Here is a 48,924-nt window from a genome sequence, read left to right on the forward strand (position 1 = left end):
GGCTCAGGGCGAACAACTTTGTAGAAAACATCTTTTCCACATGTATGGCACTGCATAATCTCAGAATTAAAATCAACCCTTGGAACTATCATAACTAATTTACATAAACTCTAATATATACCTCTGACTGAAGTAAGGCTGGTTCAACATACTGGAGGCTATTAAGCCAAAAATCACTTGGTATAAAGTCATGAGCTTCAAGATTAGCGTCAGTCCATATATTTAAACATCTTCTCCCTGCAAATTCCTTATCATCTTTTTTTAAGCTGCCTTTTGATGTTATATGTAAGAACCCCCCATATCAGGAAGTTGTTTTCTTCGGTAATCTTAATGGGTGAATATTCCTCATTGGCCGGAACAAGCCATATACAGTTTTCTTTATCATCAAAACGCACAATCTTCAGCGTGAACTCACCGTCGATGAAGGCCACGACAATGTCACCGTCCTGAGGATCCAGTGACTTGTCTATGACAAGAAGGTCGCCGTCATCAATGCCACAACCCTTCATGGAATCACCGGAAGCACGGGCATAAAAAGTGGTGGCAGGATGGCGTATCAGTACCCTATTCAGGTCTATGCTGTCAGTCATGTAATCCTGGGCCGGAGAAGGGAAACCCGCCCTTACACCTTGATCGGCAAACGGCAATGGCAGTTCACTGCTAAGATCGGCAGAAAACATTGTAAGTTTAACATTCATCCGAGCAACCCTTTCTCAACCATTTCCTTTCGGAGGATTTCTTTCTCTACTTCTGTCATATCAGCAAGTTTTAATCTATGAGGATTCTGTTTCTGATATTTCTTGACATCTTCTATCACATTCTGGAAGTCATATAAAAACTCACAAGAAGCTCCATGTCTTCTGTAAATTTCTAATGCAGCCTCCAACACTTCCACAGTGCAGGAATCATCACCCTGAAATACAACAGCCGGTATTTCATTAACGAGGCATTTTCTTAATAAAGCTAGTTGATCTTTCATATAGCCACTATCCTATCTATTTATCATTATTTCTGACTGGTGTATAATAATATTATAGTTGTGTAACTTTATCCTGTCTTTATGTCCCTTACAGATATTTGTAAAGGACATAAATGGATAGTTGTGCAAAACTATCCCTATTATATGCCTTTCAATCTGCTTATAGAGTCTATAAACTCTTTGGCCGGTTTGAAAGCAGGTATATTATGTTCTGGCACAATTACAGTAGTGTTTTTACTTATATTACGAGCAGTCTTTTCTGCCCTATGCTTTAAGATGAAACTTCCGAAACCTCTCAAATAAACAGGCTCCTGATTTTTCAATGAACATTTCACTCCAGTCATAAATGCCTCTATTACTGTTAATGCTGTTGTATAATCTATGCCTGTGGCAGAAGATATTTGTTTAACCAATTCAGATTTAGTCATATTGTTATTTATAAAGGTTGATAATAAATATATAAAAATGGATGCAAATATAATAATTAGGATGCATCTAACTTCAATAAGGACAAATATAATGAGTCACCCCACAAATCAAAGTATAAGTAAAGCAATGGCTTTAAATAAGACCGAATAGCCGGAACCTGCAAATATATTTTCTTATTAACCATAACGCATGAAAGCTTTTCATATCCCTCTGGTATATGCTTATTAAGTAGAGAGATAAAGTTTATTATCTTCTGAGGAGTAGGCCAGTTCAAGAACTGAATGAGCACATTCATTTCATCACAATACACAGATAGCTTATATGACATATCATGTGAAGAAGCAAATGAAGAAATAAAAAGCAGTGCCTCTAAATAATTGCTTCCGACCATTACTTTTATATCCCGTTCACAAGATATTTTAGACAAAACATAATCAACCAGCAAAGGAGAAGATGAAGCAAGTAAATAACCTGTAGAGTCCGGATCACCGGACTTGTCCAGTCCAAGGAACAAGATAGGATTCCAGCAGATATATACCGAACCGGACTTGTCTGTCCGTATCGAAGCAAGACACTGTTTGTCGTCAAATAAAAGTTTTGTAATCCCGTTTACAGAATCAAACTGAAAAAGATTGCGATAGGCATTTTCCCCTGACTTATCCTGATGTATGGATTTAAGCAAATATCCATGCAACCCCGAAACATGCTTGAGCTTTACATTGGTTTCCTTAGCTGATACATCAAACAAATAATCAATTATCTGCTGCCTGCAGCAACGTACTGGTAGAGAAAATTCTTCGCACTCCTCCTTGGCCTCAAAATTGGCATTGAGTAATTCAGCCAACACATTTATTGAAAGGTCAGTAAAACCGCACAATTCCATACAGCAAAGTACGTTATTTTCATTACAGTAAATTACATAACCTCTATTGTTGATTCTATATAGGCGAAAGAAATCGCCATGCTCAACCGGAGTATATTTTTTTAAAAGAGTTTGAAAATTCATATTTGATAATTTTAAAGTGACAAATCATTGTTTTTATGTTTCCTTTTACGTTTGGCTGGCAGAAAATCATCTTCCTTATTTTTCCTGCCGCCTCCTGTAATATCAATATCTGGAATGAAAGGTAAAGAAGAATGTGACATATATTCATTGTCGCGTTCCAAAGACTCTCGCCACTCCCCTACCCTATGAATCGTGTTGTCATGTAAAAACGGATCACTGGAGAAATGTCTCTGAATATTTGCGAAAGAAAATTTTCGCGATATGTCTGAGGCCTTAAATTCAAATGCCATATCTATATCCATAATAGAAAAAGAGAGACCATATACGCCTTGGCTATTCACATGTTCTTTTATACCTATACCGGATTCTCCCAATAAACGCTTAAAATCTTCATAAGAAGCGGATTTTCCCAACATCAGGTTCAGTTTATTAAAAATGAAATGCTTCTGTTCATCGTAAGACATAGACCTTACATCAAAGTTCATATTTCCATATCTGAATTTCTGAGGTAAGGATGTATCCTTAATATAGAATGAATCTTCAGACAAGCCATACACATAATATGACTTGTCTTTTTTACTTGTCAGACGCATATATACTCCATCCTTTTGCAGATTGGACCTGAATTCCTGAAAAGTATTGCTCACGGCATAGGCTTTATCGAGTCTGCATAAAAGGTCCTCTTTATATAATGACTTCATAAATCCACCTTTTTTGAGAATGGAAAGAATAGCATCATACTCATGATTGCCTAGAACAGACATCCATTCTTCATTGCTCAGTCTTGATTTGAATAATCTATCGCCAAGCAGCTCTGATGCACCAGATGAGGATAAAATAGTCATCACCCTATCTTTAACAGCATAATTTCTGGCTGCCTTCTTCAAAGCATTATCAAAATAGTAGCGTTGTCCGGAAATTGAAGACAACCGTTCTTTTGTCTTTCCATTTTCCGTAAGACTGATAAGGTTATATTTCTTTTCAAGATCTCTCGCCAGTTTTTCCGACCGTTTATAATCCAAAGAATTCGATACGGATTTCCCTTCGGAATCTATGCGGCTGTGCAATATATGAACATGGGAATGCTCCTTGTCGATATTTAAAATGACCGAATAGCAACAGTTCCCATACCCCATTTTTTCCATATATTCTGTCGACAGATTAACCCAATCATCATCAGATAGTCTTTCACCGGGAGAAAGATTCAAAGTAATTTCAGAATAAGGCAGTTTCACCCTGTCATTAAGCGAAGAGAAAAGAAACATATACTCTGAAAATGAAGTTAAGGCATCACCCGTAGAATTGAATAATTCTTTGGCTTCACCTGAAGATATTTTCTCCAGTTGGTATTCGATTTTTCGGCACAATGTTGACATGGATGAAAAAGCCGGTTCAATTTTAGCAATCATTTCATACGAGTTTTTTTGTTATTTCTGATATCATATTTAACGAATCATGTATCTCCTGAAGGTGGATTTTTATGTTATCTTCATGAGGTATCAGGTTAATTTGTTTTGCTATCTGGTTAAGATTGTTACCTATTCTCTTCAATTCTATAACGGTTTGAATATCGGTTTTCGTAACGACAGAACCTTTCAATGACATATTGCGCACATAAGAAGATATATTCATATCATGTCTTTTTGCCAAAAAAACAAGCATCTCTTTCTCCTTTTCTGTCAACCTCAATATAATAGATTGGGTACGTTTTTCGTTCATAATACAAGTCCTAAATTTGTGAGTAAAACGAGCAGAATACATCAACTCGGTTGATGCAAGGAGTTTTTGTATATACAAAAACATACCTTGCGTGTACTAATGTAATAAATATGATTATGGTAAGCAATAATACTGAAGAATTTTCGTGATTTAATTAATCTGGATTAAAAAAACAAAGGTATAAAGAGTCCAAATATAGCGGAAGTTACTTTGTAACATTGTAACATTTGCAACAAAGTAACTTTGTACATATTATACATAGCAAACAATGTTACATTGCAACATTTGTACTAATGTACTAATGTGCAAATATTACATTAACACATTAGTACTTACTTACTTTATTACTTACTTTATTTATTTCTTTCTTTATTAATATATTAAATATTTTATTTCTTATTTTCTTTATATCATATTAATGTATGTATTTAATTTATTATGTACGATATGTATTACTTATATACGTTAGGAATAAATATCTTTCTTTTTCACGTAATAAATTATGTTATTTCTTGCATTATTAATTTCTAAATTTTATATTTGCACAATAACTAAATTTGATAGATTATGGGGAAGAAATTACCTGGTATAACGTTAGCATTCGAAAACCCCAAAGGTGGGGTTGGAAAATCAACACTGACTGCATTATTCGCAGGCTATGTACACTCATTGGGTGAGGACGGCATAAAAATTGGAGTTGTGGATATTGACGACATGCAAAATACAATGGGAAGGCTTCGCCAATCCGAAAGTGATGAAAGCAACAACTTGAAGGAAGAATACGAAGTAATGAATATTTCTTCCTCAGAGTTCATCAACCAGCTGGATTTCCTGAAAGAAAGTTTTGATGTCATATTAGTTGACTTTCCGGGTAACCTTAAACAAAATGGTGTGGTAGAAACCTTGCATTTCATTGACATCGTTATTATGCCTTTTGAACCGAACAACACGGATTTAAGTGCTACTTTATACTTCTATGATAGTGTATATAAAAACATCATAAAGGCACGAAAGGAAAATGGCATGAAGACAACCGTAAGAGGTGTGATGAATAGGGTAATGCCAAATGTTCTGGAGTTTAAGGAAATAATTAAAAATAAGGAAAATCTACCTTTCCAGCTCATGGAAAGCTATATCAAAGATTCGAGGGTGGATTATCAGAGGAACCTGTCAACATTAAGCAGCAATTACCATCATCCGTGTGACCAGTTCTGTGAGGAAGTGATAGAATTAATCAGCAAACATATTGAGGAGGAATAACATGGGAAATAAGACGACATCAACCGGCATGAGCAAACTCTTGGCCAATGCATCCAAGATGGAAAAGGAAATAAAGGAAACGGAAAATGTGGCTCCTACAATAACAACGAATCCGGAACTAGCACAAAAAGAAGAAGGGCAGCAAGAAATAAAAGAAGCTGTTAAACCTGAAAACGTACTTTCGGAAAAAAAGGATAAAGCCATCCAAGAAAATGTCGAAAAGGACAAAGAAGCCAACCGAAAAGAGGAGTATAACTTATTATTCCAGGAAAGGAAAATAAAGGAGGTGGAAATGATCCGCATCTCAAAAGAAACACATGGCAAACTTAAGAGACTTGCAAATGTTTCAGGTGTAAGTATGCATGTGTTAGCCACCAATATTCTTGAAGCCGCATTTGAAAAATACAATAAAGAAATTCAAGCGGCAGTAAAGAAGTATATGAATTTATAGGATTTTGAATCTGACACATAATCAAAACCGAGTAATGGGCAAAGCCGGTACATCAACATTACGGCTTTGCCCGATAATTTCCTTGGCAAAATTGCAGATTCCACTGAGGTTTAGCGCAATAGAGAGGCGATAACCCTTGTAAAGTCGGATATGTCACCTTCGACACTCGCTTTCTCCAATGCCTGCATATATTCGTTTCTTCTATCAACTGGAATGACTGTCCAGTTATAACCGCCGGAAGCAAGCATCGTATTTAGTATAAAACGCCCCATGCGTCCGTTGCCATCCATATACGGGTGAACGAATACAAAGAAGAAATGCCCCAATACAGCCCTGACAGCCGGACTGGGTTCATTCTTCAATAAGTCGAAAAGGACATCCATCGCATCATTGACAGCGGTAGGAGGGAGGGGTATATGCAACGAGCCGCGTATATACACCTGTCCTGTACGATACCCGACTAAATCTGATGGCTTTAATATATTCGCAACAATGAAAGGAGACCACATCTCAAAATACCAGTTCCCGTGAGATTCCTCAATGGCTTCACCCGGATTCTTACCTTTCAGGATTTCCAATATGGTACGTTTTACCTCTTGAAATGCCTGATAATAGCCTCGCGCAACCAACGCATTCTTTTGCTCTTTATCTTCACTTTCCGGTTTCCAGTCTCCGGCACCTACCTTTGCAATCAGTTCGGGAGACACTTTGTAGCCTTCTATGGAAAGCGAATGATAAGCATCCTCAGTATACCTCTCATCGACACTTTTCAGATACCCTTCTATATCAGCATTCATTCCTGGAGCCTTTGGGAACAATGACAATACTGTTTTTCTCATATTCTCCCACATAAGTCTCAGCCGGGTGGCATAGGGGGAAATCTGATAAGTTATAGGAATGGCAGGAGTGTGGCTGAAAGGGTCTTCTTCAACCACATTATACCCAAGTCTTTTCATAAACTGCATTATGGCATCAGCGATTTTGTCATTCCCTATATTACGGAAAGCACCGACTATTCTACCTGCTCTTAATGAAGCTCCTTTCTCCGAAAGGATTCTGATAAGGTCAGAAGCATCTTTTACCATTGACAGACAGGTGCGTGCGGCTACCTCTTCCGTCTGAAAATAGGAAGGGGAGGCATAAACCAGCCCTTCAGCCAATGAATACATATTCACACCATATAAAGGATGCTTGGTAATCTCTGCCGGAACATCCGCTTTCAAGTCAAACAGAGAAGTACCATACATCAGTTTTATCATGTTATTGTTGCCATGCGGGGAACGTATAATCGATTGTACGGGAATCGTGCTCTTCCCGGAATGGATGTCAAGTGACTGTTCAGGAGTCAGGCACCACTCATTTCCGAACCGTTCTGTAGCATATTTAGCCACAAAATACCAGTACGAGGTGTACCATACTGTTGTGTCCCCTTCTGCACCCGGTCTAGAAGAAATATACCAGCCTTTCATCACTTCCTGTAAATATCCGCTTTTAAGCAGCCTGTTCAGGTGGGTACGGCTGATTTCATTTGTTCCTTTCAACACAACACATGTTTTATCGTCCTGTAAAGCTTGCAGCACCTTTAAGGACTCAACCATTTTTTCCGCTATCGTTGCCATATAATAGAATCACAAGTTTTTTATTGTTTGCAGTTACACGTTTTATTTGATTTGCAAACACACGTTTTTATTTGCAAATATAAAAATTAAAATCCATAACTAATTATTAATTAAAGAAATAATTTTTATATCGAATAAACTATCAGGTTTTCTAGATAAATGCATGTAAGCCATCGTTAACTTATATACTAACATAACAACCGGACAATTCTTCACAACTGGCACTGCCAGCGAAGGCAAGTGGGACACTTTTACACATCTGCAGGAATAGCTTATTTTTCCTGTAAAACCCCAACTGTTAATAAAGCAAAAAACACAAAGGTTCTCTCAGATAATATTTTTCCGAAAGTATGTATCCATCAGTCGAAGCATTTGTTTTTATTAGGTTTTTAGGATATTAGGAAAATGTGGGATGGTTTTACACATCTGGTAAAATCAGGAAATCCCCGCAAGCTGCTTTCAGAGGGAGCTTTTAGGGATTTTGAAAAAAGAGAGAAAGGACACTTTTACACATCTGAGGGATAATCTGGGACACTTTTACACATCTGCGAAGATCAAACGGGACACTTTTACACATCTGCGAAGATCAAACGGGACACTTTTACACATCTAATCGGAGTAAACGGGATGGTTTTACACATCTAATCGGAGTAAACGGGATGCTTCTGCACATCTGCAAAGGTAAAAAAAAGAGGTGTCAGGACGTTTTTGCACAACTAATGAAGGAAAGAAATTAATCCAAACAGGAAAAATACAATGTTTATTTTTGCACCAGCCATTTGGGATGCGATTTATATTGGCTTACAGAAAAAGCAAGTGGGACACCTTTACACATCTGGAGATAGAATATAGTTATCTATTAGCTATTTAGTGTATTATTTATACACTAAATGAATAGAAAATCGCTATATTTGCGAACAAATGGCGAAAATGATGGCTGAATCTGAACAATATAAAGAATTAAGCAGGGTACCACGCACACTTAGCGAGCCCTACAATGGTGATAATCTTGATCTGCTGATTGAATCAGGAGGAACAATCATGCATGATATTATAATTTTTGCCGCCAATACACAAATGAAGGACTTGTTTGGTGAAACTTGGTTTTCAATGGAAGACTTCTGCACTGTAATGGGGTATGAGAGGACAAAGCTCCAGCGTAAATTGACCGAAGAACAAAAAGCGAAAACATTTGGCGCAATTAAACCAGTCTATAAGACCGAATATGCGGGTGAACAGATAGAGCACCCCATAGAGACTTTTTTTGAATCCGCCTTATTCAGTTTAGGGAAGAATACACTCAGTGTAGCCTATAATGTCAATGGAGCCACAAGATACAAATTTATCCCTATCTTGGAAAGCTTCGACATTAAGGACAATTTTGGGACAAAGAAAAAGACCAAACGAATGTATAAGGTCAACCTGAGCAAAGAGCTGAAGAATCTGATGTTTACTGGATATAACCTGATAGACCTGAAGGATTATAGGAATCTGCCAAACAAAAGGTCTTACAGGAAATTCTATCTGAATTTATCAAAAATGATTTTTCTTATCAAGCACAAGATTCAAGCCGGTCAGGAGCCCGAGTTCACTATGACCGTAGATGAATTAGCCAGGCATTTTGACATTAACATCGCTAATAACCATGACCGCAAGAAAAAGGTGGTTACAACACTAAACGCAATTAACAAGAATCTGACACAAACGAGGTTCGAATACGAATTTGTTAAAAGGGAAAATGAGAAATGGGCATATAGTATCAAATTCAGATTTTCCGAAGAAACGCTCAAATACTTCGATGAAAAAGCAAAGGCTATAATAACCTCCCAATATTATGAAGGGCTAAAAGATGCCTTCTTAAAGAAAAAGGGTGTGCAAGTATATGAGACCTATAAATATAAAGATTGCTTCGTATTCGGCAGCGGTAACTTTAATGAGGAATTTACAGAATGGGCATACAGCGATGCCGACAAAGAACTGAAGACTGAGATATACAGAAACATTTATATTAATGTTATGAAAATGCCGCCTAAAGAAAATTATACTATAAATATGGCAGATATTAGGCCTAGATAAAGTATTAATGAATAACTTTTCATAAATTTGCAACGGATTTCCATGAAAAATGGGAGTCCGTTTTTTTACATACATACAGCTGCCAAACGGAAGAGTGGTGTCAGAAGTTAAACTATAAAGCAGCTGCGAACCCGTACCGGATAATGCGGCGCGGGGAAGCAGTGCTTTATAAGGGCCACACCACTCCCTCGTTTGGCAAGGCGGAACCGTGCCATTACATAAATTTATGGCACCGACACAAATAACTAGACTTATTGATGAGACCATCAAGAAGATGGGGCTTCAAGAACACATCTGTTTCACACAGGAGGAAAAAGAGTATTTTGAAAAGAATTTCGAATCTTTTCATTTGAAGAAAGGACATTATCTGATTACTAAAGATGAACTGGTGGAACATTTCTATTACCTGGAAAAAGGAATCCTGAACATCTGCTTTCCGGATTCCAAAGGTGGGTTTATAAATGCAAGGTTTATGGATGACAGGGCATTCATAAATCCTTTTTTCCTGCACAATCCAGAACACAAAGCCTGTTACAGCATAAAAGCGAATACAGACTGTAAGGTATGGCGAATGAAAAAGCACAGAGCTTTTGAAATGTTCGCTGAATCCTTCAATTTCTGTAAGCTCACTATTTTCCACCTTGAAAAGTCTCTCATGCACAAAATAGAAAGAGAGGAAGGAATACATTGTATGACCGCACACCAAAGGTATGAAAAGGTACTAAATAAAGAAAAATGGCTTTTTAAGCATGTGCCGTTAAAAGAGATAGCGAGATACATCGGAATAACCCCTCAGGCTCTCAGCAAAGCTAGAAAAAAGATCTTCAGATAACCCCATGGAAAGGGCAGGATACTTTTACACAACCGGTATCCTGCCTTTTTTTATTGTCTAGCCATTATATGTTTTACATCATAGGAAAAAATGAAACTAGATTAATAAAACGACATACCGCTGAAATTAAAAAATCATTTTATTTGCAGTTACGCATATTATCTATATGTTTGGACAAAATCAAACAATTTTTGTAACAGATTGGACGAAATTCGATACAATTACTAAATTAGAATATGATAAAACATAAAAATAAGAAACTAGATAATATTAACTTTAAAAACAGAAAGCACTATGTACAGCAACATGAAAATCGTAATACTGATTCTCCTCCTATTCGCGGGAGACAGTATGGTCAAAGCACAGAGACACTATAAGAGGATTTCAGCTTTAGAAGGAAGTTATGGCACCAACATATTCGGGAAAGCCGATAAGGCAGCAAATATATCATTCTCTAAATACATTGACAGGACATCCTACTGGAAAGCAGGATTGAATTATTTTGAAAATAGTTTCGAGTATTCGGTCAATACAGACGCGAGCCAATCCCTAGGGAAAATGACTGCCATGCAGAGCCGGGAGCGGGAAGAGACAGCACGGAACTGGTTTATAAATGGCAGTTATAACCGCACAATAGTCAGCAATCTTAAATCAATTTACTGGAATATAGGTATTGGTTGTTTTCTGGGAACAGAATACACCAAACATCCATCAGAAGAATATCAGTTTATCGTAGGTCCGGAAATCGGGACTGAAGTGGAATTTTTCATATTGCCAAAACTCGCAATCATCGTCGGAATAAAAGAGATGTGGAGCCCGTTGTCTATAAAGGAATGGAACACGGTATGGAATGCGGGATTGAAGATTCTTCTTTATAAATAAGAGCCATGTTACTTTTTGTCTTATTGCAAGCCAGTACAGATGTATCCGGCCTGATATCGTTGTACCGTGAAGTAGGTGCAATGCTGGTTGGCATTGGCTTTGTTTGTGCAGGTTTATCTGTACTTAAAAAGCTGATAACCAATCATGAAAAAACAAAGGAGGCTATTATCACCTATATAGTAGCATTGGTTGTCTGGTTATTAATATGGTCTTTGGTATGAGCATAGCAGATGTTATTATACTCATTGTCTTCTCACTTGGTATCTATCATTTTGCGACTAAAAGGAAAGGCATGAAAGAAAGCCGAAACGAGAATAAAGATCAAATACCAGGAGCAGCAAGTGACAAAAGAGAGAAAATACAGGAGAATGCACCGGTTATCAGGGTAATCTTCCAGGTTGAGAATACTGAGGAAGATGACCTGGCAAAGGAGATAGCGGACATGTTCCTTGACGGCAGGACCTACTACTACAGTGGGAAAAAACCGGAGGAGACAAAAGGGAAAACGGATGATACAGAAATGGATAAGTTCATAAAATTTGAAAATGTGCAATGGAATATGATCAAAACAATACATGTATAAACTTTAAAATTGAAGAATTATGGAAGTACTGAAGCAATTAAAAAAGAGATTTGAGAAGGTAAACAACAGTGTAAGCAAGTGGGCATTAGGGCTTATGTTTCTGTTCATGGTTGCTGCCCCGATTGAGATTGAAGCACAAAGCGGCCTTAAGATAAGCAGTCTTTCGGAAGTGACAGACACCGCCAAGGAAGGAGCGGACACGATTCTGGATGTGGCAAAATACATACTTGCTGCCGTTTTGGGTATTGCGCTGGTATTCGTTATTTACTCCCTTGCAACCAATAACCCGCACGCCAAGGAATACCTTTTAGGATGGATCATTGCTGTTGTAGTGATTATGGTTGCCTTCCTGATTATCTGAGTCATGAGAACCATGAGAAAAATCAACAAGCCGATTAAATTCTTCGGTTTGTCATCCGGACAGTTCGGAATATTCATGCTAATAGTGGCCATCACGATCATCGTATGCATATTCAAGCAACTGCACCCACTGGTCATTACGCTCTTACTCAGCGGAATAGTATTCCTTTCCGGACTACTGTTCAATACCTTAAAAAAGGAGCACAAGGCCGGGAACCCGGATTTTCTCACAGGGTTGAGTGTACGGAGTGCAACACCCCGAAAAATAGTAGATAAAAACAAGATTTTCAAATTCATTCTAAACTGAAAAGCCAATGGTCACACTTATCATCCTGACAAGCGTTGTCATTTGCATGTTAGCTCTTCTCATAGCAATCCTGTATATGCGGAATGAGGAAGTGCAAGTAACAGACAAGGCCACTGATCTGGCAGACATATTGCCAATACAGACCATCACCCAGAATGCGATCATCAATGGGAACGGTGACATCACAGTAGGGTACAGGATGCTTCTTCCTGAAGTGTTCACACTTTCGGAAAAAGAAGCAGACTATATCCATGAGAGACTTGAAGCTCTTTTAAAGATGCTTCCGGCAGGAACTGTCATACATCAGCAGATATTCTATTACACAGGAGAGTACAACAATCAGGAATACTCAAACAATGCCCTGATAGCCGAGAACAACCGGCATTTCGACGGTAAGGAAATACTGAACAGTTATACAAACCTGTATTTGACATTTACAAACGGGAAAAAGAACGGCAAGATAAGAAAGAGTGCGACCAACACATCACTGCTACGAAGATTACATTACCCGTTTAAGCAGCCATACAGGGATTATGAAAGACGAATGACCGATATGGAAGCCTCACTCCTTAATTTCGAGAATGGTCTGGCATCTATCCAGCAATTCGAAATCAGGAAGATGAACAGCAAGGAATTGAACAACGCTGTTTACGATTACATCAATCTGTCTTATGACACACCGGTAGAGGATGCTACGGAAAAGGTTGTAAATCCGATGGCCATCACTCGGAACGGCGAAATGAAAATCGGTCAGCAATACGTATCTATGCTTTCACTGACCATTGAAGGCGAGCACCTTCATGAACTTTCCGTTCCGCACACAGGTAAGGCGCGTTCATACGGGGGGAACATTGAGATACCTGACAGTATCAAGAGCAAATGTTCCATGATTTATCCCGTAGGCCTTGGATTGCCGTTTAACCATATCGTAAACGTGGTAATCGAAATCACTGATCCTGATGCGACAGTAACCGCAATAGGGGCAGAGAAAGACGCCTTGAACTACATCACGAACTTCTATCCCCCTGCAGCAGAGAAGCAGAAGGAGCAAGGGTTGTTCTGTGAAGAGATTACGAAATTTGATTATCAGACCGCATACACATCGTTCAATGTCGTTATCAATGATACGGACAAGACATCCTTGATGCGTAAGATAGCCCTTGTACAGCAAGGTTTCTCGTTTATGAACCAAAGCGGTTGTTATACAGAGAATGCGGAACTGTGCAATCTGTTCTTTACAAACATACCGGGTAACGCCAGAGCCAATTACAGAGGTTTCATCAATACGACCAAGCAGGCTATCTGTTATTTGCAGAAAGAAGGCATGTATATGTCAGACATGAAAGGACACATATACAATGACCGTTTCGGCACACCTGTAAAGATAAACCTATGGGACTATCCGACCTTGAACAACAAGAACAGGATCGTTATCGGACCGTCCGGTTCCGGAAAATCCTTCTGGCTGAACAACTACATTCTGCAAAGCTATGAACTGGGGAGGGACATCATGATCATAGACATTGGTGGGTCATACCGTTCAATGATAGCCTTGAACGGAGGTAAATATTTCGATTCTACGGAGCAGAAGAAGTTTGCGTTCAATCCGTTCCTATGTGACCGTGACAAGAACGGGAAATATCTGTATATCGACACATCGGATGCAGAATCAGCGGATGACCAGATAAAGACTATTGTAGCCATAATAAGCTACATCTGGAAGGCAAGGGAACAGATGATGCCGGCTGAGACGGCCATTCTCAGGAAATCCATAATTGGGTTCTATGATCACGTGAACAACTCATCAGTAGGCCAGAGCAACGAGAGGATATTCCCGGACATGAAAGCATACAGGAAATACCTTCAGGAAGTTTTCAGGAACAGGATGAGCGATTTTGAGAAACAAAAGTTCGAAATAGAGGAGCTTATTCTTCTGCTGGAGCCATATACAGACGGTGAACTCAGTTTCCTTCTCAACGCAAAAGAGAACGTGGACATCGTTCATGACAAGCTCATAGCATTTGATATGGAAGATGCATCGAAAAAGGAATATTTCCCTCTTGTGGCCATCATCACCCTTCAGATGATTGTCGACAAGATAAAGAAACGGCAGGGAATGATGAAGGAGCTGATTATCGATGAAGCCCTTGATTTCCTTCAGGATGAAAAGTTCGGAGATTTCATCGCCTATCTGTACCGTACATTCAGAAAGAAAGAGGGAAGCATCACACTGGCAGCACAGAATATACTTTTCCTGAAGAATATGCCATCAGGAATAAAAGACTCAATCATCATCAACTGTGCAACCAAGATAATCCTGGACCACTCGGAACATCGCCAGAACCTACCGGAAATCCAGTCCGTCTTATCTATCAATGACGAAGAAATCTATATGATAGAGTCATTGCAAAGAACAGACCGGTGGAGGGAGTTCTTCATCAAGATGTCAAATGATGCATTCATTTTCAGGAATGAGGTTTCGGACTTTGCAGCAGTGGCTTTTGATTCAAAACAGGCGACTGTAGTCAGGATTAAGCAATTATTCAAAGAAACAGGCTCGACCTATACGGCCATAAACTTATATCTGGAAGAAAGGAGAAAGCAATATGGATGACGCGACAGCAGGATTAACGGAGTTGTTAAACTACAGCACTGACATGAACACAAGCATGAACAGTGCAGCCCCTAGTATAGCGGGTGCATTATTAGGCATTGCCCTGATCTTTGTAGTATGGGCTTTGTCCACAAAAAAGCAAAATGCACGTACATACCTGATAGCATGGGTTGTATGTGTAATATTTACTATCACATTTATCATCTAAGCTTATGAAGAGGATATTAGGAATGCTCATCGTCACGACAGCCATGCTGTTTGTCAGCACAGGGAAAGCGGATGCCCAGTGGGTAGTGCATGATCCCGGACATACCTTACTTAATTCTACCGAGTGGTACACCAACGTAAAGAAATGGATTGAACAGATTAAGGAGATGGAAGCAGCCCAGAAACTGAGGGAAGGTTTGCAGAACATCGACAAAATGAAGGAGCTGAAATCATTGAAGGAGCTTGCAGACCTGTTGGATGACGTTGCCTGCCTGAGCCAAGATTACAGCTTTTACATGAACGTAGGTTCCAATTACCACTGTTTGAAGTTCCTTAACTTCCAAAGAGTAACGGTCAACCTCAGTGTCAGTACCGACCTTCTGATGAAGGTGGCAACGGTTACCAGCTATTTCTCGATGAACTCGGAGGGAAGAATCTCCTTTATCGAACAGGTAAAGGAATCTGTGGAAAAGGCTGCTGATGAAATGAGGGAGTTTAACGAAGCAGTGAGAAGCACTGTCATTTATAAATCAATGAAAGGACACAACCGAAAAACCTATTATCAAGGTCGCCTTTCAGCCTATACAAGATATACCAACTAAGCCTATGAACCAAGACAATTTTTTGTGGGGACTCCAGATTACAGACGGACTCACAATGGAGTTAGTATCCAAGATGACAGTTATCGCATTCGGAGTTGCAGTCATCTGTTTTATTTGCAATCTGGCTTATAACTATCTGTACCACGGAGCCAGTCAGTTGTTGACTTCAAATGAAGACAGGTTCCCGGACATGATGGAAATAGGACGCTGTCTTGTACTGTTTTTCTGCCTGACAATGTATAAGCCAATCGCACAGACCATTGTCGGCACAATGGAAGTGATCAATGAAGCCACATCGCTATCCTCTGAGAGAGCCAATGAATTTGCCCAGTTTATGGCTAAGGCAAGCAATGACCAGGGTGAAATGATTGCAGAATATGAGACCAATTCACTTGAAGCGGAGGTCGCAGCCGGGGAGGACACAACTGGCGCCATGCAGCATGAGCTTGACAAGAAAGCGGAAGAGGATGAGACAACAGGTCTGAGAGCCAGTATAGAGAAAATTATCACTATCCTCAATCCTGCAAACCTTGTTGCACTTGTGATACATGCTGCGGCGGCATTAATTGTCGGGGTTATACAAATCATCATTTTAGGGTTAGGCGTTGTCATTGTAAAGATTTTGGTCATACTCGGGCCGTTTGTCTTTGCATTCAGCATGCTGCCTGTATTCCAGAAGCAACTCTCCGTATGGTTCGGTACACTTTGTTCTTCGTGTATGGTATTCACTGTGATAAACATACTCAATCAGATTATGTGGCAAACTTTAAAGGCACTATGCGAATCACCGGCCGACTTGGTTGACATGGCAACACAACAGTTACAATATCTTGGCATGGATCTGGCTCTTATCGGTGCTTATTGCAGCTGCTTCTGGCTTTCGTCAAAGATTGTCGGACACAGCGATGCCGGGAAGATTATCTCTAAGGTCATGTCAATAGCTACAACGGCAGCCACAATCGCCTTGCTTGGCGGTGCCGGTGCAGCAGCCAAGGCAACAAACGTAGGTGCCGCGGCATCAATTGGAGGAAGTATAATCGATGATAAAAAATAACCGATATGGACTTGATGAAATTTAAAGGAGTAGACAATGCTGTAAAAATGACTATAAGACTGTCAATAGGCTACTGTGTCATTCTTACGATAGCTTTTATCACATGCATCATCTATCAGACCATAAAGCTGGAGAAAGCTTATAGCCAGGCATTGGTCATTGACAAAAATGGAGAAGTATATAAGGCAAGCGGTATGCCTGCATCAAATATGAGAAGGTTTGAATACATAAACCATGTCAAGACCTTTGTAGGCAAATGGTATGCATTCGACGAGAACACCTATGAGGGAAATATCGCAAGTGCCCTGAACCTTATAGGGAACAAAGGGAAAGAGCTTTTGAACGAATACAATGATGTGAATATGCTCAATTCCCTTGTTCAGAAAAACATCAGATACGGGGTGTCTATTGACGAGATAACCATTGATATGGGAACTATTCCGGTAACCGGAAAAATCCTTTTCACGCAGACGGGATATAGAGCCAGAGGCAAGGTTTCAAGAAAAGTGGAAGCAGAATTCTCCATCTATGATGTATCAAGAAGTGAGGAAAATGCCCACGGGGCAAAGATAGAGGATTGGATAGTGCATTATTCAGCACCTATTGAAGACAACCAGGAAGAATATAATAACCAACCAGAAAATTCGGATGAACATGAAAACTAACAATTTTTTGAAAGACAAGAACAAGCTTCTGATGATTGTACCTATCGTATTAGGAGGCTTATTCCTCTATGTATTCTTTGTCCATGACGCATCTTCTAAGGAAGCTGTTGAAAACGAGAAAGAGAATCAGAATGTGTTGCTGGAACCTGATTCAGAAGCAAAGGACAAGGCTCTCAATAAAGTTGAAGCCTATAAGCAGGATGAAAGAGAAGAAAGGGAGAAACAGAAAATCATGGATGAATCACAGGTAAGAGGTTCAGATTTCTATTTCGACCTTCAGAACAGGAATGAGAAATATGACCAAGCAACGCTGGAAAAAATAAGGAAAATGAAAAGAGACCCGTATTCGGATGTGATGGGTGAGTATGGCAGCAGTGACAGTCATCTTTCGGAGCAGTTGGAAAAACAGCTTGCCAGCATTGAAGATGAAGAAGAACTGAAAGAGATAATCAGAGAAGCAAGGAAAAACGCAGAAATCCGCAAGGAACTGGAGAGGAGCAATGCCTATAGACAAAAGATTTATAAAAGGATTATAGGTGATGATCAGGGAAAGGGAAAAGCGGAAAATCCCCTTAAGCTCCAACCGGGCAGTGCAATAGACAGCCTTGTGAACAATCAACCAATCTATATAGCTGAGAATGGTAAAAGAGCAAGGAGACAACAGGCAAGTATGCCAAGCAGCAACACCTTATTCAAGGCCTGCATCCATGGTGACCAGACAGTCGTCACCGGAAGTACGGTAAGAATGCGTATGCTGGAAGATGCCGTTGTCTGTGGCATGAAGATACCTGCCAACACTCTATTTTACGGTGTGGCGACATTAGGAGCCAACCGGCTGGAAGTGGTGATAAACAACCTGAAAGTTGGGAACACCATCAGTCCTGTCTCCTTCGTCATCTTTGACAATGACGCTATGGAGGGCTTGAACTTGCCTAACAACATGAAGGCACAGGCGGCTAAAAGGATGCAGCAGGGACTTGTCCAGAATATTGACATGCCTCTTGCCTCCATAGGGACTATGACAAGTGAGATAACCAGTGCCGTAAATGCAACGACTCAGATAGCGAAACAGATATTGAACATGAAGCTTTCGCAAGTCAAGGTCCACCTGAAGAGCAATTATCAGATGTATATACAGGAAGAGACAAAAGAATCAAAACTGAAACGCAAGGCCGTTCAGGAAGAATTGCAGAGGCTATATGCAGAGCTTGAAAAGAACAGCAATGACAATCAGCCACATCCTTTGGAAACATTAATTGACAAGCTATGATTTTGAATATATTGAATTATCTAATTGTTATAGCAGCCCTTTTTTTCGGTTACAGAATTTATCTGTCAAGAAAAGGGGGGAAGAGGTTTACGGAAATAAAGCCACTACTGGTCTCATTTTTAGCCTGCATTGTTTTATTATGGGCGATAACAGTATTCACCGCATTTTATAATTGAAAGTTATGAGAAGGATATATTTTTTTATAGTTCTATGTGTGACCACATTCGGTATAAAGGCACAGAGTCCCGAACAGGAAAGCATCAAAGCCAAGAATATCTACATTTCATTTGATTTTGTGAAACATCTGGTATTCCAGGTACAGGTATCAGACATTGAGGTAGGAGAGAAAGAGCTTATTTCGGCGGAAAGGGTAGAAGAAGCCCCTCACGTTGTCAGATTATGCGCACAGAGTGAAGACTTTGAAAAAGAGACAAACGTAACCGTCGTATGTATTGACGGAAGTGTCTATACCTATCATGTGAAATATATAGCAAACGGTCTTGCCGATCCGTCCCCGAATATCTATGAGGATAACGGTAAATGGGTTCATAACGACTATCAGGCAGATGTCAGTGATATGCACGTTGCCGAATTTTTCTTCCCGTCGGACATTATATACGGGACACAAGGTAACGAGATGTCCTTTACATTGCAGACTTATAACAATCAGCTGAAAGTTTCGACAGCGAAGGATGCCGTTGAGAACTCGAATCTTTTTGTCATTGACAAGAACATGAATACATACAGCATTGTCATCCAGAGGAACGAAACTTCGGTCTTCACTTATAACTATGATGACAAGCGGGAATATACGGCCCATATCGATGTGAACAGTGAGGTGATGGATAAATGCCTCCAAGAATTGAGGACAAAGAAAAGGAACATATACAGTGTTGGCGAGGTAAAGAACAAGTTTGAATTATCAATGTCAAACCTGTATGTACATGAAGACTTCATGTTTTTCATCTTTGACCTGAAAAATAAGTCATATATAGACTATGACATTGAGTTTGTAAAATGTTTTCAAAGAGACATCAAAAAAAGCAAGAACGCCATACAACAGGAAACAACCATTGAACCAATATACACCAAAGATTTTGAAGCAAAGATAAAGGGAAAGAGCGCCAACAGGCTTGTGTTGGGATTTAACAAGTTCACAATCCCAGACAATAAAATCTTTGAAATAGAACTGTATGAAAAAGGTGGTGGCCGACACATGAAACTGGCTGTTGAGAACAAGTATATTATCAGGGCAGAACCTTTATTCGGGAAATGATATGAAACTGAAAGAAGCTTATGAGAACTATTCCTATAACAATATAGGGCAGTTCAGAGCCTTGTCGGAAACACTAGGCTATAAGACCGAATACCATGACGGAAGCTATCGCTTTCACAAAGAGGGTGACAGCATCACACTTACCATGGAAGAAATCAGGTCAAAAGCAAAGGAAAACCGCAATGACCGGCGGACGGAGGAGTCTAAGGAAAAGGTTTGTTCATTCTTTGACAAGAACAGGGCGAATGACCCTTCATACATCAAGGAGCTGAGAAACAAAGGTATCAGTGTGGTACGGTGGAATGACATAAAGGGAGAGAACAAGGACGGGGTCACAATCATAGACCACAACCGTAAAGTATGTTATACCGGTCAGGAACTATACGAATATGCGCATAACACCGGCAACCTGCTGGATGGTAAAGGGACAAAACTGGAGAAGGGCATAATGTCCGACCTTATGGATATAGGCGAAAAAAAGGGAAAGTTGCGCATGAGCGAGAACGGAATTTCCGTCTTTTACCGCAAGGAAACCCTAACCATTCCCGACAGGATGTTGGGGCACAAACTTAACAAGACAGAGAAAGAACGTCTGCTTCATGGTGATATAGTCCCCCTAGATACAAAAAAAGGTACAATCATGCTTCAGGTTGACAAAGATTTAAATTCGGTAATCGTAAGGTCAAACAAGGAAATAAAAATCCCGAATGTGATTGGAAAGACCAACGAATATGAAGGATACAAGCTGACTAAAGCGGACAAATATCTGCTTGCCAACGGGCATACTTTAGAGAGTAAGCTCATGCACAGTAAAGACGGATACATCCTAGCAGACATTTCCCTCACTGATGACAAGAAAGGGATTCAGTTCTCAAACATACAGAGCATTACGGAAGGTAAGGCTCATGAACTGATAAAGGAAATGAGGCCGAAACTTGAAGTTGCTGACCCTGCCATGGGAAACAGGATATCATCCGGTAAAGAGCGTGATATGGACAGTGAATTTAAGGAAGCGGTCGGCAGCAGGGATTTTGAAAAGATAGACAAACTCAGAGAGGAAGGTTACAAGCCAAGTGAGGAATACATAAGAGGCATAGGCAAAGAGCTGAACCTGAGTGACAATGAAATGAAAGAAATCCAAAATGTGTTCCACGTTAAGCCGGATGAACTGGGCGAGCGACAGAAGCAGGCCGCAAGACTATTGGAAGCCGCCTCTACAAGCAATTTCAGAGTCATTCAGGATATTCAAAAGAGCGGATATAAGATAACACAAAGCGATATAAAAGCCATGAGAGAAAACGGAGTACAGGAAAATACCCTCATCGCCGTCCAGAAGATATTCGGTTTGGAGAACAAAGGCAAGACATTAGGTGATGTGAAACTGGCAAGCAGTCCGAAACCTGACAAGACAAAAGAGATGGCCAGACCCATTGCCAATACGGTAAACAAGATGTTCAACGATTTATAAATATATAATTATGGACTATAACGAACTGGTACAGAAAAGGCAGGAAGGTATCATCGACGACCTGGAATTTCTGTTCGCTCAGGAAGAGCTGGCTGAACTATATCTTGAAGACATGAAGTCAAGAGGTGAAAAGCCCAATAATGAGAATGCCGTCAGATGGCTATGTGAATATGAGAATAACCATTTATACGAACAGCTATGAAGGAAGATTCAGCAGGAGACAAGGCATTAAAGCAATTTGCAGACCTTATGATACAGAAAATCAAAGAGGTTGAACATGATTGGAAAAAGCCATGGTTCTCTCCAGAAAGTGGAGGAGGGATGCCACAAAACATCGAAGGTAGAATATATAACGGGATAAACCTCTTCATGCTATACCTTCTTTCGGAAAGAATGGGTTATAGCACACCATTGTATATGACATTCATGCAGGCAAAGGAGGCTGGGGCTTCAATCATGAAAGGAGAAAAATCGTTCCCTGTGATTTACTGGAACTTTTCAGTAAAGGACAAAAACGGGAACAAGATAAACATTGAGGACTATAGGAAGCTGTCAGAAGAGGAGAAAAAGGAATATAAGGTGACACCATATATGAAGACCTATAATGTATTCAATGTTTCTCAGACAAACTATCCGGAAGTCCAACCCGAAAAATGGGAAAAGCTGAGGTCACAGTTCGCTGCACCGGCTCTTAAGGATGAACAAGGCATGTACACCATGCCGTTGCTCGATGCGCTTATCAGAGAAAGACAATGGATATGTCCGATATATCCGAGAGAAAGCGACAGTGCATATTACAGGCGTGGTGAAGGATGCCATATAATTGTTCCGCTCAAGGGGCAGTTTGATACCGGTGAATCCTTTTACTCAACGTTGCTGCATGAGATGGCACATTCAACCGGTGAAACAGGTTATCTGGAAAGGGAAAAAGGAGAAGTCTTCGGAGATTCCAAATATGCTAAGGAAGAACTGATTGCAGAGCTTACTTCAGCAGCCTGTGGTAAAACAATGGGTATATCTACCTGCATCAGGGAGGAAAACGCGATGTACCTGAAGAGCTGGCTATTGGCATTGAGTCAAGATCCGAAGTTCATCTATACCATTCTGTCAGATGTAGCCAAGGCAAGTGCCATGATACAGGAGAAAGTCAACGGGATTGAACCTAAACTGAGCAACGATGAAAAGTTCTTATTGGCTGCAAGTCAAGGGAATGAGGATAAGCTGGAACAGTTGAAAGATGCAGGATATAGTCCTTCGTTGCTTATGATAGACAGGCTAAATGCCAATGTAAGCAACGATGAAGGCAAGAAGGCTGTAAGCAAGGTTTTTGGAATAGATTACGATACAAACCAAACAGCAGAAATGAGTAAGGGGACGGTCAAGTCCGCTGAAATAACAATGAATATTTAACCCTAAAACTAAAAAATTATGTTTACAGGACAATTAATCGGTTATGTAGGTGCAGATGCACGTGCGAACAAAAGTGGTAAAGGATTTTATTTTCATGTGTCTTCAAAGTTCAAAGGGGCAGGAGATACGGAAGACAAGACACTTTGGGTAACATGCTTTGTTAACTTTGAAACAAGGATCATGGAATACATCAAAAAAGGCACACAGGTATATGTGACCGGTGATCTGTTTATTGATGTGTTCAAGAAAGAGGACGGAAGCTGTATGCCTTCAGTAAGTATGAACGTAAACCGTGTAGAATTACTCGGTAAGAGCGAGAAGAAAGAAGAGACTAACGCATAAAGAGTGGATTATGGAAAAAGAGAAGAAAGACTTGTCATTCATCCTGATACTGCTATCTACTCTGATAGGCATAGCTGTACTATTTCAGTGGGCTATAATAAATGGTTTGTATGTACCGGTCAGGAATCAAGGTATGTGGGAAAAACTATTGGTTAAGGGAATCATGTTCCGTTTCCTTTATGTAATTCTCATAGCCGGATTAGCTTTTCTTTTTCCATATAAAAAGCCCGGTGATGAAAGCAAGAAATGGTTTTATACGAGTTTGACCTTAATGACGGCTACGATTTTTGTCGTAGGCTTCAGTAAGCTGTCAAACTTGTATAATCTATTCATATTCCCGGTAATATTCGTAGCCTACACACTGTTAATCATCAAGACCATGCCCTACTTCTTCAGGCGGCATGTCAAGTCCGATGAAAGCATATTCGGGTTGAGCAATGTGGAATCATCTTTCTATTTCAGATTTGAAACAGCAAATGGCCCACTTACCATCCACAAGCCACAACAGAATATATATATAGACGGAGGTCCCGGCTCTGGTAAATCGGAAAGCTGGATTAAAGGTATGATATATCAGTGTGCGGAAAGGAATTATGCCGGATTTATTTATGACTGGGAAGGTGATCCGACCAAAGACAACTCACCGATTCTATCAAGGATAGCATACGGGAGCATTGAATACTTCAGGGAACAGGGTAGGGAGGTTCCTGATTTTGCATACATAAACTTTATCGACATGTCAAGAACCGTCAGGGTTAATGTACTGTCGCCAAAGTATATGTCCAAAGGGAATGAGTCTTTATTCATCAGAAACATCATAATGACCCTGATGAAAAACCTGGAGGCAAGCTGGAAAGAAAAAACGGATTTCTGGGCGAACAATGCAATAAACTATGTCTATTCTATAGCTTATAAATGTTTCAAGGAGAAAGACCTTGGCATCTGTACCCTTCCACATGTCATTGCCTTTGCCTTATCGGACAGTAATCTTGCATTTGAATGGCTTTCTGAAGATCCGGAAATAGCACTGAACATGTCCTCGATGCTGACCGCATGGAAACTGGGTGCCCAGCAGCAGACAGCCGGAGCTGTTTCTTCAGCGCAAACGCCACTTGTGTTACTGAACAACAAGTATATATTTTGGGTGCTGTCTCCGCTGCCTGAAGAAGAGTTCTCACTGGATATAACAAACAAGGAACATCCTACACTTCTATGTGTAGGTAATGCCCCGACAATCAAGGAAGCCGTATCACCGGCCATCAGCTGCATAGGCAGTGTGCTGATGTCTCAAATGAACAATCCGGGAAAAGCAACAAGCGTATTCATGGTTGACGAGTTTCCTACAATCCTTCTGCAAGGTATAGACACATTTATAGGTACAGCACGAAAACACAATGTTTCCACCATACTGGCCGTACAGGACTTCAATCAGGCAGTCAGGGACTATGGAGAAAAGAGTGCCAATATTCTCAAAGCCTCCTGCGGAACACAGGCTTACGGAATGACCGGAAATGAGAAGACAGCCAAAGATATAGAGAGTCTGTTCGGAGAGAAGAAGGAAACCCAGGAAAGCTATTCACACCAGGAAAGTGGCGGAGAAAGTCGAACGGAAAGCCTACAAAAGGAAAAAGTCCTGAAAGCCCGTGAAATAGCCGGACAGTCAGCAGGACACTTTATCGGGAAGGTAGCCAGCGGTCAACCACCTTTCTTCAATGCACAAATGAACATGTGCCGTTTTGAAGAAAAAGAAATACCACCTTTCTCTCTCCCGGTAAGACTTGATGAAGGTAACGAAAAACTCGAACTGGACATTCTTGAAGAAATCGTGCAACAGAATTATATTAAGATAATAAATGATGTAAACGAGGTCTTGAAAGGCGTTGAAGAAAAAATCAAAAAACGCAATAATCCTGATACTACACACAATCAGAGACAAGAAAGAAATTTTAATTAACTAATAAATTGAATTATCATGAAAAAGTATTTTGCAACATTATTAGCAGCAGTGAGTTTATTGACAGTATCATGCAGTAAGGATGATGATCCGACAACAGGAAGCAGTGATGCAGGAGTGTATAGAATAACAATTGAGGTCAGTGGAACTGATGCAAAAGGATTTGCACATATAACAAATCTTGACAAGGTTAATATAAGGAACGAGAAAACTGGAGATTCTTCACTGTCAATAGATGATGAATTTACGGCAAGTGCAAGTTATGTAACAGAAGGAAAGGTTAAGGAAATTGCCGCACAGGGCATGGTACATTCAAACGAAAAAGCAAGTGTAAGAATGAAGGTAACCAAAGATGGGAAAACTGTTTTTGATGAAAGCAAAAGCATAGATCCGGAAACTGGTACCGGTAAAATAGGCGAACTCAGGTTTACAACAATTTCGCAATAAGTCGTAATTTTGTATGATTATTATAGAACTATAAAGTTGTAAAACTGGATAATTTTTAGTATCTTTGTAATACATAAAACACTGATATTCAATAATGAAAGTTGATTTTAACAGACTAAAAACAGAAATCTCCCTCCCTGATTTTCTCTTAAATCTGGGTTGGAAATTTGTGGCCGGTTCTTCTAACAGCTGCCCCAAAATGAGTAATGGTACACATACCATTGTCATCAAGCGGAATGCACAAAACCAATATACCTATTGGGATGTGCACAGCGACAATGTAAGAGGCAGAACGATTCTCGACATGATGCAGGAACATCTGTTTGAGACAACCGGGAAGCAACCGACATTAAGAGAAGTCGGTGAAATACTTCAAAATTATATAAATACGAATCAGATAATAACCCCTGAAAACAGCAGATACGATGTAGGCAACACAAGTATGAGTGCAGACGAACTGACAACGTATCTTAACCAGCTTATGCCTTATAAGGGTAATTATCTACAAAGGCGCGGCATATCAGAGGATTGCATAAACAGTCAAGTCTTTAAAGATGTCTTTCTTATCAGGGAGGTTAAGAACAAAAACACCATATATAGGAACATCTGTGTAAAGATGTACAATGACAAAGGAGTTCAGGCTATTTCCCAGAGAAATGAAACATTTAAGGGCATTATTGGCGGCAAGTTTGATTGTCTTGCTACAAGTAACCATGACAAAAGCAGACCAATTGATATTTTGTACGTCGGTGAATCTATTATAGATTGCATATCTCATTACCAGCTGTGCCACACGAATACAAGTTTGAATCTTGTATATGTATCTACTGAAGGTACACTCACCGAAGGGCAAATGCAATTGCTCCGTATCATTCTCAGCAAGAATGAAGTGAAGTCACTTCATACTATCTTCGATAATGACAAGCAGGGCTACAAATACACGTTATGGCTTGATAATAACCTTAGAGATATGCAGCATGATGTAGAGCAAATGGATAATGAGGTATTAAAAAATACAGCTTACCGGGTTCAAAATACTGAGTTTCCACAAAAGAAAGATTGGAATGATGACCTGAAAGCAGCAACTATAGAAAAGGCCGCCGATTAAAGGCGGTCTTTTTTTACATGACAAATTAAGCATTAATTATAGTCAATCAATAAGGATAGTATCTCTGTTGCATAATTTCTCCGACAGGAAATTGTCTCTCAGGCATACTTTCGGAAAAGAAGATAGCTTAATCCACGATTTTGTTAAAGGGTTGAATTTTTTTACCACAAGTTTATCTGATGGTGATATTCGTATTACTTGGAAACCGACTTGGCTCAGGTTTATGAGATCAGACACCTTAATCCGTTCACTCGCATTAAAAATATACTTGGATGAATGGCGCATAATGGATATACTGAATTCAATATCTGAGAATTTAGATGATTTTTCAATAATGCACCAACTTGGTATTTGAAAAGCGCACATTTGTTTTAGTATATAGAATCCTTCTTCATTCTTACTTATCTTTATGACATTGAAATCACCTTGTAGTACAATTTTAAGCAATTCCTTTTCACGCATACTTAATTTATAGATTATTAGATAGTTGTATGTGCGCAAAGATAATGGATTAGTGCCTCAAAGGGCACTTTTTTTGCTACTTTTTGCATGAAAAAGTAGAAGAGCCATCTACAGCCTATTTCTTGAATAGGTTGTAGATGGTCAGTTTCTTTTCACGTGCTTTCCTCACGGTGTAAGATGTACCACCCAAAGACTTTTCATCCCAATAAGCAATAAGCTGGCATGAGTGTGAAATCATGTAGTCATTACGTTTAAGGTAGGCGATATTTGAAAAGTCTTTGGATATGGTCACTACTTCATCTGCCTGCTTAAGGATGTTCAGATACCTGTTCTTGTTCTCTGTATTGAAATATTTGTCTTGGTCAGGGAAAGGCACAACAACAATAAGAACTATGTCAGAAAGTTCTGCCTTAAGGCTTAGGACTGCTTCTGCTGCAATGGTATCGAAGCCAACTGCTCCACCGGCATAAAAGAACCTGGCGCCGCTCTTATAACAGTATCTTATAGCATCCTTCACCCTTTCAGAAGTTTGTTTGTAATCTATGACTTGGCGGTGTCCGGTGAAAGAGGTGGACAGATGGCTGAGCCATCTGTCCCGCGATTTTCTACAAATATCAAGGGTAGCTCCCGTTGTCTCGTACTTCAGTCCGTTATGTGCTATATAACAATATAAAAACAGAGTCTCCGTCAGAAAGAGACCTGTTTTTATCGTTTTATATGTTTCTGTTGCCTTCATTTAATTGGTTGTATAAACTGTTTTACCTATGAACAAACCACCCAAAACTTCTGCACCCAATTTCTCAATTTTATTGGCGAATATTGCGTAAGCGAATCCCTTTGTAAGAATATCATCAAACACTATCACTTTTTTTCCTTTGAAAAAATCTTGGTCGAACTCTATTTCCTGTTTATTATGAATGGTGCTCTTATCTACATTATCATGCTCGGCAGATTTTTCTCCTTTAACTTTAATATGGTCGTAAGCGTTATCCATCCCGCTAAGTTGGCAAACCATAGAAGAAAAGCATTTGTATCTCTTTTCATTCTTTTCTGTACTCGAAGCCGGAACACAAGCAAAGACAATGTTTTTTGTCTCTGTCCCATAAAGTTGAATGAGCTTGTTTGCAACCAAATAAGCTACGTACGAAAATGCTTTCCCATCTTTAAAGTCCCAAATAAGCCTTCTTATTTTCCACTCTTCCTGAGTTGCGTTTCTATTCTTTGTTGACAAATAAGGATAAAAAGAAAACATCATCTTATTCCATTGTCTGTCTAAACTGGGATATTTTCCGAATGTAGTTGCCATATCGCTTATTATTAGAGGGTTAAACTTGAATTATTCTTCAGCTAGATTTAGACCTTTTTTAAACCTTTGTCTTGGTTTGGTCTTTTGTCCGCTGACTTTTTTTTATTGAGAATCATTCCCCATCTGAGTTTGAGCCTTTTTTTACGGCTTATTGAGGTACGGGAGAGTGGAATTAGAAAAGTTTTGAACGAAAAAAATGTTGGGGCAGGCGCAGACAACATCGTTATTTTTTTCAGGGCAAAGGCAGAATGCCGGAACTCTTTCATTTCCACAACACCCATATACCTTTGCCGTATAAAAAGAAAGGCTCTTAGATGGGGAAACACCGATAAATGAGGAAGCGGACAGCAGAAAAGACCAATGAAAGACAATCGAAAAAGAATTTATACCGATTATATCCTGGGTAGATAAGGAGCTGTAGCGACAACCTAAGTAGGGTGGAGGGTTGGCTGCTTTGCAAGCTATCGGTATGCCAAGGCTCTGCCTTACCTATGGTTCAAGAGTACACGCCATACCAGATGACGGAATGCAACAGTGCAGCCGTTGTACCCCAGGCATCAGGGATGGTGTGACATACGGGTTTACAATGAGGGAAGGGAACGAACCTGGAGTCATGGCGATGGGTGAGAGAGTGTACCGCATGAGCAGTTACGCCGCCTGAGTGCGCTTCAGCAAAGGAAGGTCAAGGAACAGTGAATACCTTAATGGGGCGGTGGGAGTAAGAGAACTGCGTGAACGCAAATAAACTCCTCGAAAGGGCATAAAAAAAGGGTGGCCGAAGCCACTCTTTTCTATTTTGAAGTTTCCTTCTTGGTTCTTTTCGTCTTGTTGGAAGCCTTAGCCGGTTTCTCTTCCTCCACCTTGTCAGGGGCGAGATAGAACTCGACGGCTACCATTGTAATTCTGTTACGCTTCTGACCTGTCTCCTTGTCAGTCCACTCTTCGGGTTTGAAGTACCCTTTGACTGTTAGAAGTGCACCCTTCTTGATGATGTCGAATGCTGTGGCCGCCTCATTCTTGCGCCAAGCCTCGATAGCCATGAAAGCTGAAGTGTAGGTAGTTTCCTTCCCCTTCTTTTCAGGTCGGTTGACTGCGATAGAGAAGCGTGCAACGCTTGCTGTATCAAAATTGTTCACCTGAGCATCATTTGCTACGTAACCAGTCACTGCGAAAGTATTTTCAATCTTTTTCATATGGAATGAATTTTAGAAGTTAATTAATCATTTTTACGGTGCTTCAATAAGGAACAGACTCTGTGGTAGCCATGAAAAAATGTACGAATACTCTTTTTGTGCTTGCAGAAAAAGGAAGATTCTTAAATTTTTTATTGGATAAGATGGCAGCAGATAATTTATCCCTGAATACTCTTTTTGTGAGTATCAGAAAAAGGAAGATTCTGGCGTAAATAGGCAGAGCCGGTATTTGCGAATCGTCCACCGACACTTTCGGAAAAAAGTGGAAGCTGTTCCATAACTTTGCACCAAGGAAATATGATTTGACTTCGCCGGAAATTCATTTGGAAAGATTGAGGTTCGCAACGGTGTAGTGCATGATGCTCAGACCGATTTGAACTTACAGCAAGCGTGCTTTTCGAAGCAGTCTTACGATAATGAATTGGGGGAGGTGCGGTACATGACCGGCCGGCTGTCGAGGCAGCATGAATGAGCAACAGCAGTACCAACGTAAGGGAAAAGGGTGCATAAGAGTCAATGACTGTTGTTTCCCGAAAGAGTGGCAGGAGACAGGTGCGTTGAAGGATTAAGGTAGCCGAGCTATGCAGCACCGGTGGAGGGAGAGTTACAGGTGTGGCGTAAGACGGAAAGTCCAAGAAGATTTGAATACGGAAAGGCTTCAGCCACAACCTTAAAAGATGCCCTTTCGAGACTCCTCTGTCCCGGCATCCGTGATGACGGGCTTTCTTTCCGGTGGGAGAAACAACGTGAAGCTGCGGCAAATATACAGAGGATATGTCAGGCATGACGTTCCGGAAGCAAGCGATGGATCGGCATGGCTGACTTGTCCCGTTTGCCAGTCTGTGTGTTCTGCCCAGTCCGAAGCGCAAGCCTTGGACAGGGATGAATATGCAGATTATCAGCTTATTCCTTAGTAATGGGGTGGGTGGAGGAAAGAAAAAAGTAGAAAAGATGAAAAGATATAAAGAAGTAAATATATAAAGATGAAACAGTGAAAAATAATAAAACGATGATTCAAATGAAGAATATTGTATGTTCAAATACATTGAAGGCTTGTTCAAGATCCGAATTTTAAACAAGCCTTTAAGTTCCTTTTCAAGAGTGCTATACTGCTACTTCTTAATAAAGTATTCTATAGCAGAATGCACCAGAATATAATGTGTCGGTGTGCTCCTGCATTGAGATGCATAAGGATTAGGAAAATCAAGTGCAAGGGAGTTATATAGATTTGGAATTTCCTTCTTGATTCTTTTGACAAGCAATCTGTATGAACATGGTCTTGCATATCTCATGAGCTGTTTCCATCGGGTGATGGTAATTTCGGTACAATTTGTTTCGTACATCATAGTATTTCAAGTTTAAGCCTGGGGCGGTAGCCCCAAGCGGATTAAACAACGGATATTTCATTAATTATTAGAAATGTATCATCATTATTGAAGGCAGAAAGTTTGTCATCGGCTTCTGATATGTTATTAAGCCTTATACCGGTCATTTTTGCTATAGCTTCTGCAACCTGCTCAAATGTATCATAGTATTCGATACCCTCTTTCTCACTGTCAACCATATAACGGAATGAATAGAACTGACCTTCTAAATCATTAGTTTCAAAGATTTCGCAACCTGGCTCTTCTGAATAATAAAAAAGCTGAAGGTCGTATTTTTCTGCAATCTTGTCCATCAGTTCCGAACAGGCAACCCAAGCCGTTTCAGTAGTCAACTTCAAAGAAGCCATATCGTTGTCATGGTCTTCTATCTCTTCTTCTATGTAGGATATTTCACCTCTGGCTGGCAATTCTTCTTCAACCTCTGGCAAAAGGCTTTTTTTAATGTAACCGAGCCAATAAGAGTTACCCAAGAATGTAAAAGGTTTGCTTTCCTTTGTTCTGTCAATATCAACAGTATTCTTCAAGTCAGTATATAATCTCTTTATATTATCCTTGTTACCATAAAGTGTATAATCTGTAGTGTTCCAATTTGGCATAGCAGTAAATATTTATTATCGTTATAATGGATGTTTGTTTGTTCCTGTTGAAGTTTGCAGAGCTTAATGCTCTGCAAATGGTATCTTCTTAAGACAGTCCTCAATAGTGTAGCCTTTTGGCAAAGTGTTATCTATCTGGGCTGTTATTCCTTTTATGTTCAGTTCCATAATCTCTGAAAGTCTGACATATCCGAACTCCCACTCAAATATGTGGCAATATCCGAACATAAGCCAGTCATCTCCTTCCTGACTTGCCTCGGTTATAAGCCAGCAGGCTTCAGTAAATGGCATGTGAAATACAGCAATGACTTCGGCGTTTTTGCCTTGTCCGTCTTTAGAATACAATGGGTTGGCATTGAACTTAGCCAAGATGTCTTTTGTAAGTGTTATCATATCGCTTGAATTTTAATGAGTTAAACATCGAATTATTCTTCAGCGAGATTTAGACCTTTTTTTCAGAAAGTTTCCTTTCCCTTGTCTTTTGAATCCGCTGACTTTTTTTTAGAGAATCATTCCCCATCTGAGTTTGAGCCTTTTTTTACGGCTTATCGAGGTTTGGGCGAGTGGAATTAGAAAAGTTTTGAACGAAAAAAATGTTGGGGCAGGCGCAGACAACATCGTTATTTTTTTCAGGGCAAAGGCTGGAAGCCGGAACTCTTTCATTTCCACCACACCCATATACCTTTGCCGTACAAAAAGAAAGGCTCTCTGATGGGGTGAAGGACACAGATATGGGAAGCAGGATGACCGGAGAAAGACCAGGGAAAGGAATGGACAATGAAAAAGGTGTGCAGCATGTACACCGGAACAGACACAAGCTGTCTGTTGCATGGCGAAGATCCGTTTACGGTGCTTCGCTTCGGGTAGGCAATGCGGCTGTACCGGGCACTCATATTATGTCAATTCGTATATCAGGTGGGAGATAAAGGTTGTTAAGGCATAGCCTTAGCTCCGTATCGGAGCATGATGCGGATTGGGATATGTGTGCCTTTCTTGCCCGGCTCTTGCCTGTCTGTAAACCTGTGAGCAGACTGACAAGTGCCGGATGGGAGGCAAGAATACAGCCGGTACCTTAATGGGGTGGTGGGAGAAAGAGAACTGCGTGAACGCAATAACAGACACAAGGCTTCGCCTTACCTTGTGTAGTCCACACCCTGCCAGCATACGGAGCACATCAGCACAGCCGTTGTGCCCCAAGATGCCGGCCGGGTGTGGCATGGGGTAAGCAATGAGTGGAGTGCATGGTCGGAAACGGAGTCTTTGACCATGCCGCGGAACGGATGTCCGCTGCTTCTGTCCGGAGGTGACCATGCAATAGTCACCAGAGAACAAAGGCAACCGGACATACCTTAAAAGGGTGGAGGGAGTATAGTCTGTAACCATACTATTTTCCGCCACGACAATTTTATCGGCTGTTTTTCAGCCGATAAAATCAAAATGTCCGCAAGAAAATATTTTTGTTTTAACATTCGGGTTTATAAAAGCATGGCAGAAGAGCCTTCTTGTCGCAGTCCTTACCATGAAGAATACATTCAAACAAGTGCTTCAGGTAATCCTGAGGGTCTATGTCATTAAGCTTACAGCTTTCTATCAGAGAGAAGATGAATGCCGAGTTTTCTGCCGCTGCCTCACTGCCTATATTCATGCAGTTCTTGAGCAGCAGCTTTACAGGTTTCATCCTTTGCTCACAGAGGTTGTTCGATATTTCCGCCGAACCGTCCTTGAGGATATTTTTCAGGGATTTCCACTAGTTTAACGTATAGTTCACGGCCCTTCTCATCAGTTCGTTAGCCATAAGTTTAGTATCCTGCATCATCATGACCACCTTATGATGGATACGTTCAAGGATAGGTCTCCTGTAAGCTTAAGTCTTTTTTCCTTAATCTGCTCGCCGCTGAGTCTCATTGTGCGGAACAAATCTTCATTTCTGAACATATCACCGATAGGGTCTATTATATCCATCGCAGTTCTGTCTGATGGCAAGGCATCAACCCACAACCTCCTGCAGTGCGTCCAGCATCCTATATGAAGCACCTTTGAGTCTTCCCCATCGTACATTCTGTAAACCGTATATCCGTCAGTGGATATAGATCCCATAAAATGCTCAAGGAAGGTCTTTGCCACATCAGATGCCCTGCTGCCGTTATTGTAATGATAATAAACCAACTTGACATGTTTTGCAAAGAAAGCCCATAAGTACTTTCTCCTGTAAGCCTTACCTTCCGGTGTTTCAACTCCAACGAGTTCGGTCGTCTCATCAACCATAAGGTATTTTGCCTGTTGTACAAACTCCTTGAAGACATCTTCCATAAACTCCCTAAGCCTGGAGATTCCGTTATGGATATAGCTGTTCAGCGTAGTGTTGCTTATGTGGATGCCTTCTCTTGCATGCAGCCTTATCTGTCTGTTCTCAGGCATGCTGAAGTCATATTTCAGGCAAAGAAGACGGGCAAGCAGTTCAGGAGAGAAGATGCCTCCAAGGTTTTTCAAGGGATGCTCCATCGTGCTTGTGAAAGTGCCGTCAGCAAGCTTTACCCTTGCCACCTTGTACACATGCTCCACGTTATGAGCACGCACATGTTCTATAAACCTGTATTCCCAAACATCAGGCATACCGTTGCGGTTCATTAACCTTGCACCGTCAGGAAGTCGGTAATAGTCTTCTATTTCATGAACTACTACCTTATCCACCTTTAGCCTGGTCTTTTCTGCACGTGGTGCAGTTTCCTTTTTCCTTGAAGGCCTACAGTCCTGTGCAGGTATGTTGCCGGAAGAGGTATTGCTGCCGGTTTCGTTACCATCGGACTTATCATCATCACCCTTCTTGTCAGAACCGTCATACTCGGACTTCTCCATTGCAGACTTGTCAATGTTACGGTTGTTCAGCAGCCTTCTTTGCTCAGAGGTACGGCCGAAACGGTGTTTCCTGCTGTCCTCAAGCTGAAGTCTGAGATTGGATATCTCGTTTGCCAGCATCATGTTCACCTCGTCTTTTGCCTCAAGCTGCTTTCTCATAAGTTCCATCTCTTTCCTGTAATGTTCAACCGTAGCCGATTGCTTTTCGAGGGCATCCTTGAGGTCATTTATTGTATCAACCAGAGCCTTGGAGTTCTCTTTATTGGATTCTTCAATTGCCTTAAGCCTCGCAATCAGTTCGTTTACCTGTTTGCGAAGCCCTGCCTTTTCCTCATTCGCCAGACCTAGCTGGCAGCAAAGTAACTCGTATGCTCTTTCATCAATCATGATATAAAGGTACGAAAAATCAGGTAGTTACGCAAACTTTTTACCGTTTATTTTTATATTATTTTATTGATAATCAGTGTATTAATATTTCGGACTAACGTACATCTTGTCAACCACTATGCTTTCCGTAAGATAGGCCATATCCGACCATTGTATCCGGTAGCATTTGGAGACCTCATCAAATACAGGTTTCTTGAATCTACCCATGACTGGACGTTTCTCATAAAGCACATAAAAACCGCGTTCGTAATGAAGTATCTTCACGACCTTGCGGTTACGGGACATGAACATATATACATTGGATGTATCACTCGGATCGAGTGACATCTCTTCCCTTATACTCTCACACAGACGGAAGATACCTTTCCGTAAATCCACATTACCGTTGAACAGGTAATAGTTCAGGTTAGCACTCAGTCCAAGCATATCATCCTATCATTTTATTAAGCAACAGACTCAGGTCAAGAACGGTGGTATTTCTTAGAAACAGTGTTGCGCCGGATGTCAGTTGTAACTTAACCCATTTTATTGGCGGTTCGCCTTCAGGCTGTTTCACGTCCATCTTCACGGTTGGACTGTTGCAAGGCTTGCCGGTTATCTGGACTTTGGCAACCTTGGGTTGTTCAGTCTGAACTACCTTACCTAACTTCTCACTCCACAGCTGGTGACGCTGCCAGTTCATGAACTTGTCGTAATTTACTCCATAATCCGCACAGAACTCCCGAAGATCCTTGGTCTCGCTGCATAACTGGTAGAGGTCATATACCTCTTGGTAGTTTACTTTCTCTTTTGCCATAATCATTGTTCTTAAAGGTTACGGCACAAAGATATGTTAGGTTGCGATGTATGTCAAGGCGGAAAATAGAATGGTTACCAAAACAATTTACAGATAGTAGTTTAAATAGTATTTAATCACTGTTTAAATGCTGCTTAAACAGTGATTAATCATTATTTAAATGCTTCATAATTTAAGCGTATTAAATTGGACTTGTTAATGTGTTTTTCTTTTATATGAGATATTTTGCTAATACCAATTTGTAGATTATATTTGCGAACAAAGGTATTCATATAACAGGACAGAAATGACGCAAAAAACAGTTAATTTGTTTTATTTTCTGTAAAGTTAAAAAGTGTATTCTTATTTTAAAATCACATTTCGTTTTGGAAAACCATCACATTTCGTTTTGCGGTCTTTAATTCTTCAAGAAACAGGTAGGGATGTCTCCTCAGAATTATAGGAATAGATAATAAATATATCGCTGATAAGTGAAATAAAAACGTTTCGTCGTTTTACTTGAAACGCTTCGTCATTCGATATTGAATGACGAAGCGTTTTTTTATAAATTGGTATTCTTAATTCAAATGGTGAAACATTTTTTGTACATTTGTCATAATTTAAATAACTATGTTATGGAGAAACTGATTTTGGAAAGACTTAGACAAGGAGATGAAAAGGCGTTCAGGCATATTTTTGACCGCTATTATACACTCCTTTGCCGCTTTGCAAATCAGATTCTTAACGATGAATCTTTGGCTGAAGAAATAGTTGACGATGCCATATTCTATCTATGGGAACACCGTGCGGATATAGAAATAACACATACCATCAGGGCATATCTGATGAGATCTGTACGCAATCGTTGTCTTAATGAGCTGAACTCACTCTCTCATCGTACGGAGCATAGTTTCTCAACTTATCTTTCCGATGATAATCTTGAGTTTCTTGATACACTTTTTGCCGATGAGACTCATCCTTTGGGAACGCTTATCGAGCAGGAAATGGAGGATGAACTGATGCGCTGTATAAATTCATTGCCAGATGAATGTCGCAAAGTTTTCAAGAAAAGCCGTTTTGAGCAAAAAAAATATGAAGAAATAGCCCAAGAACTGAGTATTTCTGTAAATACGGTTAAATATCACATTAAGAACGCATTAGCATATCTTAATACTCATCTTGCAGAATATCTGAAACTCATTCTGATATATCTTTATTGAAAAATGAAAAAAGTTCATTTTTTCACTACCCTATAAATCTATTATTTTGTCTAACCTATAAAGCCACCAATAGAATATATGGAAAGAAAAGAAATACATAAAGAAGAAATAGACAATCTTATATCTATGTATCTTACTGGAAATATAGATAGTCAGTCTTTGAAGACTCTCACCGCATGGAGTAGGGAGTCAGCAGAGAACAATCTTTATGTAAGGAATAGAATTGAACTTTGGTTCTCATCCGGAGTGGCAGGCAGCACTACTTCCTTTGATAAGGAAAAAGCCTTTGAAAGATTTAAGGCTCGTGTGGAAAAAGCTACTATAGCAGAAGAGCAGAAACAACGATTTACAAAATCCCGCAGCTTGAAGATTTTTTACCGTGTTGCAGCAGCGATACTTATCATATTACTTCCGCTAGCCGGTTATTGGGGCGGAATGGAAACCGTGAAAAGCGGATTTTCAGATATAGTAGTAGAAGCCCCTATGGGAGCAAGAACAAAACTTTATCTTCCCGACGGTACGTTGGTTTGGCTGAATGCCGATTCCAAGATAACCTATTCACAAGGCTTCGGTGTTGAGAATAGAAACCTGGTTCTTGAAGGAGAAGGGTATTTCGAGGTGAAAAAAAATGAGAAAGTTCCTTTTGAAATAAGAACAAAAGAATTGGATTTAACAGTTCTAGGTACGAAATTTAATTTCAGGAATTATGCGGATGATGAAGAGGTTGTTGTAAATCTTCTTGAGGGTAAGGTAAAATTAAAGAACGAATTGATAGCTTCTGATGATATTTATATGTGTCCTAATGAGAAAGCTGTCCTTTCAAAAGAAACAGGTGTTATTGTAAAATCAAAAATGAATGCCTCTAACTCAAATTTGTGGACAAAAGATGAATTGTATTTTGATGAATTATTGCTTGAAGATATCGCTAAACAGTTATCAAGAAGTTTTAATGTAAAAATTGAGGTTGCCGATTCGTTAAGGTACCAACGTTTTTATGGTAGTTTTAAGATAGTTGGTAATTCCATTGAGAAAATATTGGAGACAATTTCATCAACAAACAGGATGAAATATAAATACGAAAACAATAGGTATATAGTTTATTGATACTGAGAATTAATGAACATTATGTCTAACCTTAAAAAGTTGCCTATGATAACATCTACCAGTTAATAAGTATAGATGTCTGTAAAAAATAAAGGAGAATGCGGCCACATTCTCCTCAATAAAATCAGATATCTTATGAAAGACACCATCAATTATAGATTGCAAATCTAGCAAATCTATGTAAATAAGAGAAATAAATTACATAAGTTTAAATCTAAAACCATCTAATTATGAGATATTTCAGTAAGGCTATGTTAGTAGCCTCGGCAGCATTTTGCCTAAATTTATCTGCATATTCTCAAGATATTTCACTGAAAATCAATAATGTAACAGTGAAAGAAGCAATGGAACGCTTAAAGAAAGACACAGGATATTCATTTGTATTTTCATCTAAAGATGTAAATACAAGTAAGCGGGTATCAATATCTGTAAATGATGCAACAATTGAGGATGTTGTAAAACAAATTTTAAAAGGACAGCAAAGTCTGGAATATGAAATTCAGGGTAAGAAAATCATACTTAAAAGAATAACAAATTCACCTTCAAAAAGCCAATCAATTCCGGGTAAAGTAACTGGAAAAGTCCTTGACGTTTTTGGTGAACCCATAATTGGTGCAACAGTTAAGGAAGTAGGAACGACAAATGGAACTATAAGTGATTTAGACGGAAATTTTATTTTGGAGATATCTGATAATTCTGAGTTGGAGGTGTCTTATATAGGATTTAAGGCTCAGAAGTTTCAAAATGTTTCAGGGCAAAATTTGTCAATAGTTTTAAAAGAAGATAATGAAGTATTGGAAGAAGTTGTAGTTGTTGGTTATGGAGTACAGAAAAAAGCAGATTTAACATCCTCTATTGCAACTCTTAATCCTAGTGAAGTTTTAAAGGCGCCAGGTGGAATAGAAAGTGCGCTTCAAGGTAATATTGCTGGTGTAAATGTATCAGGAGGAAAGATTCGTATTCGTGGTACTAGTTCCATTACTGGTGATACAGATCCATTATGGGTTGTTGACGGTGTGATAGGAGGAGAAGTTCCGAATGATGATGAAATTGAAACAATTCAGGTTTTGAAAGATGCGGCTTCGGCTGCAATTTATGGAGTGCGTGGAGCAAATGGTGTAATAGTGGTAACAACCAAAAGAGGTAAGTCAGGAGCTCCGCAGATAAGTTTTAATAGCTATTGGGGAAGTGGTACGCCATCTAAAAAGCTGAAAGTTTTAAATGCTTATGATTATGCTGTCTATGCAAATGAATTATTCTATAATGCAGCAACTCCACAAGCTAGAGAAGATGGTAGTTGGAGAGCCTCTGTCCCTTCAAATAATGCAAATCCAAGTAACCCAATGGCTGAAACAGATTGGTGGGATGAATATTTCTTTAATAATTTCTATCAGAAATATGATTTAGCAGTTAGTGGTGGAAGTGATGTGTTAAATTATAGATTGGGAGCCACTTATACTTCGGATGACAAGAGTGGAGTAGAAAGAAGAAATCAATCACAGAATATTTATGCATATGTACAAGGGACAAAAGGGCGTTTTACCTATGGCGGGCGCTTGCAATTGACATATTCAAATAATAAGAGTACCGCTGATGGATCATTACAGAATATACTTCAGCTACCTCCTAATGAACCTGTTTATGATGAGAATAATAAAGATATTAATGGAGGATATTATCAAACAGGAATGGGAGATGGGTTAGATATTCCTAATCAGGTTTTCTTTATACATGAAGATCGTAATAAAACAAAATCGTATAGAGGTATAGCTAACGTTTTTGGTGAGCTGAAAATATTTGATTGGTTAAAGTTTAAACTTTCTTATACATATTCATATTATTCATCTAATTATCAACGTTTCAGGCCTAAATTTGTTCTAGCCAGTGGTGGCGGAGGTGGTGTCCAGAATTATAATTTGCTTGAAACTACTAATTCAGGAAACTCCCGTCAGCAGGTAGAGGGATTGTTTACTTTTGATAAGGATTTTGGTAATCATAATATTTCTGGTATAGCAGGTCTTTCATCTGAAACATATTATACATATACAAGAGGATTTTCAGGAAGAAGTCAAGAGCAAACAGATTTTGGAGTGGAAAACTTGTTTCAGGATGATGTGTCATCTTCAGGTACTATAACAGAGGAAGCTTATTATTCTGTATTGGCCAGACTGATGTATTCTTATAGTGGCAAATATATGTTTACTGCAAATTTTAGAGCTGACGAAAGTTCTAAATTTGCCAAAGGTAATCGTTGGGGGTATTTCCCTTCGTTTTCTATTGGCTGGAGAATTAGTGAAGAACCATGGATGAAGAAATTGACAGATAATTGGATGACTAATTTAAAAATCAGGGCTACTTTAGGCTGGATTGGTAGTGCTGGTGGTGTAGGAAATTATGCATATCAATCTGTTGTCAATACAGTTGGTTATACATATTCGTTTGGTAAGCAGACTAATAATTCTGTGGATTCTAGTGTTCCGGCTCCTAGGCCTTCTTCTATTGCAAATAGGAATTTAAGTTGGGAAACAACATGTGATATGGGAGTAGGATTTGATTTGGGCGCATTTCGTGATCGTTTGACTATAACTTTTGATTATTATAAAAGAAATGTAAAGGATATGTTGCTTAATGTTCAGTTGCCAAATTCAGTAGGTGCAGGTTCTTCTGTTGTTATGAATGCAGGAAGTATGACAAACTGGGGTATTGAATTACAGGCGACATGGCGTGATAAGGTCGGTGATTTTGAATATTCTGTTTCTCCAAATTTCTCTTTTTATAGAAATAATGTAACAGACTTGGGTAATGCAGAATCACTGGTCGGTGGATTTCTGGATCAATTAGGTACAAATGTAACCAAAACAGTTGTAGGTCAACCGGTCGCCCAGTTTTGGGGATATCGTACAGATGGCCTGTTTAAAACTGATGATGAAGCAATAAATTATGTAAATAGTAAAGGTGAACGTTTACAGCCAAGTGCTGCTGCCGGTGATTTAAAGTTTGTTGATTTAAATAATGATGGAAAGATATCAGAAGAAGATAAAACTTTTATAGGATCATCTATTCCTACTGCATCTGTAGGTCTGAATTTATCTTTTGGTTACAAAGGTTTTGATTTATCGATGTTGTTTCAGGGAGATTTAGGTATAGATGTTTACAACAATTATAAATCTACATTGCTGGCAGGTAAAGCATTACATAATCAGTTGGAAGATATAAAGGATTGTTTTCGTGCCACTGACGTAACATTTACTACCGCTGGAGGAGAAACCATTCATTTGCCTGCTAATACTGATACTGATATTCCGCGTGTTATAAGTGGTGACCCTAATCAAAATTCAAGTAGAGCCAGTGATTATTTTGTAGAAGACGCTTCATATATTCGTTGTAATAATATTACTTTAGGATATAGTTTTAATACAAATGTTTTATCTAAATTAAAAATTATTAGTAGATTAAGAATATATGCAGGTGTTAAAAACCCGTTTACAATAACTGGTTATTCAATGCTTGATCCGCAAGTGCCTAACGGAGGTGCAACATTGGATAGAGGCGTTGATGGAAGGTTCTATACTTTTGTCGGATATTATAGTCAGAGAGAATTTTTTGCAGGAGTCCAATTGTCTTTCTAATTATTTAATTGCTAAAAGTTACAATTATGAGAAGTAAATTTATTAATAAAAATATTGTTTTAGTTTCGCTCTCATGTACATTGTTATCATGTCAACCAAATATGGATTATTATAATCCGGAAGCTGAAACTGTTGATACTTATTATAATTCAAAAGAACATTTGATTTATGCTGTAAATGCAGCATATAATATTCCACAGATCCTACAGTCATGGGGAAGAAATATGCCATATATTCTTAATACTAGAAGTGATGAAGCATTATATACATTTAAAGCTGCTGCTGGTGATCCTACAGTTGTAGAGCTTTCCGGTTATACAGTAAATGCAGCACATGGATTGACCGATGAAATTTATTCTAATTTATATACTTTACAATATACAGCTAACTTGGCTCTAGAGAAGATAGAAGAAAATAAGAATGTTTTTAATCTTGAAAATCAAGAAGATAAGGCTTTATACGAAAGATTGAAGGGTGAAGCATATTTCTTTAGAGGATTGAGTAGGTTTTATTTAGTGTTGCTATTTGGAGATGAAATACCTGATAGAGATTTTGCAGTAAAGAGTGATGAAGATTTTTTTGCCAAGCCAAGTGAAAAGGGGCAAATATATAAGAATATGGTAGATGATTTCAAAAATGCTGCAACGTTATTGCCTACAAGTGATGTATTGTATTCTAATGAGGAGAATCTTGGAAGAGTTGCAAATGGAGCTGCTGTAGCATTTCTTGCCAAGGTATATATGGGTCGCCCAATATTAGATGGAACTGCAGGTCCAGGTTCAGCTGACTGGAAGGCAGCTTATGAAATATTAGACCAGTTAATTCAGACAGAACAATATGATTTGGTAAATGATTATAGAGATAATGCCTCTGAAAGCAATGAGAATAATATAGAATCATTGTATGAAATACAGTTTTGTAAGAGCTTGGAGGCTTCAATACCGATGTCTTTGGATTTAAAGGACGCAGGTCAGAATACGTGGCGTCAGATTTGTATGACAATACCAGATCCGATAGGATGGTGGAATGCAATGCCGTCTTTGGCTCTTTATAATGAATTTGAAAGAGATGAGAATGGAACAATAATTGATCCGAGAGCTTATCAAGGATTGTGGATACCTAATGGAGCGCGTTTTAATTATACAGGTAATTTGGGTGATAAAAGATATGATAACGAATGGATTGATTATAATCAGATGTTCAGCGTACAAGATGATAGTTGGTTAGGTAAATGGTTTGGTGCTCGTAAATATTGTTCAGATGACAATTTGTATCCGGATTTACAGCGTAGTGGAATTAATGAACGTGTTTTAAGGTATGCAGATGTACTTTTAATGTATGCTGAATGTTGTCTGGAACTGGGTGATGAAGAAACAGCTCTAAAGTATATTAATAAAGTTAGAGACCGTGCTAATAATGTATTGCAAAATACTACTGATGCTGATGCAGGACTATTTTATACATATGAAAGAGGCAAATTACCAAAGGCAGAAGATGTAATCAAAGCAAAGCCTGTTCTTGGTGCTGTTTATGATAAAAACAATAATGTAGTATTGCCTGGTGTAGAAATAAATTCTGTACGAAGAATGTTAAAGCATGAGTATTCTGTTGAACTTTTTCTTGAAGGTTGGAGATTTTACAATTTAATGCGTTGGCATAATAATCCTAATGATCCTGACAGTCAAACAATATTGAATTGTTTAATAGATAAATACAAGGTTCAGATAGAACAAACTGGTTTGACAGGTGCTTTACCATTTAATTATGATAAAAATTTACGTTTGCCTATACCGTCAAAGGAATTACAGAATAATCCTTATATGATAGGTAATTCTGCTAATTGACGGATACTTTTTGAAAACTGATATATTTATTTAATAATTTATTTTTTTTATATTATGAAAAATACATTACGATTTTTATTGGGACTTATTGCCTTTTCTCCTTTGATGTCTTTAGCTCAGCAGACATATCCTGCAGGAACAATTGCTAACGAACATAATATCAACGGAGCAGATTATCCTCGTATAGGGAAAGACCGTAGAGTTTATTTTAAAGTCTATGCTCCTGACGCAAAAAAAGTGGAAATAAGTTTTAGGGGTGAAATGACTAAGCAAAATGATGGGTATTGGACACTTGTTTCAAAAGAACCTGAAGTAGTTGGCTTTCATTATTATCAGATAATAATAGATGGTGTTGCTACTGCCGATCCTAATGGAAAGCCATTTTTCGGAATGGGTAAATGGGTTAGTGGTATAGAAATTCCTGAGGAAGGAGTTGATTATTATTCAATAAAAGATGTTCCACATGGCAGAGTTAGTCCGAGCTGGTATTATTCTAATATACGTAAAGAGTGGCGCCGCTGCATAGTATATACTCCTGCAGAATATGATATTAATTCTGACAAAAGATATCCGGTTTTGTATCTACAGCATGGTATGGGAGAGAACGAAACAAGCTGGTCAAATCAGGGTAAAATGAATTTCATAATGGATAATCTTATCTCTGAAGGTAAGTGTAAGCCTATGATAGTGGTGATGGACAATGGCAATATAGAGGTGTTTAAGACAAATGCTGGTGAAACACCAGAGCAGGCTAGAAAGCGCTTTGGAGCAGAGTTCCCGTCCATTCTTGTAAATGAAATCATTCCTCATATAGATAACCATTTCAGGACACTGACAGATAGAGAGAACCGTGCGATGGCCGGTTTGTCATGGGGTGGTCTCCTGACCTTCAATACAACATTGAATAATTTGGATAAATTCGCCTATATAGGAGGATTCAGTGGAGCCGGAAATATTGATATAGAACATCTTGATACAGCTTATAATGGCGTGTTTAAAGATAAAAAGTCATTCAACGAAAAAGTACATGTATTTTTCTTAGGTATAGGTTCTGAAGAACGTCCTGAGAGAACAAAAAACATGAGTGACGGCTTGAAATCGGCAGGAATTAATAATATATATTATGAATCTCCCGGAACAGCTCATGAATTTCTCACATGGCGTAGATGCCTTAAAGAATTTGTACCTTTGCTTTTTAAAGAAAAATAATTGATTGTTTCTATTTGTTTAAGAATATACAGTAATAACCAAATTGTTAAATTAAAAATCTAGTTGAATGAATAAAATTAATTGGAAATTATTTTTATTTTTAGGTTTCCTGTTTGTTGGTATGAACGGTAACTCTCAAAATGATATATCATCTACAGATTTTTCTAACTATTTTTCCCGTTCAACCGATGAAGTGATATATCCTGATAATGATGGATTTATTCGTCGGTGGCTATTGTTGGAGCCGATAAACAAGCCTAACCGTAGTAATACAGTTTTTACTGATAGCTATATACGTAAAGCGTTTACTACTGAGTATTTTTCGTCTCAGTTTAATGGAGTCCCTAAAGATGGAGATAAAGTCAGGGTAGGTGATCAGATTCTTAAATGGCATGCACTTGATAGCAAATTGTTTAATGTAAAACTGTTTCGGTTTGCTTCAAATCTTGACAAACAAGTTTATGGAGTCTTGTTTTGGGCCGTAACGGTATTGAATTGTCCTGATGATATATGTAACGTCAGAATGTCTGTAGGTTCTAATTCGGCTTCTATGTGGTGGCTTAATGGTGAAGAAGCTGTAATTCTTTCTGGTGACAGGAGGATGGTTAAGGACGATTGTATGTCGGGAAGGTTAACTCTAAAGAAAGGTAAAAATATCATAAGAGGCGCTGTCATAAACGGTCCTGGTATGAGTGACTTTTGTTTACGTTTTATTGATGAGAATGGAAATCCTGTTAAAAACATAACTATCACTTATAAATGATTATGAATAAAGAAAATTTATATATCGGTGTTATATCATTATTATCTTTTTTTATTTCTGAAAAAACTTTTTCTCAGGTTGGTGAACCTTATATACATGATCCTTCCACTATAATGGAGTGTGACGGTAAATATTATACTTTTGGAACTGGTGGAGGAGGGCTCATTTCAGAAGACGGATGGACATGGAATAGTGGAGCTGTAAGGCCTGGACGCGGCGCAGCACCAGATGCTATAAAGATTGGTGACAGATATTTAGTTGCATATAGTTCTACAGGAGGTGGTCTTGGAGGTGGGCATAGTGGAGAGGTCCTTACAATGTGGAATAAGACACTTGATCCGAACTCTCCGGATTTTAAGTTTACCGAACCTGTTGTTGTGGCGTCATCAAAAGAGGATGAGGATTGTGATGCCATAGATGCCGGCTTGTTGCTTGATCCAACTGATGGTCGTCTTTGGTTATCGTATGGGACATATTTTGGATTTATCAGGCTTGTAGAATTAGATCCGAATACAGGTAAACGTGTCGAAGGTAATGAGCCTGTAAATATAGCAATAGACTGTGAGGCTACAGATTTGCTTTATCGTGATGGTTGGTATTATCTTTTAGGAACTCACGGTACTTGTTGTGATGGTCCTAATTCTACTTATAATATTGTAGTTGGCAGATCACGTGATGTGAAAGGGCCTTATGTTGATAATATGGGGCGCAAAATGTTAGAAGGTGGAGGAAAAATGGTTATAGCAGCCAGAAATGGAATGGTAGGAGCCGGACATTTCGGCCGTTATATAGAAACTGACGGTGTAGAAAAAATGTCATGTCATTTTGAGGCTGATTTTAAACGTGGTGGTCGCAGCGTATTGGCGATTTATCCTTTATTATGGCGTGATGGATGGCCTGTAGCCGGTGAAATATTCAAGGAGGGTACTTATGAAATAGAGTCAGAACGTAGAGGTTATGCGCTTGAACTTGCCGTTGATTTTATACGTATGGATGCACCTAGATACCGCTTTTGGGAGAAAGTTGAAGAATCGGTTGTACCTTTAAAACCGCAGACACTTGCAGATGTCATTGATACATGGCCAAAAGGTAATATAGGTGTAAGAATAGGAGACTATATGTTCCGTCCACATCAGAAATGGACAATCACAGCCGTACCAGATGCAGGTGGTTATCTTGGTTCTCCATATTATAAGATATTGATAGAAGGGACTAACCGTGCGCTAGCTGCTACTTCGGACGCGGATGTTGTTACTGTTCCGGAATTTACAGGCGCTCCCGAACAGTTGTGGCGTATTGAACAACTTATCGATGGTACTTACCGTATTATGCCAAAAGAAATTCCAGGACTCGATGAAGAATTGGTACTGATATCAGTAGGAGATAGTACTCCATCACTTGGAAAGTTTGATATGAATAGTGATAATTCTAAATGGAATTTCAGAAATTATTGATGAAATATAATACAATGACAAATTAAAATATTTATAAAATGAAAATAGCATATTTATCTTATTTGTTTTTAGTTTTAGGCGTTTCTGGATATGCTCAGGACAAGACTGTTGGATATGAAAAATCTATGTGGGCTGTCCGTAATTCTGAGTATCCTCGTGTAACTTCTGATCATCGTGCTATATTTAAGATTGTGGCTCCTGATGCAAATTCTGTTCAGCTTGATCTTGGCCGTAAATATAACATGAAAAAAAATATAAAAGGTGAATGGGAATGTATAACTGACTCTTTAGGTGCTGGCTTTCATTATTATTCTTTGTTAATAGATGGTGTTGCGGTTAACGATCCTTCCAGTGAGACATTTTATGGATGTGGCCGTATGATGAGTGGTATAGATATACCTTATTCTGATGATGATGTTCGTTTTTCTATATCTAATGTGCCTCATGGTGAGATTAGTATGAAACGTTATTTTTCAAAGATTTCTAATGAATGGAGACGGATTTATGTTTATACTCCTCCTTTTTATAATAAGGATAATAAGGAATATCCAGTATTGTATTTACAGCATGGAGGTGGAGAAGATGAGCGTGGATGGTCTCAACAGGGACTTACTGATATAATATTGGATAATTTGATAGCTAAAGGAGAGGCTATTCCAATGATTATCGTTATGACTGATGGTAATACAAAAGATTTTACTGGGTCATTACTTAATGAGTGTATTCCTTTAGTAGAGAATGCTTATAGGGTAAAGAAAGGTAAGGAACATCGTGCTCTTGCCGGTCTTTCTATGGGAGGAATTCAGACATTGAATACTGTAATAGAAAATCCTGATATGTTTTCTTATGTAGGAGTGTTTAGTTCTGGATGGTTTAGCAATGATAAAAACAAAATGTTTGGTGATGTAGAAAAATATTATAATATGCTTCAGAATGATACAAAAAAATATAATGAAAGCTTTAAGCAGTTCTTTATAACAATGGGTGGTAAGGAAGATATTGCTTATAGTAATTGTCAGAATATGCTAAAACGTTTTGATGAGATTGGTGTGAAATATACATATTTTGAGACTCCAGGTGGTCATACATGGCCTGTATGGAGAGAAAGTTTGTATCGTTTTGCTAAACTTTTGTTTGAATAATAATGAATATATCCACCCATCAATAAATAAGTTGGGTGGATATATTTTTATATACAACTATTGTATGAATAAGTAGCCGTTTTATATTTCTTTCAACTCCCTATAAAGCCTCTGCACCGGCAACCCCATAACATTGAAATAAGATCCATGTATGCCTGACACTCCGATGAAACCAATCCATTCCTGTATGCCGTATGCACCTGCCTTGTCGTAAGGTTTGTAATTGTCTATATAGAAGTCTATTTCTTCGTCTGTCAGGGTGTCGAAAGTAACATCTGATACTGAACAGAAGCTTTTCTGAAATTCGCGTGTGGTGATGCTTACTCCTGTCATTACCTGATGGGTGTGTCCGGACAGGATTTTCAACATTCTTACTGCATCTTCCCTGTCTTTGGGTTTGCCAAGTACTTCACCATTGGCATAGACTATTGTGTCTGCTGTTATTACAAGGTCGTTTCCTGCCATGAACGGGCGGTAGGCGGCAGCTTTTATGCGTGATATGAATTCCGGTATTTCACTTCCTTTCAGATGTGGAGGATAACTGTAAGCATTCGATAAACGGTAAGCATTCGATAAACTACAGTCATTAAATATCTATATAATGATAGCGACTGTTACTATTGGATTCATAGTGACAGTCGCTATAGTTTTGTTGAACCTGTATGTTGACGTTGTGGTT

49 protein-coding genes are annotated in these 48,924 nt (G+C 39.0%); 30 read left to right on the forward strand and 19 right to left on the reverse strand.

The window, feature by feature from the left end:
- Positions 1-251 precede the first annotated feature (251 nt).
- The 6 genes from umuD to mobC form a co-directional block, all read right to left on the reverse strand.
- Positions 252-698: a translesion error-prone DNA polymerase V autoproteolytic subunit gene (umuD, locus tag B5F25_RS21215; protein ID WP_140400143.1), complete on the reverse strand. Its 447-nt coding sequence runs from the start codon at positions 696-698 to the stop codon at positions 252-254.
- A complete protein-coding gene (locus B5F25_RS21220) occupies positions 695-979 on the reverse strand; it encodes a hypothetical protein (protein WP_140400141.1) in 285 nt (94 codons plus the stop codon). The genes umuD and B5F25_RS21220 overlap by 4 nt, the downstream gene beginning before the upstream one ends.
- Before the next feature lie 140 nt (positions 980-1,119).
- Positions 1,120-1,407, reverse strand: coding sequence for an HU family DNA-binding protein (locus tag B5F25_RS12255; RefSeq protein ID WP_087249878.1), 288 nt, complete (start codon positions 1,405-1,407; stop codon positions 1,120-1,122).
- 56 nt (positions 1,408-1,463) lie between these two features.
- A complete protein-coding gene (locus tag B5F25_RS12260; RefSeq protein ID WP_087249879.1) occupies positions 1,464-2,414 on the reverse strand; it encodes a hypothetical protein in 951 nt (316 codons plus the stop codon).
- An 11-nt stretch (positions 2,415-2,425) separates the two neighbouring features.
- On the reverse strand, positions 2,426-3,823 hold the full coding sequence (locus B5F25_RS12265) for a relaxase/mobilization nuclease domain-containing protein (protein WP_087249880.1): 1,398 nt from the start codon (positions 3,821-3,823) through the stop codon (positions 2,426-2,428).
- Between the two features lies 1 nt (position 3,824).
- Positions 3,825-4,133, reverse strand: coding sequence for a plasmid mobilization relaxosome protein MobC (gene mobC / locus B5F25_RS12270; RefSeq protein ID WP_087249914.1), 309 nt, complete (start codon positions 4,131-4,133; stop codon positions 3,825-3,827).
- A gap of 567 nt (positions 4,134-4,700) precedes the next feature.
- Between mobC and B5F25_RS12275 the strand changes: the two genes are divergently transcribed.
- Positions 4,701-5,393, forward strand: coding sequence for a ParA family protein (locus B5F25_RS12275; RefSeq protein WP_087249881.1), 693 nt, complete (start codon positions 4,701-4,703; stop codon positions 5,391-5,393).
- Position 5,394: 1 nt separating this feature from the next.
- Positions 5,395-5,844 (forward strand): DUF3408 domain-containing protein, encoded by a 450-nt coding sequence (locus B5F25_RS12280; RefSeq protein WP_087249882.1) that lies wholly within the window; start codon positions 5,395-5,397, stop codon positions 5,842-5,844.
- A gap of 110 nt (positions 5,845-5,954) precedes the next feature.
- On the opposite strand, the gene B5F25_RS12285 is transcribed toward B5F25_RS12280, so the two are convergent.
- A complete protein-coding gene (locus tag B5F25_RS12285) occupies positions 5,955-7,463 on the reverse strand; it encodes a Fic family protein (protein WP_087249883.1) in 1,509 nt (502 codons plus the stop codon).
- A 930-nt stretch (positions 7,464-8,393) separates the two neighbouring features.
- Here B5F25_RS12285 and B5F25_RS12290 point away from each other — a divergent pair.
- From B5F25_RS12290 to B5F25_RS12395, 18 genes are all read left to right on the forward strand, one after another.
- Positions 8,394-9,539 (forward strand): hypothetical protein, encoded by a 1,146-nt coding sequence (locus B5F25_RS12290; protein ID WP_239466100.1) that lies wholly within the window; start codon positions 8,394-8,396, stop codon positions 9,537-9,539.
- 226 nt (positions 9,540-9,765) lie between these two features.
- On the forward strand, positions 9,766-10,371 hold the full coding sequence (locus tag B5F25_RS12295; protein WP_087209042.1) for a Crp/Fnr family transcriptional regulator: 606 nt from the start codon (positions 9,766-9,768) through the stop codon (positions 10,369-10,371).
- Between the two features lie 294 nt (positions 10,372-10,665).
- Positions 10,666-11,253, forward strand: coding sequence for a hypothetical protein (locus B5F25_RS12300; protein ID WP_087209039.1), 588 nt, complete (start codon positions 10,666-10,668; stop codon positions 11,251-11,253).
- A gap of 217 nt (positions 11,254-11,470) precedes the next feature.
- A complete protein-coding gene (locus B5F25_RS12310; protein WP_087209033.1) occupies positions 11,471-11,836 on the forward strand; it encodes a hypothetical protein in 366 nt (121 codons plus the stop codon).
- 28 nt (positions 11,837-11,864) lie between these two features.
- Positions 11,865-12,197, forward strand: coding sequence for a hypothetical protein (locus B5F25_RS12315; RefSeq protein ID WP_087209086.1), 333 nt, complete (start codon positions 11,865-11,867; stop codon positions 12,195-12,197).
- A 313-nt stretch (positions 12,198-12,510) separates the two neighbouring features.
- Positions 12,511-15,117: a TraG family conjugative transposon ATPase gene (locus B5F25_RS12325; RefSeq protein WP_087249884.1), complete on the forward strand. Its 2,607-nt coding sequence runs from the start codon at positions 12,511-12,513 to the stop codon at positions 15,115-15,117.
- 212 nt (positions 15,118-15,329) lie between these two features.
- On the forward strand, positions 15,330-15,926 hold the full coding sequence (locus tag B5F25_RS12335) for a hypothetical protein (RefSeq protein WP_087249886.1): 597 nt from the start codon (positions 15,330-15,332) through the stop codon (positions 15,924-15,926).
- 4 nt (positions 15,927-15,930) lie between these two features.
- The gene (locus B5F25_RS12340) at positions 15,931-16,980 is read left to right on the forward strand and encodes a hypothetical protein (RefSeq protein ID WP_087249887.1); all 1,050 of its coding nucleotides are present in this window, start codon (positions 15,931-15,933) and stop codon (positions 16,978-16,980) included.
- Positions 16,981-16,985: 5 nt separating this feature from the next.
- A complete protein-coding gene (locus B5F25_RS12345) occupies positions 16,986-17,645 on the forward strand; it encodes a hypothetical protein (protein ID WP_087249888.1) in 660 nt (219 codons plus the stop codon).
- Complete coding sequence (gene traM / locus B5F25_RS12350; RefSeq protein ID WP_087249916.1) at positions 17,635-18,915, forward strand: conjugative transposon protein TraM; 1,281 nt, start codon at positions 17,635-17,637, stop codon at positions 18,913-18,915. The genes B5F25_RS12345 and traM overlap by 11 nt, the downstream gene beginning before the upstream one ends.
- A gap of 181 nt (positions 18,916-19,096) precedes the next feature.
- Positions 19,097-20,191, forward strand: a complete 1,095-nt coding sequence (locus tag B5F25_RS12360; RefSeq protein WP_140406930.1) for a DUF4138 domain-containing protein — start codon at positions 19,097-19,099, stop codon at positions 20,189-20,191.
- Position 20,192: 1 nt separating this feature from the next.
- Positions 20,193-21,659: a DUF3945 domain-containing protein gene (locus B5F25_RS12365; RefSeq protein ID WP_087249890.1), complete on the forward strand. Its 1,467-nt coding sequence runs from the start codon at positions 20,193-20,195 to the stop codon at positions 21,657-21,659.
- 10 nt (positions 21,660-21,669) lie between these two features.
- Positions 21,670-21,861, forward strand: coding sequence for a hypothetical protein (locus B5F25_RS12370; protein WP_087249891.1), 192 nt, complete (start codon positions 21,670-21,672; stop codon positions 21,859-21,861).
- Entirely contained in the window at positions 21,858-23,069 is a 1,212-nt protein-coding gene (locus B5F25_RS12375; RefSeq protein WP_087249892.1) for an ArdC-like ssDNA-binding domain-containing protein, read from the forward strand. The genes B5F25_RS12370 and B5F25_RS12375 overlap by 4 nt, the downstream gene beginning before the upstream one ends.
- Before the next feature lie 18 nt (positions 23,070-23,087).
- Positions 23,088-23,411: a single-stranded DNA-binding protein gene (locus B5F25_RS12380; RefSeq protein WP_087249893.1), complete on the forward strand. Its 324-nt coding sequence runs from the start codon at positions 23,088-23,090 to the stop codon at positions 23,409-23,411.
- A gap of 10 nt (positions 23,412-23,421) precedes the next feature.
- Complete coding sequence (locus tag B5F25_RS12385) at positions 23,422-25,365, forward strand: TraM recognition domain-containing protein (RefSeq protein ID WP_087249894.1); 1,944 nt, start codon at positions 23,422-23,424, stop codon at positions 25,363-25,365.
- A gap of 18 nt (positions 25,366-25,383) precedes the next feature.
- Entirely contained in the window at positions 25,384-25,812 is a 429-nt protein-coding gene (locus B5F25_RS12390) for a beta-barrel fold lipoprotein (protein WP_087208987.1), read from the forward strand.
- Positions 25,813-25,906: 94 nt separating this feature from the next.
- A complete protein-coding gene (locus B5F25_RS12395; protein ID WP_087249895.1) occupies positions 25,907-26,920 on the forward strand; it encodes a toprim domain-containing protein in 1,014 nt (337 codons plus the stop codon).
- Positions 26,921-27,497: 577 nt separating this feature from the next.
- Here B5F25_RS12395 and B5F25_RS12405 read toward each other — a convergent pair.
- The 3 genes from B5F25_RS12405 to B5F25_RS12415 are packed head-to-tail and all read right to left on the reverse strand — an operon-like array spanning position 27,498 to position 28,969.
- Positions 27,498-28,118, reverse strand: coding sequence for an SLOG family protein (locus B5F25_RS12405; RefSeq protein WP_087249897.1), 621 nt, complete (start codon positions 28,116-28,118; stop codon positions 27,498-27,500).
- The gene (locus B5F25_RS12410) at positions 28,119-28,688 is read right to left on the reverse strand and encodes a phosphoribosyltransferase (RefSeq protein WP_087249898.1); all 570 of its coding nucleotides are present in this window, start codon (positions 28,686-28,688) and stop codon (positions 28,119-28,121) included. It abuts the gene before it with no gap.
- 47 nt (positions 28,689-28,735) lie between these two features.
- Entirely contained in the window at positions 28,736-28,969 is a 234-nt protein-coding gene (locus tag B5F25_RS12415; protein ID WP_087249899.1) for a hypothetical protein, read from the reverse strand.
- 164 nt (positions 28,970-29,133) lie between these two features.
- On the opposite strand from B5F25_RS12415, the gene B5F25_RS21225 reads away from it, so the two are divergent.
- A complete protein-coding gene (locus B5F25_RS21225; protein WP_140406931.1) occupies positions 29,134-29,349 on the forward strand; it encodes a hypothetical protein in 216 nt (71 codons plus the stop codon).
- Positions 29,350-29,479: 130 nt separating this feature from the next.
- Here the strand turns inward: B5F25_RS21225 and B5F25_RS12420 are convergent, their stop codons facing one another.
- On the reverse strand, positions 29,480-29,881 hold the full coding sequence (locus tag B5F25_RS12420) for a single-stranded DNA-binding protein (protein WP_087249900.1): 402 nt from the start codon (positions 29,879-29,881) through the stop codon (positions 29,480-29,482).
- 677 nt (positions 29,882-30,558) lie between these two features.
- Here B5F25_RS12420 and B5F25_RS21230 point away from each other — a divergent pair.
- On the forward strand, positions 30,559-30,795 hold the full coding sequence (locus B5F25_RS21230; protein WP_140406932.1) for a hypothetical protein: 237 nt from the start codon (positions 30,559-30,561) through the stop codon (positions 30,793-30,795).
- A gap of 473 nt (positions 30,796-31,268) precedes the next feature.
- Here B5F25_RS21230 and B5F25_RS12430 read toward each other — a convergent pair whose 3' ends face one another.
- From B5F25_RS12430 to B5F25_RS12460, 7 genes are all read right to left on the reverse strand, one after another.
- Positions 31,269-31,862 carry a hypothetical protein gene (locus tag B5F25_RS12430; protein WP_087249902.1) on the reverse strand — a complete coding sequence of 198 codons (594 nt, stop codon included), beginning with the start codon at positions 31,860-31,862 and terminating at the stop codon, positions 31,269-31,271.
- Between the two features lie 63 nt (positions 31,863-31,925).
- A complete protein-coding gene (locus B5F25_RS12435; RefSeq protein ID WP_087249903.1) occupies positions 31,926-32,255 on the reverse strand; it encodes a DUF2958 domain-containing protein in 330 nt (109 codons plus the stop codon).
- 552 nt (positions 32,256-32,807) lie between these two features.
- Positions 32,808-33,245 carry a hypothetical protein gene (locus B5F25_RS21235; RefSeq protein WP_140406933.1) on the reverse strand — a complete coding sequence of 146 codons (438 nt, stop codon included), beginning with the start codon at positions 33,243-33,245 and terminating at the stop codon, positions 32,808-32,810.
- A gap of 79 nt (positions 33,246-33,324) precedes the next feature.
- Positions 33,325-33,600 carry a transposase domain-containing protein gene (locus B5F25_RS21805; protein WP_343206232.1) on the reverse strand — a complete coding sequence of 92 codons (276 nt, stop codon included), beginning with the start codon at positions 33,598-33,600 and terminating at the stop codon, positions 33,325-33,327.
- A gap of 77 nt (positions 33,601-33,677) precedes the next feature.
- On the reverse strand, positions 33,678-35,105 hold the full coding sequence (locus B5F25_RS22645) for a transposase (protein ID WP_162614414.1): 1,428 nt from the start codon (positions 35,103-35,105) through the stop codon (positions 33,678-33,680).
- 81 nt (positions 35,106-35,186) lie between these two features.
- The gene (tnpB, locus tag B5F25_RS12455; RefSeq protein ID WP_087249906.1) at positions 35,187-35,531 is read right to left on the reverse strand and encodes an IS66 family insertion sequence element accessory protein TnpB; all 345 of its coding nucleotides are present in this window, start codon (positions 35,529-35,531) and stop codon (positions 35,187-35,189) included.
- A gap of 1 nt (position 35,532) precedes the next feature.
- Positions 35,533-35,901 (reverse strand): hypothetical protein, encoded by a 369-nt coding sequence (locus B5F25_RS12460; RefSeq protein ID WP_206423550.1) that lies wholly within the window; start codon positions 35,899-35,901, stop codon positions 35,533-35,535.
- 614 nt (positions 35,902-36,515) lie between these two features.
- Here B5F25_RS12460 and B5F25_RS12465 point away from each other — a divergent pair.
- From B5F25_RS12465 to B5F25_RS12500, 8 genes are all read left to right on the forward strand, one after another.
- On the forward strand, positions 36,516-37,100 hold the full coding sequence (locus B5F25_RS12465) for an RNA polymerase sigma-70 factor (RefSeq protein WP_087249918.1): 585 nt from the start codon (positions 36,516-36,518) through the stop codon (positions 37,098-37,100).
- A gap of 78 nt (positions 37,101-37,178) precedes the next feature.
- Positions 37,179-38,204 (forward strand): FecR family protein, encoded by a 1,026-nt coding sequence (locus B5F25_RS12470; RefSeq protein ID WP_087249908.1) that lies wholly within the window; start codon positions 37,179-37,181, stop codon positions 38,202-38,204.
- A 230-nt stretch (positions 38,205-38,434) separates the two neighbouring features.
- Entirely contained in the window at positions 38,435-41,833 is a 3,399-nt protein-coding gene (locus tag B5F25_RS12475) for a TonB-dependent receptor (protein ID WP_087249909.1), read from the forward strand.
- 26 nt (positions 41,834-41,859) lie between these two features.
- The gene (locus B5F25_RS12480) at positions 41,860-43,677 is read left to right on the forward strand and encodes a RagB/SusD family nutrient uptake outer membrane protein (protein ID WP_087249910.1); all 1,818 of its coding nucleotides are present in this window, start codon (positions 41,860-41,862) and stop codon (positions 43,675-43,677) included.
- 105 nt (positions 43,678-43,782) lie between these two features.
- Complete coding sequence (locus B5F25_RS12485; RefSeq protein ID WP_239466189.1) at positions 43,783-44,886, forward strand: alpha/beta hydrolase-fold protein; 1,104 nt, start codon at positions 43,783-43,785, stop codon at positions 44,884-44,886.
- Between the two features lie 121 nt (positions 44,887-45,007).
- Positions 45,008-45,649 carry an acetylxylan esterase gene (locus tag B5F25_RS12490; RefSeq protein ID WP_087249919.1) on the forward strand — a complete coding sequence of 214 codons (642 nt, stop codon included), beginning with the start codon at positions 45,008-45,010 and terminating at the stop codon, positions 45,647-45,649.
- 2 nt (positions 45,650-45,651) lie between these two features.
- Positions 45,652-47,103, forward strand: a complete 1,452-nt coding sequence (locus tag B5F25_RS12495; RefSeq protein WP_087249920.1) for a family 43 glycosylhydrolase — start codon at positions 45,652-45,654, stop codon at positions 47,101-47,103.
- A gap of 38 nt (positions 47,104-47,141) precedes the next feature.
- A complete protein-coding gene (locus B5F25_RS12500; RefSeq protein WP_087249912.1) occupies positions 47,142-48,245 on the forward strand; it encodes an alpha/beta hydrolase-fold protein in 1,104 nt (367 codons plus the stop codon).
- 81 nt (positions 48,246-48,326) lie between these two features.
- On the opposite strand, the gene B5F25_RS12505 is transcribed toward B5F25_RS12500, so the two are convergent.
- The gene (locus B5F25_RS12505) at positions 48,327-48,839 is read right to left on the reverse strand and encodes a Maf family protein (protein ID WP_241148411.1); all 513 of its coding nucleotides are present in this window, start codon (positions 48,837-48,839) and stop codon (positions 48,327-48,329) included.
- Between the last annotated feature and the right edge of the window lie 85 nt (positions 48,840-48,924).

The organism is Bacteroides sp. An19, assembly GCF_002160215.1.
Lineage (GTDB): Bacteria > Bacteroidota > Bacteroidia > Bacteroidales > Bacteroidaceae > Phocaeicola > Phocaeicola intestinalis.

Bases quoted from the DNA above. Each gene is read 5' to 3' on its own strand.
- umuD (WP_140400143.1), bottom strand. From the start codon at position 698: ATGAATGTTAAACTTACAATGTTTTCTGCCGATCTTAGCAGTGAACTG.
- B5F25_RS21220 (WP_140400141.1), bottom strand. From the start codon at position 979: ATGAAAGATCAACTAGCTTTATTAAGAAAATGCCTCGTTAATGAAATA.
- B5F25_RS12255 (WP_087249878.1), bottom strand. From the start codon at position 1,407: ATGACTAAATCTGAATTGGTTAAACAAATATCTTCTGCCACAGGCATA.
- B5F25_RS12260 (WP_087249879.1), bottom strand. From the start codon at position 2,414: ATGAATTTTCAAACTCTTTTAAAAAAATATACTCCGGTTGAGCATGGC.
- B5F25_RS12265 (WP_087249880.1), bottom strand. From the start codon at position 3,823: ATGATTGCTAAAATTGAACCGGCTTTTTCATCCATGTCAACATTGTGC.
- mobC (WP_087249914.1), bottom strand. From the start codon at position 4,133: ATGAACGAAAAACGTACCCAATCTATTATATTGAGGTTGACAGAAAAG.
- B5F25_RS12275 (WP_087249881.1), top strand. From the start codon at position 4,701: ATGGGGAAGAAATTACCTGGTATAACGTTAGCATTCGAAAACCCCAAA.
- B5F25_RS12280 (WP_087249882.1), top strand. From the start codon at position 5,395: ATGGGAAATAAGACGACATCAACCGGCATGAGCAAACTCTTGGCCAAT.
- B5F25_RS12285 (WP_087249883.1), bottom strand. From the start codon at position 7,463: ATGGCAACGATAGCGGAAAAAATGGTTGAGTCCTTAAAGGTGCTGCAA.
- B5F25_RS12290 (WP_239466100.1), top strand. From the start codon at position 8,394: ATGATGGCTGAATCTGAACAATATAAAGAATTAAGCAGGGTACCACGC.
- B5F25_RS12295 (WP_087209042.1), top strand. From the start codon at position 9,766: ATGGCACCGACACAAATAACTAGACTTATTGATGAGACCATCAAGAAG.
- B5F25_RS12300 (WP_087209039.1), top strand. From the start codon at position 10,666: ATGTACAGCAACATGAAAATCGTAATACTGATTCTCCTCCTATTCGCG.
- B5F25_RS12310 (WP_087209033.1), top strand. From the start codon at position 11,471: ATGAGCATAGCAGATGTTATTATACTCATTGTCTTCTCACTTGGTATC.
- B5F25_RS12325 (WP_087249884.1), top strand. From the start codon at position 12,511: ATGGTCACACTTATCATCCTGACAAGCGTTGTCATTTGCATGTTAGCT.
- B5F25_RS12335 (WP_087249886.1), top strand. From the start codon at position 15,330: ATGAAGAGGATATTAGGAATGCTCATCGTCACGACAGCCATGCTGTTT.
- B5F25_RS12340 (WP_087249887.1), top strand. From the start codon at position 15,931: ATGAACCAAGACAATTTTTTGTGGGGACTCCAGATTACAGACGGACTC.
- B5F25_RS12345 (WP_087249888.1), top strand. From the start codon at position 16,986: ATGGACTTGATGAAATTTAAAGGAGTAGACAATGCTGTAAAAATGACT.
- traM (WP_087249916.1), top strand. From the start codon at position 17,635: ATGAAAACTAACAATTTTTTGAAAGACAAGAACAAGCTTCTGATGATT.
- B5F25_RS12360 (WP_140406930.1), top strand. From the start codon at position 19,097: ATGAGAAGGATATATTTTTTTATAGTTCTATGTGTGACCACATTCGGT.
- B5F25_RS12365 (WP_087249890.1), top strand. From the start codon at position 20,193: ATGAAACTGAAAGAAGCTTATGAGAACTATTCCTATAACAATATAGGG.
- B5F25_RS12370 (WP_087249891.1), top strand. From the start codon at position 21,670: ATGGACTATAACGAACTGGTACAGAAAAGGCAGGAAGGTATCATCGAC.
- B5F25_RS12375 (WP_087249892.1), top strand. From the start codon at position 21,858: ATGAAGGAAGATTCAGCAGGAGACAAGGCATTAAAGCAATTTGCAGAC.
- B5F25_RS12380 (WP_087249893.1), top strand. From the start codon at position 23,088: ATGTTTACAGGACAATTAATCGGTTATGTAGGTGCAGATGCACGTGCG.
- B5F25_RS12385 (WP_087249894.1), top strand. From the start codon at position 23,422: ATGGAAAAAGAGAAGAAAGACTTGTCATTCATCCTGATACTGCTATCT.
- B5F25_RS12390 (WP_087208987.1), top strand. From the start codon at position 25,384: ATGAAAAAGTATTTTGCAACATTATTAGCAGCAGTGAGTTTATTGACA.
- B5F25_RS12395 (WP_087249895.1), top strand. From the start codon at position 25,907: ATGAAAGTTGATTTTAACAGACTAAAAACAGAAATCTCCCTCCCTGAT.
- B5F25_RS12405 (WP_087249897.1), bottom strand. From the start codon at position 28,118: ATGAAGGCAACAGAAACATATAAAACGATAAAAACAGGTCTCTTTCTG.
- B5F25_RS12410 (WP_087249898.1), bottom strand. From the start codon at position 28,688: ATGGCAACTACATTCGGAAAATATCCCAGTTTAGACAGACAATGGAAT.
- B5F25_RS12415 (WP_087249899.1), bottom strand. From the start codon at position 28,969: ATGGGTGTTGTGGAAATGAAAGAGTTCCGGCATTCTGCCTTTGCCCTG.
- B5F25_RS12420 (WP_087249900.1), bottom strand. From the start codon at position 29,881: ATGAAAAAGATTGAAAATACTTTCGCAGTGACTGGTTACGTAGCAAAT.
- B5F25_RS21230 (WP_140406932.1), top strand. From the start codon at position 30,559: ATGCCCTTTCGAGACTCCTCTGTCCCGGCATCCGTGATGACGGGCTTT.
- B5F25_RS12430 (WP_087249902.1), bottom strand. From the start codon at position 31,862: ATGCCAAATTGGAACACTACAGATTATACACTTTATGGTAACAAGGAT.
- B5F25_RS12435 (WP_087249903.1), bottom strand. From the start codon at position 32,255: ATGATAACACTTACAAAAGACATCTTGGCTAAGTTCAATGCCAACCCA.
- B5F25_RS21235 (WP_140406933.1), bottom strand. From the start codon at position 33,245: ATGGTTACAGACTATACTCCCTCCACCCTTTTAAGGTATGTCCGGTTG.
- B5F25_RS22645 (WP_162614414.1), bottom strand. From the start codon at position 35,105: ATGATTGATGAAAGAGCATACGAGTTACTTTGCTGCCAGCTAGGTCTG.
- tnpB (WP_087249906.1), bottom strand. From the start codon at position 35,531: ATGCTTGGACTGAGTGCTAACCTGAACTATTACCTGTTCAACGGTAAT.
- B5F25_RS12460 (WP_206423550.1), bottom strand. From the start codon at position 35,901: ATGGCAAAAGAGAAAGTAAACTACCAAGAGGTATATGACCTCTACCAG.
- B5F25_RS12465 (WP_087249918.1), top strand. From the start codon at position 36,516: ATGGAGAAACTGATTTTGGAAAGACTTAGACAAGGAGATGAAAAGGCG.
- B5F25_RS12470 (WP_087249908.1), top strand. From the start codon at position 37,179: ATGGAAAGAAAAGAAATACATAAAGAAGAAATAGACAATCTTATATCT.
- B5F25_RS12475 (WP_087249909.1), top strand. From the start codon at position 38,435: ATGAGATATTTCAGTAAGGCTATGTTAGTAGCCTCGGCAGCATTTTGC.
- B5F25_RS12480 (WP_087249910.1), top strand. From the start codon at position 41,860: ATGAGAAGTAAATTTATTAATAAAAATATTGTTTTAGTTTCGCTCTCA.
- B5F25_RS12485 (WP_239466189.1), top strand. From the start codon at position 43,783: ATGTCTTTAGCTCAGCAGACATATCCTGCAGGAACAATTGCTAACGAA.
- B5F25_RS12490 (WP_087249919.1), top strand. From the start codon at position 45,008: ATGAACGGTAACTCTCAAAATGATATATCATCTACAGATTTTTCTAAC.
- B5F25_RS12495 (WP_087249920.1), top strand. From the start codon at position 45,652: ATGAATAAAGAAAATTTATATATCGGTGTTATATCATTATTATCTTTT.
- B5F25_RS12500 (WP_087249912.1), top strand. From the start codon at position 47,142: ATGAAAATAGCATATTTATCTTATTTGTTTTTAGTTTTAGGCGTTTCT.